At 41.0% G+C, this 57,671-nt stretch carries 34 protein-coding genes (2 of these 34 running past the window's edge); 11 read left to right on the top strand and 23 right to left on the bottom strand.

Annotated elements, in window-relative coordinates; translation table 11 throughout:
- A protein-coding gene (locus tag BQ7997_RS07600) for a family 78 glycoside hydrolase catalytic domain (protein WP_073345150.1) crosses the window boundary here: on the top strand, window positions 1–1,266 show its 3' end. 2,601 nt of this gene lie to the left of the window's left edge; the window shows 1,266 of its 3,867 coding nt (coding positions 2,602–3,867); its start codon lies beyond the left edge, outside the window; its stop codon occupies window positions 1,264–1,266.
- A gap of 202 nt (window positions 1,267–1,468) precedes the next feature.
- Window positions 1,469–2,356 carry an SDR family NAD(P)-dependent oxidoreductase gene (locus tag BQ7997_RS07595; protein ID WP_073345148.1) on the top strand — a complete coding sequence of 296 codons (888 nt, stop codon included), beginning with the start codon at window positions 1,469–1,471 and terminating at the stop codon, window positions 2,354–2,356.
- Here the strand turns inward: BQ7997_RS07595 and BQ7997_RS07590 are convergent.
- The 22 genes from BQ7997_RS07590 to BQ7997_RS07485 form a co-directional block, all read right to left on the bottom strand.
- Complete coding sequence (locus BQ7997_RS07590) at window positions 2,331–3,122, bottom strand: patatin-like phospholipase family protein (protein ID WP_073345145.1); 792 nt, start codon at window positions 3,120–3,122, stop codon at window positions 2,331–2,333. The two genes, BQ7997_RS07595 and BQ7997_RS07590, sit on opposite strands and share 26 nt — an antisense overlap.
- A gap of 185 nt (window positions 3,123–3,307) precedes the next feature.
- Window positions 3,308–5,272, bottom strand: a complete 1,965-nt coding sequence (locus tag BQ7997_RS07585; protein WP_073345143.1) for a 6-O-methylesterase — start codon at window positions 5,270–5,272, stop codon at window positions 3,308–3,310.
- Window positions 5,273–5,300: 28 nt separating this feature from the next.
- Window positions 5,301–6,635, bottom strand: a complete 1,335-nt coding sequence (locus tag BQ7997_RS07580; protein WP_073345141.1) for a glycoside hydrolase family 28 protein — start codon at window positions 6,633–6,635, stop codon at window positions 5,301–5,303.
- A gap of 219 nt (window positions 6,636–6,854) precedes the next feature.
- A complete protein-coding gene (locus BQ7997_RS07575) occupies window positions 6,855–9,704 on the bottom strand; it encodes a glycoside hydrolase family 78 protein (protein ID WP_073345138.1) in 2,850 nt (949 codons plus the stop codon).
- Between the two features lie 110 nt (window positions 9,705–9,814).
- Entirely contained in the window at window positions 9,815–13,135 is a 3,321-nt protein-coding gene (locus BQ7997_RS07570) for an MGH1-like glycoside hydrolase domain-containing protein (RefSeq protein WP_073345136.1), read from the bottom strand.
- 86 nt (window positions 13,136–13,221) lie between these two features.
- Window positions 13,222–14,151 carry a glycoside hydrolase family 43 protein gene (locus BQ7997_RS07565; RefSeq protein ID WP_044653589.1) on the bottom strand — a complete coding sequence of 310 codons (930 nt, stop codon included), beginning with the start codon at window positions 14,149–14,151 and terminating at the stop codon, window positions 13,222–13,224.
- Window positions 14,152–14,328: 177 nt separating this feature from the next.
- Window positions 14,329–14,997 (bottom strand): DUF3826 domain-containing protein, encoded by a 669-nt coding sequence (locus BQ7997_RS07560; protein ID WP_044653588.1) that lies wholly within the window; start codon window positions 14,995–14,997, stop codon window positions 14,329–14,331.
- A gap of 60 nt (window positions 14,998–15,057) precedes the next feature.
- Window positions 15,058–16,797, bottom strand: coding sequence for a thrombospondin type 3 repeat-containing protein (locus tag BQ7997_RS07555; protein ID WP_044653587.1), 1,740 nt, complete (start codon window positions 16,795–16,797; stop codon window positions 15,058–15,060).
- Window positions 16,798–17,068: 271 nt separating this feature from the next.
- On the bottom strand, window positions 17,069–19,267 hold the full coding sequence (locus tag BQ7997_RS07550) for a RagB/SusD family nutrient uptake outer membrane protein (protein WP_044656763.1): 2,199 nt from the start codon (window positions 19,265–19,267) through the stop codon (window positions 17,069–17,071).
- A 12-nt stretch (window positions 19,268–19,279) separates the two neighbouring features.
- A complete protein-coding gene (locus tag BQ7997_RS07545; RefSeq protein WP_073345133.1) occupies window positions 19,280–22,666 on the bottom strand; it encodes a SusC/RagA family TonB-linked outer membrane protein in 3,387 nt (1,128 codons plus the stop codon).
- A 29-nt stretch (window positions 22,667–22,695) separates the two neighbouring features.
- Complete coding sequence (locus tag BQ7997_RS07540) at window positions 22,696–24,135, bottom strand: DUF4992 family lipoprotein (protein ID WP_073345130.1); 1,440 nt, start codon at window positions 24,133–24,135, stop codon at window positions 22,696–22,698.
- A 437-nt stretch (window positions 24,136–24,572) separates the two neighbouring features.
- Window positions 24,573–25,463, bottom strand: a complete 891-nt coding sequence (locus tag BQ7997_RS07535) for a sugar phosphate isomerase/epimerase family protein (RefSeq protein ID WP_073345128.1) — start codon at window positions 25,461–25,463, stop codon at window positions 24,573–24,575.
- 301 nt (window positions 25,464–25,764) lie between these two features.
- On the bottom strand, window positions 25,765–28,029 hold the full coding sequence (locus BQ7997_RS07530; RefSeq protein ID WP_073345125.1) for a GH92 family glycosyl hydrolase: 2,265 nt from the start codon (window positions 28,027–28,029) through the stop codon (window positions 25,765–25,767).
- Between the two features lie 7 nt (window positions 28,030–28,036).
- Entirely contained in the window at window positions 28,037–29,005 is a 969-nt protein-coding gene (locus BQ7997_RS07525; RefSeq protein ID WP_044654197.1) for a 1,4-beta-mannosyl-N-acetylglucosamine phosphorylase, read from the bottom strand.
- 21 nt (window positions 29,006–29,026) lie between these two features.
- Complete coding sequence (locus BQ7997_RS07520; protein WP_022140032.1) at window positions 29,027–30,352, bottom strand: MFS transporter; 1,326 nt, start codon at window positions 30,350–30,352, stop codon at window positions 29,027–29,029.
- A gap of 98 nt (window positions 30,353–30,450) precedes the next feature.
- Window positions 30,451–32,655, bottom strand: a complete 2,205-nt coding sequence (locus BQ7997_RS07515; RefSeq protein WP_083589196.1) for a DUF4838 domain-containing protein — start codon at window positions 32,653–32,655, stop codon at window positions 30,451–30,453.
- A gap of 260 nt (window positions 32,656–32,915) precedes the next feature.
- On the bottom strand, window positions 32,916–33,863 hold the full coding sequence (locus BQ7997_RS07510; RefSeq protein WP_024988375.1) for a DUF4999 domain-containing protein: 948 nt from the start codon (window positions 33,861–33,863) through the stop codon (window positions 32,916–32,918).
- A 23-nt stretch (window positions 33,864–33,886) separates the two neighbouring features.
- A complete protein-coding gene (locus tag BQ7997_RS07505; protein WP_073345120.1) occupies window positions 33,887–35,086 on the bottom strand; it encodes a DUF1735 and LamG domain-containing protein in 1,200 nt (399 codons plus the stop codon).
- A gap of 8 nt (window positions 35,087–35,094) precedes the next feature.
- Window positions 35,095–36,234 (bottom strand): glycoside hydrolase family 18, encoded by a 1,140-nt coding sequence (locus BQ7997_RS07500; RefSeq protein ID WP_073345117.1) that lies wholly within the window; start codon window positions 36,232–36,234, stop codon window positions 35,095–35,097.
- Window positions 36,235–36,261: 27 nt separating this feature from the next.
- The gene (locus BQ7997_RS07495) at window positions 36,262–37,812 is read right to left on the bottom strand and encodes a SusD/RagB family nutrient-binding outer membrane lipoprotein (RefSeq protein WP_073345110.1); all 1,551 of its coding nucleotides are present in this window, start codon (window positions 37,810–37,812) and stop codon (window positions 36,262–36,264) included.
- A gap of 17 nt (window positions 37,813–37,829) precedes the next feature.
- Window positions 37,830–40,628 (bottom strand): SusC/RagA family TonB-linked outer membrane protein, encoded by a 2,799-nt coding sequence (locus BQ7997_RS07490; protein WP_097677765.1) that lies wholly within the window; start codon window positions 40,626–40,628, stop codon window positions 37,830–37,832.
- A gap of 162 nt (window positions 40,629–40,790) precedes the next feature.
- Window positions 40,791–42,026 (bottom strand): site-specific integrase, encoded by a 1,236-nt coding sequence (locus BQ7997_RS07485; protein WP_073345105.1) that lies wholly within the window; start codon window positions 42,024–42,026, stop codon window positions 40,791–40,793.
- A 377-nt stretch (window positions 42,027–42,403) separates the two neighbouring features.
- Between BQ7997_RS07485 and BQ7997_RS07480 the strand changes: the two genes are divergently transcribed.
- From BQ7997_RS07480 to BQ7997_RS07465, 4 genes are read left to right on the top strand one after another with little or no spacing between them, the layout of a single operon-like run.
- Window positions 42,404–45,706, top strand: a complete 3,303-nt coding sequence (locus tag BQ7997_RS07480; RefSeq protein ID WP_073345101.1) for a SusC/RagA family TonB-linked outer membrane protein — start codon at window positions 42,404–42,406, stop codon at window positions 45,704–45,706.
- An 11-nt stretch (window positions 45,707–45,717) separates the two neighbouring features.
- Window positions 45,718–47,355, top strand: a complete 1,638-nt coding sequence (locus BQ7997_RS07475; RefSeq protein WP_022139749.1) for a SusD/RagB family nutrient-binding outer membrane lipoprotein — start codon at window positions 45,718–45,720, stop codon at window positions 47,353–47,355.
- A gap of 49 nt (window positions 47,356–47,404) precedes the next feature.
- The gene (locus BQ7997_RS07470) at window positions 47,405–48,502 is read left to right on the top strand and encodes an endo-beta-N-acetylglucosaminidase family protein (RefSeq protein ID WP_022139750.1); all 1,098 of its coding nucleotides are present in this window, start codon (window positions 47,405–47,407) and stop codon (window positions 48,500–48,502) included.
- Between the two features lie 20 nt (window positions 48,503–48,522).
- A complete protein-coding gene (locus BQ7997_RS07465; RefSeq protein ID WP_073345099.1) occupies window positions 48,523–49,704 on the top strand; it encodes a BT_3987 domain-containing protein in 1,182 nt (393 codons plus the stop codon).
- A 179-nt stretch (window positions 49,705–49,883) separates the two neighbouring features.
- Here BQ7997_RS07465 and BQ7997_RS07460 read toward each other — a convergent pair whose 3' ends face one another.
- Window positions 49,884–50,879: a FecR family protein gene (locus BQ7997_RS07460; RefSeq protein WP_073345096.1), complete on the bottom strand. Its 996-nt coding sequence runs from the start codon at window positions 50,877–50,879 to the stop codon at window positions 49,884–49,886.
- A 160-nt stretch (window positions 50,880–51,039) separates the two neighbouring features.
- Between BQ7997_RS07460 and BQ7997_RS07455 the strand changes: the two genes are divergently transcribed.
- The 5 genes in view from BQ7997_RS07455 to BQ7997_RS07435 are tightly spaced (at most 30 nt apart) and all read left to right on the top strand, a layout consistent with a single transcriptional unit that may run on beyond the window.
- On the top strand, window positions 51,040–51,651 hold the full coding sequence (locus BQ7997_RS07455) for an RNA polymerase sigma-70 factor (RefSeq protein WP_022139753.1): 612 nt from the start codon (window positions 51,040–51,042) through the stop codon (window positions 51,649–51,651).
- A gap of 17 nt (window positions 51,652–51,668) precedes the next feature.
- The gene (locus tag BQ7997_RS07450) at window positions 51,669–54,842 is read left to right on the top strand and encodes a UvrD-helicase domain-containing protein (protein ID WP_073345093.1); all 3,174 of its coding nucleotides are present in this window, start codon (window positions 51,669–51,671) and stop codon (window positions 54,840–54,842) included.
- Window positions 54,843–54,855: 13 nt separating this feature from the next.
- A complete protein-coding gene (locus BQ7997_RS07445; RefSeq protein ID WP_073345091.1) occupies window positions 54,856–55,476 on the top strand; it encodes a radical SAM protein in 621 nt (206 codons plus the stop codon).
- Window positions 55,477–55,478: 2 nt separating this feature from the next.
- Window positions 55,479–56,330 carry an energy transducer TonB gene (locus tag BQ7997_RS07440; protein ID WP_073345088.1) on the top strand — a complete coding sequence of 284 codons (852 nt, stop codon included), beginning with the start codon at window positions 55,479–55,481 and terminating at the stop codon, window positions 56,328–56,330.
- 30 nt (window positions 56,331–56,360) lie between these two features.
- Window positions 56,361–57,671: the 5' portion of a PD-(D/E)XK nuclease family protein gene (locus BQ7997_RS07435; protein WP_073345085.1), read on the top strand. Its footprint extends 1,569 nt past the window's final position; 1,311 of the gene's 2,880 nt are visible here — the first part of the coding sequence; it begins with the start codon at window positions 56,361–56,363; its stop codon lies beyond the right edge, outside the window.

The following is a 57,671-nucleotide window of genomic DNA, read 5'->3' as shown; positions in this document are numbered from 1 at the left end:
ACGCATTTGGAATGGGACATCGAGTTTCCCGCCAATACAACAGGCGAAGTACATCTTCCGGATGGAAGAAAAGAGCGAATAGGATCAGGAAAATATCATTTCAGTGTGGATATACCGACTAAGAATACAGCTATTCTCAGTGATGAATTTCTATACGAAAAAGCTTCTTTCCCCGAATGCCATGGAGCTACTATCGTAGAAACGAAGAACGGCGATCTTGTTACTTCATTCTTCGGTGGAACGAAAGAACGTAATCCCGACTGTTGTATATGGGTATGTCGCAAGCCGAAAGGCGCTAAAGAATGGACTGCTCCCCAACTTGCCGCTGACGGGATATTCTCACTCAAAGACCCGCAAGCTATCCTAGCGGGAATTGATTCTACTTGTACGCCTGTAAAAGACGCAAAAGGAAAACTGATTGCCCGCCGGAAAGCCTGTTGGAATCCGGTACTTTTTCAGATTCCCGGTGGCGATTTGATTCTGTTTTATAAAATAGGTCTGAAAGTAAGTGACTGGACAGGATGGCTGGTTCGTTCACGTGACGGTGGAAAGACATGGAGCAAACGCGAACCTCTGCCGAAAGGTTTTCTTGGGCCTATCAAGAATAAACCGGAATATATTAACGGACGTATAATCTGCCCTTCCAGTACGGAAGGCAGTAATGGCTGGCGTGTTCACTTTGAGATTTCAGACGATAAAGGAAAGACTTGGAAGATGGTAGACCCGTTGGATGCAGAATTATCCGTACCTACTCAAAACCGTAAAAAAGGGGGGATAAACGTAGATGACCAGGAAGGTGGAGAAGCAATCAAAGGAGAAGGCGCAAAACCGATTTATGCCATACAACCCAGTATTCTGAAACATAAGGACGGAAGACTACAAGTGCTTTGCCGTACACGCAACGCACAGATAGCGACTGCCTGGAGTAGCGATAACGGAGATACATGGAGCAAGGTTACATTGCTGGATGTTCCGAATAATAATTCAGGAACGGATGCCGTGACTATGAAAGATGGCAGGCATGTGCTTATCTATAACAACTTTTCAACGCTACCCGGAACTCCCAAAGGGCCTCGCACTCCGCTCTGCATAGCAGTATCAGAGGATGGAATCAGTTGGAAGCCTGTTCTCACATTGGAAGATAGCCCGATCAGCCAATACTCATATCCTAGCATTATCCAAGGCAAGGACGAAAAACTACATGCTGTTTATACCTGGCGTCGCCAACGAATCAAATATGCAGAAATAAATCCAAAGAACTTTTAAGAATCAAACTGTCGTTTGACTAAAATCGACCGCCCGTTTTAACAGAAACGAGCGGTCGATTTGTTATAATCATACGGTCGTTCCCCACAAATTGAACAGTCATTTCTTGTGAATTGAGCAGTCGTTTCTATCCAATCGAGCGGTCGATTCTTTGCATATATCCTTTTTATATTTTACATTTGCCAATAAATAGATAATAACAATGGCAGATAATTATTTAGAAAGACAAAGGGAACAATACGAAGCTAGAAAAGCTGCTTGGAAACAGGCGCAAAAGTATGGCAAAAAGAAATCTGCAACAACTCACACGGTCAAATCGGAACAGGCAGTTGAAAACGAGCCAAAAGCAGAGAATCTGAAAAGAAAAGTGTTCGTTACCGGTGGTGCGAAAGGTATAGGTAAAGCAATAGTAGAAGCTTTCTGTCAGGCTGGAAATCAAGTCTCCTTTTGCGATATAAACGAAGTAGCAGGCCGACAGACTGCTAAAGAAACCGGAGCTATATTCTATCAGGTAGATGCCAGTGATAAAGATGCGCTTGAGAACTGTATGCAGCAGATTCTGAAAGATTGGGGAGACATTGACATTATCATCAACAATGTAGGAATCAGCAAGTTCTCTCCTATCACAGAGACAAGTGTAGAGGATTTCGATAAGATTCTGTCCGTGAATCTGCGTCCTGCATTTATCACCTCACGATTGCTTGCCATTCATCGTAAAGCACAATCCTCTCCCAACCCATATGGAAGAATTATCAATATCTGCTCTACACGCTATCTGATGAGCGAGCCGGGAAGTGAAGGTTATGCTGCTTCCAAGGGTGGAATCTATTCGTTAACCCATGCTTTGGCCTTATCACTTTCCGAATATAACATTACAGTTAATTCCATCGCACCGGGATGGATACAAAATCATGATTACGACCAGCTCCGCCCGGAAGATCATTCACAACATCCTTCCCGACGAGTGGGAAAACCGGAAGATATTGCCCGTATGTGTTTATTCCTCTGTCAGGAAGAGAATGACTTTATCAATGGAGAAAACATGACCATTGACGGTGGAATGACTAAAAAGATGATTTATGTTGAGTAAAGTCCTGTAATGCCTGTCGGGCGACTTCAACTCCTGTTTCCACAATAGCGGCCGCATGATGGAATTCCATCATATCATAAGCATTGCCGGACATTTGAATTAACAGGTCGGGCTGACAATGGTCTACCTGATAACGGGTGATTTGCTGCATCATCATCCTTGAAGATTCCGTCAACAGATTGTATGGACTCATCTTCTTTTTCTTGCCGCAATCGACCGGAGCATTCACATCAACTGCTATCAGAATATCCCCTTCCGTGCGCTGCACATGGCTTAACGGGAGAGGATTCAAAATACCACCATCAATTAAAACCATACCGTCTTTTCGTAAAGGACGGAAAAGCATGGGTATGGATATAGAAGCGCGAATCGCTTCATGCAGACTTCCCCGGTCGAACCGTACTTCCTGGTCACGGACAATATCCGTAGCCATTGCCACATAAGGAATCGGCAAATCCTCAATATTCATATCGGGGATAATCTGCTTTAATTCTTTGATAAAGCGGTCACCTTTCACCAGTCCGTCCCTGCTCAATGTGAGGTCTGCCAATTCCCACATCTTACGTTTATCCCAATGGTATAGCCACTCTTTGCACTCTTCCATTTTTCCCGAAGCGTACATCGCTCCCACCATTGCTCCCATAGAGCTTCCTGAAATAGAGGTTATCTCAAAATCATGGCGTAGTAATTCTTCAATTACTCCAATATGTGCTATTCCACGTGCTCCACCCATAGAAAGCACCAATGCTACTTTTTGCTTGCTCATATAATATACTATTCTGTTAGTCGTTTACAAGATAACACATTTTTCTCGAAAAAGATGTTTAATTCCGATTTATAATCGGATTGACTGATTGAAAACCGATAATAGAAGAAAGGCAGTAAACCACTGAAAAAGTGGTTTACTGCCTTTCCTTTATAGTCTTTTATTCGGATTCGGATAAAGTGATTCTACTTCTTTCCTTGAGCTTTCTTTTCTGCGTTTCGCTTGTTTACATAGTCCTTAAACATCTGACGCCAGTTGCGGCCATGTTCATTAAAGTACTGTTCGCACTTGGTTTTATAGATTTCAAAGATAGCAGAAATCTGCTTCATATTCTTATAGTCAATAGCCTGTTCACGCGCCAGTTTCAATTGTTCCAGAACAAACGCAGTTTCTTCTTCTGTCATATTGGGGACAATAGCCTGATATCCTTTCAATGTAAATGCTACCTTACCGACTGTATATTTATCAAGTATTTGCTCTACTTGTTCTTCCGTCAACACTCTGCTCAAGCCTTTCATCAGTCTTTCATGTACTTCTTTCGGCATGGCAGAATCGGCTATCATTTCGCGGTCGAGTTTGCTTAATGGTTTGCCTGTCAATGGATTGATACCGGCAGGAATTGTTGTATAGGGATGGTCGTTGTGCCAATCACGTACCTGACGCAAATGATTATAAATAGTTGTTACGGCAAATCCGGCTTTCTTATCATCATTCAAATTCAGTGAAGCTACCCAGTCCATCGCTTTTTTCTCAAGAGAAGCATCCGATTTCAGTTTGGCAAACACTTTCTTATCAAAGTAAGCCGCTACCTTATCAAATGAACGGATGGCACCTTCAGGAAGTAATTCACCGTTTTCTCCGAAGCTGTACATGGCAGATTCCGGTTCAATGGTAACCTTGCTTTCATCCAACATCTTCTTATTCAAATTGAATACGTCCGCGAAAAAGTCATAGACTGCATTCCGCTTATTAGGGCCGAAGTCATGCTTTTCTTTCGGGAGATGTACATTGGTTACTTTATCTTTTGCATTATAGAACCCGTATATTCTCTGCAAATAAGGAAATTCCAAAGTAGGAACGCTTGCTGTCCAGTCTCCACCGTCAGAAACAATCAATTGCGGACGGGGGGCAAAAATAGCTGCCAATTCTGCGTTACAAGTCCCGCCCGCAGAAAGTTGAATCGGCATTCCGCTTTCACAAGGGCATCCACCGTCGAAATGGGAAGCCAGACTTACCACCGGAGCAGAAGCAGTAAAACGGTCATCCAGCACGCTTAATAAAACAGTATGTGTGCCGCCACCTGAGCCACCGTTCGCTCCGATACGGTTAGTATCAATATCTTTGCGGGAAGCAAGCATGTAGTCAAGAATCAGCAAACCGTTCATTGCCTGGATAGTGTGCGCCGCACTGCTACGATGTGCCGCACTTCCCACTTGCAGAATAGACTCACCCCATCCGAACAAATCATAATCTACACAAATAGCTCCCATACGGGCAAGTGTTCCCATACGCTGCTGCTGATCTTCACGATAGCGACCGCCACCGAAATGTCCGTTCGGACAGATAATCAATGCATGTTTTCCTTTTGATTGGGGTGTATAGATAGAACCGCAGACATATAAACCGGGCAACGTTTCAAGCGCAAAATTCTGTACAGTATAGCTGTCAAACTTACGTATCTTTGAAAGAATTGGCTTTGATTTCACACATTGAGCCAGTAAAGCATCCATCCCCAAACGTTGGCGGACTTCCTTTTTTAGAGAATCGGCACGAAGCTGAAAAGCTTGTTTGTCCGCATATAGCGTATTAAGATAAGCTAGCATCTTTTCCCCATCCGCATCTGTACGGCGTGGATACTCATATGCTTTTAACTTATACATATTCCCTTTCTGCTTGACAAACTTATAGTCAAAAGGTGCCAGTACGTTTGTCAGCGACTCTTCTACCGAATAAGGGCGGATACGGAAATCAGCATAGGACAACACCTTGCCTACCGTATCAATATCATACTTTAACCGTACTCCAAAACGGTTCTGAATATCTGACAGGACTTCATTCAAGGGACGGGCAAATTCCGTCTCATATGTTTGTGTTTGCGCTTCTGCCGAAAGGGATGCGGCAAGAAGCATTGTGAAAAGGATTCGTTTCATTTTCTGATTAGTTTAATTTCTATCTATATTATAATTTGATTTCCTCTCCATTGACGATTACATCATCCATGGTGATACGTTCACAATCTTGAAAGATACACTTCTGCTTACCTCCCTGGATATGGATGTCGCGCAATACGATATCAGAGATAGGAGCTTCTTCCAATCCTACGATTTTGATGGGAGTCTTTACGTCTGTCACAGTCATTCCGCTAATATGTACATTGCGGAATATCGGGGTACGTTCGCTCTTTGGTTCTGCCGGCATCTTGCTGTATTTCAGATTCAGCACGACCGCTTCCTGCTTGATATTACTCATCACAATATTGCTGACACGAATATCTTCAACAACTCCGCCCCTTCCACGGGTTGACTTGATACGTATTCCACGATCTGTTCCGTCGAACACACAGTTGGAGATAGTAACTTTGCGTACACTTCCGCTCATCTCGCTACCTATCACAACACCACCGTGACCGGAAAGCATTGTACAGTTCGTTATGGTAATATTCTCACAAGGTACTCCCAAACGGCGGGCTTGCGCATCCCTTCCTGATTTAATGGTTATACAATCATCACCGACTGAAATATGGCAATCACTGATATGTACATTACGGCATGATTCGGGATTGATGCCGTCCGTGTTGGGCGAAGGAACATTATTTATCGTAATACCTTTTATAGTCACATTTTCACAAAACTCCGGATTCACCGTCCAGAAAGGAGAATTGATGATTTTCACTCCTTCAATCTTTACTTTCTTACAACGAACCGGCTGTATAAAAGGTGGACGAAAAAAACGCCGTTGCAATGTATTCACATAATCCTTGTTTGTTTCGGCATAAATCGCTGTCGTATCGTTTTCGGCATCCCACATCGGCTGATATTTATTGATATCACGCATGCCATTATCTTTCAGGTCAATCATGACACGGAAAAACTCCGTCCACCATTTCTTGCCTTGTCCGTCCAATGTCCCCTCTCCTTTGATTGTTATATTCTCAGCATCTACCGCATAAATCAACGGTTGGAAACTTTTCATCATCACTCCTTCGTGACGGACTTCTACAAAAGGAAGATAATCATCAAAGTTGTCGGAAAAGAGTAAAGTTGCTCCGGCTTCCAGTTCCAGTGTGATATTGCTTTTCAGGTGGATACTTCCCGTCAAGTAAGTTCCGGCAGGGAAGAACAGCGTACCACCGCCACCACGATTGAGACGGTCGATTGTGGTGTTGATTAACTTTGTATTAAGGGTCTTGCCATTTGCTTTTGCACCGGCTTTCAACATGTCCACACGTTCGGCACGAAGGACTGTTGCAGCACAGAAGCAAAGAAAAGAAATAAGAGTTATTCGTAAATTCATGGTCTATATTATTAAAAAAAGATTTCTTCGTTACTTTCTAAAAAATCATGCTGATAGATTTATTTTTTCTTCCCAATGTTTTTATAAATCATTGCAATGATTTTTTCAAAGATGCAGCATGATTTTTTAAGGCATGCTATATATATTTTTCAATCAGGTTGCATGTTTTACAGAAGCAACACATTGTTTTTTATGCTACAAATATATGCAAAGATTTCCTTATTCCGTACATACAAACTTGTACGTTCCACTTTGCACTTCCTTAGGTTCTTTCCCACCCGGAAGATAAACAACAGCAGTTGTGTTGACCGGAACGGATACATTCAAAGTGAAAGTACCGTCCTGACGAGCCCAATCCACAACAATTGTACCATATAAGGTTTCATAGGATGATTTGACAAACTTCAAATCTCCCACGGGTTGCGGAGCAATAATAAATTTCTGATAACCTTGCTTTGATTTATTTTGTTGATTCTCCAATGTAGACGCGGCATAAGGACGGATGCCGACCAAGGAATTGAAGAACCATTCGTCAATCTGTCCCATCATAAAGTGATTCCAGGAAGAGCCTTGACGCGGATCCCATTGCTCAGTCAAGGTTGTTGCGCCAAATTTCAGTTGGAATCCATAACCGGGCGCTTCTTCATGGTTGAACATTTTATATATCAATTCATGCTGATCGTTACGGGCTAACGTCTGAATCAGATAACGATTACCTACATCTCCGGTAGTCAAGCGATTGCCATGTGCTTCCACATCTTTAATCAGATTCATAAACACTTTCTTATCCTGCGTCATATGAAGGAACAAGGGAAGTGCGTTACTGCACTGGCTTCCTGTACCATACTGTGCCGTATCATTGTTCAGGAAACGCTTGTCAAAAGCAATCCTGATATCATCTGCCAAGGAGCTGTAATAACGAATATCATAATCATTACCTACCATCTTTGCAGCTTCTATCAAATACATGACAGTCATATAATAATGCGCGGTAGCTACCAGTGGCACAGGTGTATTTCGTGAGAATCCGGCACGGAAATCCCCATAATCATACCAGTCGCCCAGTCCGAAAGAGAGGATATTATTATCTGCACGTGTCTTCAGGTAATCGACATAACGGCGCATATTCGAATAATACTTCCTTATCAACGAATCATCTCCATACGTTTCATAATACATGAACGGGAAAATGACCAATGAACCGCCCCATTCGGGAGATTCGGCAAAGGCATCCATTCCCGGCCCTTCAAAAACCACGTATTCCGGAGCTGTGGTGGGCATTGCTCCATTGGAGTGTTGCGCATCCGCCATATTCTGCATAATCTGTGGGGCGTAGGCTGTCAAATCATAATTGTATAGCAGCCCCGGCCCGTTCAGATGTACCTGTTCCAACCATCCCAGTTTTTCCCGATGAGGGCAATCCGTAAATACTGATTGCATATTGCTACGAACGGCTTTCTCTATCAGACGATGAGCAGCATTAAATATCGGGTTGGATGATTCAAACGTAGAAACTTTCTTTGCCGAATTATAAACAAAACAAGATTGGATATTCTTCAATACGGGTAACTTCTGCGGGTTCTTTTGTCCTTTCAATACAGCGCCTTCCACTTGAATATATCTGAAACCATAATAGGAGAAACGAGGATGCCAGGTTTCATCACCTTCCCCTTTCAACGTATATTCATAATAATGCTGACGCCCTGTCTGACGCTGGTTACAAGCACCTTCATCCGTCAATGCTTCGGCAACCAGTAAAGTTACTTTCTGCCCACGTTTTCCACGTACCGTTATTTCCGGGAAACCGGCTAAGTTCTGTCCCATATCCAAAACAAAGGCGGACGGGTCTACTGTTCTTTTTGTCGATTTAGAAGCAGCCGTTATTTGTTCCGTATTCAGTTTGGTTACCTTTTGGATATCATATCGTTCCATAATCTTCACAGGTGGTGCCATCTGTGGACGGAGTACTCCTTTGGGTGCTTCCTGCATTACTACCGGACGCCAATGGCTATCATCAAATCCTGCCTGATTCCATCCTTTCTGTTCGCGGCGGGCATCATAATCTTCACCACCGTAAATACAGTTGAACGTTACCGGACTCAAATCATATTTCCATTCATTATCAGAACGGATGATTGTACGTGTTCCATCCTCATAATTGATTACCAGTTCAAATAAAAGTGTGGGGGGGCCGAAGCTTATCTGCAACTTGCGATAACGTCCCCCCTGCACATTGTAGAATCCATTCCCCAATAAGATTCCAACGGCATTCTCACCATACCGCATTTGTTCGGTTACATCATATGTGTTATAATAAACACTTTTATCATAATCACTCCAAAGCGGAGCGAATTCACTATTACCGACTTTCTTTCCATTCAAAGAGAATTCATAGAATCCCAAACCACAAACGTATGCAGTCGCTTCGACTATTTTCTTGCCGGGCTTATTGCCGGAGTCATTCCAGAACTTATTCCGAGACTTCCGAATCTTTGTATTCTCTGCATCATCCAGCAAAAACGTTCTTCGTAAATAAATGCTTTTCTTCGCCAAAGTGTCCACTGCTTCCCAAGCTGCCTTCACTTCCGGCTTTTTCAGTTCGCTGCCGTGGAATTTACGTCCTTCCGGAAGGTGTGCATTCTGACGGGTGATAGTTCCAATCCATTTTCCGTCGGAAAGTCTTGAGGGGGCAGAACGGAACTTCGCTTCATGACTCCATTCGGAAGGAGTACCCGTTTCATCCCACACACGGACACGCCAAATATAATTGAACGGATTGCCAGAACTTATATTCGCTCCGCCTGTTGGAACCAACTGGCTTTGTGAAGAATTGACTTTGCCGCTATTCCAAATTTGACGTCCTGTGAAAGCTTCCCGAATATCAATCTCATAGGCAGATTGTCGTGTCCCATTTTCCGGTGACTCCATCACCCATCCCAAACGGGGTGAACCTTCAACCACTACCAATCCTTCCTGCATTTCACAAGTAAGACGGGTGATCGTTATATTCTTTGCCTGCAAAATACAGGGTAGACAAAGAAAAAGAAGAAGATATTTTTTTAAAGCCATTATTCGTTTTCCTTTCTTTATTAGACAGAAGAACAAAAGAACAGATATTCAGTAATCAATAAATAGTTATAAAAACTTTTGTTCTTCTGTCAGAAATATATGATTTGTATCTACTTTAAAGCATTCTCGCAAACGACTTTTGTCAATGTATCCGCATGTCCCACTTCTTTGCCATCGACAAAAATACGTAATCCCTTTCCATAATGATAGCGGTCGCCATTCTTATCCCAAAGAATGGTCAGATTATGCCCATGATACAATACATTATCCAAACAGAACCAATCCCATTTATCTGCCGGAATCAACGGATTCACCTCTATCGTATTATCCAAACGCGGACGCAGCCCGATCAATCCTGTAATCATCAAGTCATTGAAAGTAGAATGATTATAATAGCGGCTACGTTCCTGATCTCCTTTCAGCCAATAACCTGTCACTTCATCCAAATATTCGCCGATATACGGACGTCCACGGTGATATTGTGATTCTACATACAGTTCCATTTGACGGAAATATACACTGTCGGACAATACAGTCTGCGGATAATTATCCATAAAGTTAGCCATTGCCGTCAACGTCTGTGCAGAAGCGAACGGCCAGATAGCTCCGTCCCATTCGCATTTGCCCACTCCACGCGTACGGAATTCAGGATGGCGACGTTCGGCGGTAGTCAGACCGTAAGGAGCAGAGAAGCCTTTTTCGTCCATAATCTCTTTCCAGGCAACTTCGTATTTCTTCGCCGTATCAGGTAAATTGAAGTACCATGGAATGTAACCGATAGCTTCACGGACATTAGCTGAAGAATCCGTACGCATCGTCTCGAAGAACTGGTGACGTGTATTCCACAATTCAGTATCCACTAAAGTTTTCAGCGTATCTGCCTTCATTCCATATCTCATAGCCGCCCCCTCATCACCGGAAAGGATTCCCATCAATGAAAGTGCTTTCGCGTTGCCATACATATAACTATTAATTGTCGGACGGGCATATTTCTTTTTACGACCGCCACTGATGGATTCTTCCATACCGTCTTGCACGTCCCCCTGCCAATAAAGCCCGTTTTTCAAACGGTTGGTACGTTCCCAACGTTGATATTCGGTTTCCAGATCTTTCTTCATATCCAGCATGAAGTCTTTATCACCGTCTACCATATATCGTGCCAATACTGCATCTGCATTCCATGAACTGAACTTATCCATTTTCTTCATCGGGCCGCCTTCATTACCGCGATACCAAGTATGGATTATCTGATCCAAATATTTCGGGTCACGCAGCCAGCGGCTTTCGTAAATATGATGCCCGATGGCGCAGGCAATCAGATTGTATTTATCCGAATAGGAACGTTGAACCAAAAATTCCGTCATGCCATATCCAACGGGAGTTTCCTTGATATGCTTGCGCAATGACCACCAACGGTAATAATACATTTCTTCGAAATTGCGTTGCGGACATTCAAACAAAGGAATATTCTCTTCCATCCACTCCGAAGCCTGAGCATTAGGTATAGCTTGGATGATATTCTCATCTTCCATTCCATTGAAATAATCTACGTAATGACTGAAATCCGCATACTTCAGAAAAGCGGATGACGCATCCTTGTCCGTAGAAGATGTTTTCACATTGGCTATGCGATATTCAACCAAAGGTTCCTGCCCGCCTGCGTTTGGCAGATCATAAGTCTGGTCGGCGGGAGTATCTACCGTCGGGAAAGTACGTGGCACACCTGTACGGAAAGCTATTCTTTCGACACTCGCTACCGGTGCATAGAACATACGCAACCCTACTCTTTTGCCGTCTACATATACCTGGATATTACGATCTGTCGTTGAAAGGACAGCTTCTACGTGATAGTTCTTTCCTGCTTCATATTTCATCATATTCGCGAAACGGGAGCCGCCTTTCATGCGGAAAATACCATCATTGGTCAGCTCCATACGGGAACAGGCAATTCCGTTCTCATCCAGAAATTCTATCTGAAGTGTGCCTTTATCATTTTGTCCGGCCTGCAAATCGAATGAGACTTTCAATTCTTTAGAAGCAGGAATTTTCCGTTCCACTTTCGCGTAATCAAACGGATCTTTGTCTTGAAGTCTCAGCCATTGTCCATCCAAAGAAACCGGAGCCCAAACGGGAGAATAAATATTCCAATCGGTAAGTTCCGCAATCGCTTTTGATTTCGAGAAGTCATCATCGGCATGTGACGAAGCATTGAGTTCCACCGGCACGGGAATACGAGAAATCCACATATCTTCTTTATTCACACTATAAGAAACCCACAAGTCACCATCCGCAGGTACTCCGTTTCCCTCTTGTATGCCACGAGGATATTGGGGGCCATATGATTTATAATTTCCACCATAACGCATCGGGGTGATTTCACCATGCACCAAATTCAGCGTTGTATATTCCAGTCCGTCCTTACTCAATGAGATAGCAAGCGGCCAACGGAATTCCGATGGATTATATACGGTAGCATATGTACCATCACTTAAACGTTGTCCCCATATTTTCGCATTGCTATTAACAAAACCTTTTGCACGAAGCACGGGTTCCGCCCAAGTGTGCCCACCATCTTCACTGATAGAAGTCAACGCGTGTTTCCAAAGACTGGCAATTCTTCCGTCGGGTAGTGTGTAGCAGTTGAATGCCTTATATCCTTTCTTCAATGGGATAATAGGATCTTCACGATCTGCTTCTTCCACCCATTGCATCATATACAGGGGATTGTCAAGAATCTCCTGACAGGCTTTCACAAATTCGCGGTCTTTACTTTTTTTGAAATACGGATAGTCGGTGTTCTTTTCGTTAAATCCGTGATTATAATAAATGAAATGAATAGGTCCGAACGAACCGTCTTTCTTTATCTCACGCACTACGCGACCGATGCCGTTTCCATCATTCGGGTCGTCTTTCTTATCCAGAGCAACTCCGTAATTTCCCATCGTTATCAAACGGCCGGATTTGGAGACATAGAAGCCTACACGTTGGTGCATGATAGCAATCAGGTCTTTTGCCTGCATCCCCGGACGGGATTCTTTGGCATATCCATCCGGTACTTTATACGGTGGAAATACAATCTCGGGATTTGTCCATTGATAACCATCTTTGGATGTCATCAGGAAAGTTTGGGATGGCGGGACGTGTTCGTCCGAAGGATCGGCCAGATATTGATAATAGAATTGTCCGTTCCAATACGCCAGCATCGGCTGATGATTGTAAGTCCACCCATTGCCGTTAGAGGCATCAGGATTTTCGCGGTTTGCACGCACCAATTGAATATTATGTACTCCTACCACCGGTGACAGTTGTCCGTCATGATAAGTAGGATTTGAGAGTTCCTTTCCTGTGTAATGGATTCTGTCTTGTGCTGTAACTGTAGCTGTCAGCCATCCGGCAGCCAGTGCAAAGAGAATCTTGGTAGAGTTGTTCATGATCTATTTCAGGTTTTAATTTGTTTCTTTGATTTCACCACAGATTACATGGATTGACACTGATTATTCTTTGTGTCTTTCCGGAATTATCGGTCATTTGACATTTTCAGAAGCGTTTTAACGACGGATTCCGGCGCCTTGAAAATTGTTCCGTGTTTATGTCCGGCAGGTACGCTTACATCATTCGTTATATCGGTAAAATTCTTAAAGTCCTTTGTGCGCATAGCACCGTATATTTTCTTCTTATATACATCAAAATAAATGAGATAGTCCTCTCCTATCTTTTCTACGGTCGGCCCTTCGACAAAGGATTCGGTGAACGGCTGTGATGCAGGCGAATAGGGTCCTGTCAGTGAATCTGCAAAAGCGATCTTCAGGTTACGTTCAGGGCGGGTGTTATCTTTGAGCACCATCACATAATCATTCTTAGCCCGTTTCACAAGAACGGCGTCAATGGTGCTAAAGCCCGGATCATATAGAACTTTCGCTTTTGAAACTGTCTTAAAATCTTTCGTTGTGATATAATACAACCGATGATTATTGTTTTCTTCCTCTATCCCTTTCTCGAAACGACCGGGGACGCAAGAAGCCCATACCACCATAAACTGCTCACTATCATCATCATAGAAAATCTCCGGAGCCCATACGTTAACGGTGGTCGGTTCATCTGCCATGACAGGAACCATCTGTTGTTCCGACCAGTGAACCAAATCCTTGGAATTTGCATAACCAAAGCCCAAATCACCTTTCCAACTCGTAGTCCAGACTAAATGGAAAGTCCCGTCAGGAGTACGCACCATGGAAGGGTCGCGCATCAGTTGATGCTGTCCCAGTTCCGGCTTCAGCCAAACTCCGGGGATACTGTCCCAATGCATTCCATCTTCGCTATATAAATATCTTAACCCCTCGTCAGCCGGTTCGTGGAATGAAGTGAACATATAATAGTCTCTGCTTCCCCCACAAGAAACCAGGAACAAAATACCTATTGCGGCTAATGTATTTCTTAACTTTTTCATTTCTATTATAATCAATAATTGTATCCTTTATATGGAAAAGACGATAAAAGCCCTGATTTGTACTCAAACAGATTCAAGATTCATCAGATTATAAATATATTTACGAGAAAAGGGCGACTCTCCGAGCCACCCTTTCCGTCATCAAACAAACTAACCATTTAATTATGGGTGCGAATCTTATAAAGATCCTCCACGTGCTTTCACACGTTTGTACCATTCTTCACGTTCTTTCTTCAGGTCGTATCCGCGTTTAGCCAGATAATTATTGATACGTCCTTTATATTTTCCGAAAGCTGCGTGTTTCTTATTTGAATTTTCCGCATCCAAGGCAAATTCACGGGCTTCTATCAGCCATGCATAAATTTGTGCCTTTTCTTCTTCTTTCAAAGTCGGAATCATATCAAGATGCGAATCATATGTCACTTTCACCACTCCGTAGGTCATGCCGTCTTTCACAGCTTCTATCTGTTTCTCGTCAAGGAAAAGAGATAAATTCGCCGGAAATGCGAAATGAGAACGATATAATGCTGCATCCTTTTCATTTTCGACAGCTTTCAACGCTTCAGTCTTAGTGTCGCCGGTCAGTCCCGATTCTTTTACTTTCTTGACTTTTGCGTCACGTACTTCATAAATATCGTTCAACTCGAAATAACGGTTGGCAATGATATTGCGGACATCTTCAGCTATCTTTGCATCTGTAATCCCAAGTTTATCGACAATCTTCTGTGAACGATTGATGATAGATTCCACATATTTGGGGTCACGGTTTTCTTTGTTCAAGTCAACTGCCCCGGCAGACATCCAGCCGCAAAGCAACAGTAGAGAAATTATTAATATCTTTTTCATTGATTTTGTTTTTAAAGTAGGATACCGAAAGAAAACTTGGCTCCGGCACCTTGCCGGCGATTACATTAATTTTCCTTTTTCAGCCAAAGTATCGTAGTTGTTTTTTAAATCACGCCAGTTTACTTTGTGTTTCGTGCTGATACCATTGATGTATTTTTCAATATTAGTGTATCCGTCACCCGTACAATCTTTATTGGCGTCGCTCGGATCGTTCGGATTCAATCCGTTAGCTATTTCCCATTCATCCGGCATTCCGTCGCCATCTGTATCCACATACGGAGTACCTTTGTATTCAGGATAACCACCCATTTGACGAATATCAGTAATAATACCTTGCTTATAAGAGTCTTTCGGTAAACGGCGATACTTGAACTGTCCGTCTTCGCCCATTGACTTGGGAGACAAACCAGTCAAATCACCATAAGCATCTTTCGGAAGTTTCTTTTCATAATAAGGGATACCTGTTCTTACTTCCTCAATTACTCGTTCGTCTACAATATCACGACAAGGAATATTCGCGCCTACATGTTTCAATACATAATCGTAAGCGTCTTTAGCCCCCATAATGTTGATATACGGCATTTCGAACGGCTGATAGCTACGCATATATTCAGTATATCCGTCAGTGTTCGGCTGGGTTTCAATCTGAATGCCGCCATTCCAGTTGTCTTTAGTTATTTCGGGATAGCCTTCCATGATATTTCCGTCAGCGTAAACACGTCCGTATTCTTTGTGATCCAACTTGCTACGTCCAGCTTCCGGTTTCAAGATACGATGTCCTACATTAGAATCTTTTGGAGTAGCAGGTCCCGGTTTGTAGTAATTGTTAATCATATTGAACATAGCCGTATAATCACCTCCATCAGAAGAACGATGAACCCAGTTGAATACTACATTATTAACGAAATTGAATATACCATTCCAACCAATAGAAGGGTTACGTCCTGAGTTACTAGCCCAAAGGTTACGGGCAAATGCACAATTTTCACCTCCTAATGTACTACCAAATGCATGATTGTATGTATCCAACGCTTTTGCCGAGATGGTATTCTGAATAGTTACGTTTACAGTAGGAAGTTTCAAATCTTTGCTTTCATATTGTCCTTCACTCGGATCATACATATGACGATAGAAAGAAATATTCTCATCCAGTCCCCAAGTACAGGAACAGTGGTCGATCATTATATTACCAACAGGGTTACCTCCGAAAGAGTCATCGCGATGCCATACTTTCGTTTCTCCACGGCGGAAACGCATGTGACGGACTACGACATCATGAGTATCTACCCAAAATGATTCGCCGGCAATACAAACACCATCCCCCGGAGCTGTCTGTCCTGCAATAGTTACGTAAGGGGCACGGACGATAATCGGTGATTCCAGACGGATGATACCGGCAACATTGAATACGATAATACGAGCGCCACCTGTTTCGCATGCCTCACGAAAAGAACCCGGTCCGCGGTCATTCAGATTTGTTACAGTAATCACTTTACCGCCACGACCACCGAAACTGTACATACCACCACCTTCAGCACCCGGGAAGGAAGGAATATCAGCCTGTGGCAAATCATACGGACGACCTGCCCAAGGTATATATGGACGTCCTTCCCTGGCTTCTTTTTGTACTATCGGCAACGCTTTCGCCCATGCTTCGTCAGAACGTTTCCGCTCTTCAGCCATCATTTTCGTATAGTTTTCTTTGGCTTCGCCGGATATTTGCGGGTATTGTGCCCATGCAATGGTCGGAGTCAACATTGTTGCAGCAAAAGCTGCTAAAAATAGATGCTTCTTCTTCATTTCTATTTGGTTTTGTGAAGTTGTTAATTCAAAAATACAATAATAAGACGAAAGAGAAAAAGATTTGTAATCAGTAAGGAGAAACAAAATTTCTTCTTTCCACCTATTTTATTACTAAGGTTGATAAAAGCAAATATAAGATATTTTATCAGGAATATTCGGAATAAAAAAAATAAAAATTGCCACTTCCCGTCTTCTTCTTTTCAAAAAGAACAGGAAATGGCAATTTTCTATATTTTCAGTCCTTTACAAGGAATGAGTTCGAGGGCATTTATTCAGCCAACGGGTCAAAAGTTCCGTTTGCCCCACCGTTCAAGTAGTCACCCCAGCCAATCGTTTGCGGTAGTGCATCATTATTACTTTGAATGCCTTGATTGAAACCAAGTAAATAGTACCTCGGAAGGAAAGTTATATACAGTTCGGAATGGCTGTCGTCATAAGAATCACCTTTCTTTGTTTTACGAATTAGATTATCTTTATAGAAAGCTTTCAATCGTTCTTGTTCACCAGCAAGATCTTTCCTCAAATCCATTGCTGCTGGACGGGTAACCCCAACTTTTACTAACGGATCGGAATCAACAGTTGTTCCACCCACTCCAACTCCATTACCTCCGTCAATATTCACGCGGAATTCAAGATTCTCACGACGTTGTCCGTTCATCGGTTTGAAACCAAGATAGGTACAAGTATTTCCACCCCAACCGGTCAACTTCCAAGTGGCAGGCGCTCCATCTGGCAGAACAGCTCCACCGTCAAACAGCATCCAACGGCGCATATCATCGAAACGCTTGCCTTCATAAGCCAACTCTATCTGACGTTCATACAAAATGGCAGCCATACACTTTGCCTGATCACTGCCTAAATCCACTTCCAGTCCAAAATTATTTTCGGCAGTATAGCCAACACGGGCGCGGATTTTTTGCAATTGGTCAACAGCAACGCCTAATTCGCCTGCATTACATGCCGCTTCCGCATAATTGAGCAATACTTCAGCATATCTGATTTCCATATACGGGGCAGCCGAACGGGTGAATCCTCCAGAAGTTGCGAAAACATAACGTGAAGTCGAATTGACATCTCTATCATCTGAACGTTTACGGACATAAAAACCTTTCACATTCTTTAAAAGAGCATCGGCACCATACGTAACATCACTGTTTGCTTCAATATCATCTACGTAAGCCGCATCAGTATACCATGTGTAATTCCAAAGTTCATAACTGGATCCATCATACGGGTTTTGATTTTCCGACAGGCGTGGGTCACCGTTGAATGCCCAACGGACCCCTGGGAAAGCGAACGTACGATAAAAACGTGGATCACGATTGATAAAAGGAAACTGAGGATCGTAAGTTACGGCTGATTTTGTCAGCGTAGTGTATGTGTTGCACGTAGCAGGTATCTTACCATCGGACATAGGGAACATATCCACCAACATGGCAGAAGGAGTTTTGCCTCCCCCACCCAAAGCATTGGATGGGCGGATTCCCTGCTCCCATGTGTTGTTTTTACGATAATCGGGAGTACCTTCTGTGAGCGTGTTGTGAAGTGTCACAAATACCGCTTCCTTACTCGGAACTTCTGTAAAAATCTTAGCCCAGTTGGAAGCATTCGCTCCCGGAGTTTCATTTGCTAATCCGTAGCCGGCAGCCGCCAACACGTCAATCGATCTTTTAATGTCAGTATAAGCCTGTTTCCAACGGTTCTCATCATTGGAACGATTGAACAACGGACTGGCATAAAGTAGACGCACACGCCCCAGCAAAGCAACTGCCGTACCGGAAGTAACACGACCGTAATTGTCACCTGTCATCCATTGACCTGCCCCTGTAAATGGAGCCAACATCGTCTCGGCTTTTTCCAAATCATCACAAATAAAATCGAAACAGTCCTTCGCAGAGGAACGGGGAGTGACTGAACTTTCGACCGGTTCTTGTACTTCTGTAATAATAGGCACACCGCCATACCACTTCACCAGATTATAATAGCACCATGCACGGAAGAAATAAACCTGTCCCAACAACTCATTCTTTTCATCCTGCGAAAGTGTACTGCCCTCAATACCTGCAATAGCATCATTGATATTACGAATACGTCCGTAAGCCGAAGTGATAGGATCTCCTTTCGTACCCTCAAAATAATCAGGCACAGGATTATTTCCGGTTTGATACGTCAACGGCTTGAGAGGATCAACAAAAGCACTAAATCCACTATATTCTTCGGTCGACTTTGACTGATCATCCGCCAAACCGGTACTGTTAAACATAGCACTAGGAACACCCTTAGGATCGGGCAGACATACCTTATAAACATCTGCTACACGTGCCAGCGCCCCACTCCAATAATTATAAGCATCGGTAGTAGTGCTGTCATAATTTTGCTTATCTTGCATAAACTGGTCACTACATGAAACCAACGACGTTGCAGCAAGGAAAGCAATACTAATACGGAATATTTTTTTTCTTTTCATCATACTATTCTTTTAGAATGTTAAATTAACACCAATCGTAAATTTGCGCAGCGTAGGATAATTACCATAAATAGTCATCGGATCAATGAAGTTGTCTGGATAGGGATTATAGAAACTTAACAAATTCTGTCCTGTTACGTTGAAGCGGCAACTTTCGATTCCCAACATCTTTGTATATTTTGATGGTATACGATATGCTAATGTCAAACGATTCAACTTGATACGTGTTCCGCTTATTCTCCAATAAGAAGATTTCTGGGCATTCACACTACTCCACCGCAAGTTCGGATATTTACCGTTGCGATTGGCTTTCACGACTACATTGCCTGCCGCATCCACTACGTCATTGTATACAAACATATTATCTGTGTTCCAGAACGAAGGCATATTTGCGTATTCCAAGTCATTATAATTATTAGCCGATGTACCCTGATTTCCCAAAGAGATCGCATCGTCAGGCAAGAAGCTATAACCACCCCAGCTTGCGTTAAACTGGGCAGTCAAAGAAATTCCCTTCCATTCAGCATTGAGATTCATCGTCATACTGTAAGGGTTATTCCGGTTCGATAATCGTACCTGGTCATTTTCTGCACTTACCACTCCATCCGGTGCTGCATACGTACCATCTGCCTGTCTTTCTCCTCGTACGTCTTTATAAATTAACATACCAGGTTTTACATCTTCTTTTGCATAACCCATGTAAGAAGTGATGTTATATTTAGTAAAATACTCGTCTATATCCTGATAGCTGCGGAACATACCGATACACTGCATACCCCATGTACCCAAATCGAGACGATCGCCTTTCCTATAACTCTTATATGTCGGATTTGTATCCCAGTCTCTCACGAGAATCTCATTATCACTAAGACCGGTATTCAACTGAATCTTATATTTGAAATCCTTACCGATTTTATCTCTCCATGTCGCAGACAATTCAATACCATAAGCATTCATTTCGCCATAGTTCACTTTGGCTGAATTAGCGCCTACTGTAGAAGGAACCGATGCATTATAACTAAGCAACATTTCACGATTCCATTCATAATAAGCATCCACATTGAAGGACAATCGGTTATTAAGTACATTTAGATCAATTCCGAAATTGCCTTTATAAGACTTGTCCCAATGAGCATCCCGGTTGATAGCTGCATTGTTTTTATTCATCGTGAGGTGACTGCCTGCATTAGAAGTCATACCTGTTCCGAATACAGGACCTTTATCTTTATCTGTTCCGTAAGTCTGTAACCATTTCCATGGTTCTGTATTATCACGCCCTGTCAAACCGAAAGATGCACGTACTTTCAAATAATCAATCCACTTCACATTCCGGGTAAACCATTCTTCCTGCGATACTACCCAACCAGCAGATACTGACGGGAAAAATCCCCAATAATTTTCAGGAGCAAATTTAGTAGATGAGTCCGAACGAAGCAGAAATTCTAATAAATATTTATTATCATACGAATAATTCAAACGTCCGATATAAGACAAATTACCAGATTCAAAACGAGTAAAGTCCGTACTTGGTGTACTATTCCAGTCTACCGAATTCGATTGTCCTGTAGTAAATTCATACGGATTAGTAACCATACCATACAAATATTCAGTCTCTGATTCTGACTTTTCAATAGAGAACAAAGCTCCTACTGAATGCAATCCGAAATCACGGTTATAAGTTGCCATAAAATTCATCTGATAATTATCCGAACGAGTCATAGCACGAGACAAATATCCGGTTATATCACTTGTACTGGAGTTAATTACCGGTTTGCCACTATTTGCATAGAAGAAATTGGAGTTTTCAAACGCACTATTATCCGCACCATCAATTGGAGTATATAAATGCTGTCCACTACCTGCACGGGTCTCCATGTAATAAAGTTCGTATGAAGTACCATAATCATTCGTCTTATTAGTATTGATACTCTTCGAATAAGTAAACTTCAATTTCAAGCCTTTCAGCCATTTATTCCACCCGAAGTCATATTCTAGCCCAGCATTAATATTCATATTAGACGTCATATTCCGTCTATAGTCTCCATTATTCTGAAGTACATTGAAATTATAATTTTGTATATTACTAACCTGTGAGTTTGTGGGACCATAAGCAGCCACCGCATGTTCACCCACATATTCAGGTATATAATATGGGTGCGTCAGAAGCGTATTGTAATCCTTTTCAGCAGATGAACCGCCCACCTGATTCAAGGGAGTATTCTTCTTTCCATAATCACCTGAAACTTGCACATTCGCCTTCACCCATTTGCTAATCTTCACATCAATACCGGCACGATAATTCCAACGGTTGTAATCCAGCTTACCTAAATTACCATCCTGGTCAAAATAAGAAATTCCAGCAAAATAACTAGCCCTTTCAGTAGCACCACTCAAATTCACACTATGCTGTTGTGTCAACGCAGATTCCCAATATTTATCCAAAAGATCATAATTCAACCCCTTCATAGCATTCAACTCATCTTGCTGAAAAATGGCTCTTAAAGGATCAATACCAGTCTCAGTCGGATCAGCCATACGTACTGCATTCCACAATTTACCATATTCGTATGCACTCAACATTTTCGGACGGGATACTTCATCAGTAATACCAAATGTCCCACTATATGAGATTTTCGGGGTTCCCAATTTCCCCTTTTTAGTAGTTACCAGAATAACACCATTCGCTGCACGGGCACCATACACTGCTGCCGAAGCATCCTTTAAAATAGAAATACTTTCTACTACTGACGGATCTAAATTATTAAATGCTTCCGCACCCAAATTAGTATAAGAATTTCCTACTTTCACTTCTGTAGGATAAATATATCCATCGATAACGTACAATGGTTGCAGATTTGAGTTTCCCATATTTTCCAGTGCACTATTCTGACGAATGGTAATTGTTGCGTTCTGCCCTGGACGAGTATCACCTCCGCTAACAGATACTCCATTCACCAAACCGCTCAATGTATTAGCCAAACTACCGCTTGAAATATCTTGAATCTCATCAACGGGTACAGTAGCAATAGCACCAGTTAAATGTGCTTTTTTCTGTGTACCATAGCCTACCACAACCACCTCGTCCAATTGCTGAGTATCCTCTTTCATTATGATTTTTGTCAGTTTGAAAGGTGCAGAAAAATGCTGCGTCACATATCCTATATAAGATATCTCTACTTCCTTACCATCAGGAACATTCAATGCAAAATTTCCATCAAAATCTGTAATTGTTCCTATAGTTGTTCCCACTACTTTTACGGCAGCCCCAATAATAGGTTGTTCAGTCTCGTCCAGAACAACCCCTTTGAAAGTTTTAGTATTCTGTGCTATCGCAGGCATGACCATTACAAAAGCAAGATACAGACCAAAACTAATTCTAAGTATATTCTTAAGTTTCATCTTTATCGTTTTCTAGATTTATAATCTTTTTAATTTAGCCAACGCGGATCACCACTTGCATGAGCACGTATCTCTGGCGCACTCGGAGTGAAATCTCCTTTAACAGGATTGGCAAATCCGGGATCTACATTATAAGCAGAAGTTGTCTTGTCACCTTCTCCACGACCAGTTGTTTCATTCACCGGAATTCCCCCATTATACCAGTAACAGTTATCTCCAAAAGTCATTGCCACTGTAGTACTCTGCACTCTGATACGCTGATTGAATTGCCCATTAAAAGAATCACAAAAAATATTATTCTTTGACACGACTGAGTTGAAGTCTTTTTTCCAACCATTTCCATTAAAACTCTGTCCGGAGTATGATATATTGTAGAAAGTGTTATTCAAGAATTTCATACTTCCGGTTGACCAACCCGGTACATTCTGCGCATTTGCACCTGAATGCCGTATAAAACGGTTACCTGATTGAAGGTGACTATAGAAAGTAGAATTACTGATTTCCATATCTTTTACGAAAGCCATGTCTTTATTGAAATTTATAAAATCAACTTTCTGGTAAGATTCGACAACACAGTCTCTAATGATAAGATTCTGTACCGCATAACTCTTTCCATTAATATCAATAAATTTATTTCTAACATTCTTGATATTACAAGATTGAATCATGATCGGATTTGTTATAATGGGAGAAATAATTCCCCATGCCTCAAATGTTTCCAATTCTCCCGGAACAATATCACCGAATCCCAAAAATATTCCTGTTGTAGCAAGATCGCAATCAAAATCTATAAACTTCAAAGCCAATCCACCCCCACTCGTTAATATTTTACTGTCTGCACCTGTAAACTTCACTTTTGCATGATTCAGTTTGTTTCCACGCAATTGCACATTGTTTATACCGAAATCCAAATTGCCTGAAATCGTATATTCGCCACCAGCTTCCAACTCGTATGCCACTTCTACATCTTTACCTGTGGTAATCGGATTATTTGTAAACCATGCAGTTAAATCTCCAGAAGGAACAATCGTTGCTGGAACAAGTGTCGTCCATGTAGGCTCGGCAGGTGTAGTAGAAGCCGTGTTATTCAACTTATCATTCCCCAACGTGATAATTTCTGCTTTATAGTTAGTATCCTCTATATAAGGACACACCACAGACGAACCATCTATAACACTATCCTTTACTACCACAACCGGATTAGTCGGATCATCTACAATATATAAGGAAAATCGGTATCCCCCCGCTCCCATAACCACAGGCCAAGTAACCTTTACATTATTAGTACCCGGAAGTTTGGCAAAAGCCACCTCTGATGCTTCCGGAGATTTCAATTGTGCTCCTTGCACACCTCCCGAAAAGGTTTCTTCATCAAACCCATCTCCCGCACAAGAGCCAACTGAAAGAATCATCGACAAGCAAACTAAACTTTCGACAACCGTCTTTTTAATCTTTACTTTACTCTTCATAGATTAAATTTTAATTAAACAAAAATAATACATACTATCTTCAGTCTTAAAAAATATTTCAAATAAATACTTGCATCTAAAAAAAAGATATTCACTTCAGATTCATAAAGACTATAATCTTCTTTTTCTATATACACAAACAGGACGAACAACTGAAGAAAATGTAATCACATAAAAAGTATAAAAATTAAATAAACGTGAACTTTTTTTTCTGAACGCATTTTATATGGTAATAACTTTCTTTGTTGCAAGTTATATCTTCCTATAATTCATCCAAAAATTCCAGATTAATACCATAATGGAAATAATGAATTTAATAGAAAAAGAATGGTTACAGGCTTGATCCGGGACGTTTTTAAAAACAAAAAAAATCCGAACTTAATATATAAGTCCGGATTCTTAATATGATAAAAATTCCAATCTAATAACAAAGTGTACTACTGTTGGAACACCTCTTTCAAATACTTTATGTTCGTTCCATAATTCTTCTTCACATTCCGCACGTCCTCTTTATCTCGTGAACGTTCCACAACCAGCCATCCGCTCCATCCCATCTTATCGAGTGTCTTTTTGACCTTATCCATATCTAATCTCTTATTAAAAGGCAGAGTTACCCCATCGGTATCTGTACAGTGGATCTGGCAGATTCTCTTTTTCCCCAGAATCTTGAGCTCTTTACACAAATCTCTTCCATTCTCTAATGCATTCTGGAATTTAAAATAGATTTTAATACCGGGGGAATTAATTTCTTTCAGTAATCTTACATCTCCTTTAGCGTCCAACTGAGTTTCAATACCAATAACAACTCCTTCAGAAGCAGCCATATCCCCTACTGTTTTCAAACGCTTCACCACTTCTGCACGCAGTTCCGGTTTCGCTTCCCAACCTACCTTTATTCCACCTAACGGAAGAAAAGCGACTTTGGCATTCATCACTTTCATTGCATTCAAGCAATCCTGTACCAGTTCCTTATAATTGGTACGTTCCAGGAAAGACTGACCATAGAATCCGGACATAGCCACAGAGGGAACTTCCAATTGGAACTTCCGGGCAGTTTCACGAAACAATTGCTGAAAATGAGGTTCGCGCAGTTTGTTATCAAACATTTCCCTTTTTCCAAGACCGCCCATGTCCAGTTCCACACCATCACCATTCAACTCATGTACCAACTGGAACGAACCTATCTTCTGACGCTTCAAAATCATCCAGTCACATACGGCAATCTTATAACGTTGTTCTTTTTGCTGCGATGTAGCAACAGCCAACAAAGGAAAACATTCCATCAATATCAGTATCCAAAAGATATGTCCGAATAAATTCTTTTTCATTTTAATTCTATTATATGCTATTTGTATAGTAGACGAATAAAGGAAGGTTTTGTAATCGCTTATGTAACAGAGAATAAATAAAAGAAGAAAGAGCAGATAAACAAGAAAACAGTATTATGACGGTATCCGACCCGGATAGTGACGCTATTCCATCCATATAGTGACGCTATATCGCGCGTATACCGTCACTCTTTTTATGGGGGATAACAGCAAAGATAAATGTAAAAAAAATGGGCTGCCGGACTCTGAAAAGTCCGACAGCCCTGTCAACCCAAAAACGATACCTATGAAACACTGTGTGTTACTTCAAATCAAAAAATATGCGTTGACCATGAACAAGTTCATCATGTGTGATATGATATTTATTGAACTTCTTTCCATTCAATAACACCTTATCAATATATAGAGTTCCCGGTTGAGTACGATTAGTCTCAATCACCAATTCTTTTTCTTTATACCATTTCGGGTCCAGACGGATAATTACCTTATCAAATACCGGAGTCGTCAATGTATATTCAGGCAGTCCCGGGCAATCCGGATAGAAACCAATCATGTTGAAGATAGCCCATGAGGACATTGTTCCTGTGTCATCATTCCCGGGAATACCGTCCGGTTTCGTTGTGAAATACTTGTCCAACAGGCGTTGTGTCTCTTTCTGCGTACGCCATTCTTCACCTTTAAAGTATGAGAATAAATGAGGATAGGCAATATCCGGTTCATTAGCCGGATCATAAAGGCCCTCATCGAAAACCATCTGTAACTTATCAATAAAAGGTTTCTTTCCGCCCATCAACTTGGCAAGCCCATATACATCATGGGGTACATAGAATGTATAGTTCCAGGCACTCCCTTCATGGAAACCGGGATTCGGTTCAAAATTCTCTCCTTGTCTCGGATTAAACGGACTATAGAAAGTACCGTCAGGAAGAATCGGACGGAATGTGCCGAACTCCTTGCTATAATAATGCTTGTAGCCTAAAGAACGCTTATAGAACATTTCCGCGTCTTTCTTTTTACCTAAAGCCTCAGCAAAGCGTGAAAGCGCAAAGTCTGCAATATAATATTCCAACGCATGGGATACGGAGTTGTCATATTGTTCACGAAGAGGTACGTATCCTTTTGACATATAATCATCATTATCCGGACGCATCAAGTTTTCCGCTCCCGGCAATGTGGCAGATTTGTACATGGCTTCATAAGCCAAATCAACGTCAAAGTCACGCAACCCTTTCATCCACGTGTCTACAATTACCGGAATACTGGGATCACCCTCCATTGTCAATGTCTCTCTTCCATATAATTCCCATTTAGGTAACCAACCGTGTTCCCTATACATATCAAGCATGGTACGAACCATTTCCATTTGACGTTCCGGATAAACAAGGGTCAACAATTGGTGAACATTACGATAGGTATCCCAAAGAGAGAATACAGTGTAACGGTCGCCCTTTATTGTCATAATCTTATCACTTTCCATTGCCGGATATTCTCCATTGACATCTTGCAGGATGTTCGGATGAATCAGCAAATGATAAAGTGCCGTATAAAATACTGTCTTCTGTGCATCTGTTCCACCTTCTACAGTTATACGTGACAAGTCGTCGTTCCATTTTGCACGCGCGTCAGCATGAATCTGCTCAAAATTCTTTCCCGCTTGTTCACGGTCTAAATTCAGCCGGGCATTCTCTATACTGACAAATGAAACGCCCATCTGCACTTCCACTTGTTCACCCTCTTCCGTATCGAAAGAAAAATAAGTGCCAACATCATCGCCTGCTATTTCTTTTCCATAACGGGTATACAGTTTGTACTTTCCCTGATCCGGATCCCATTCGGCTTCCACTCCCGTCATCGGACGTTGTTTCTTCCAATATCCGGTCGCGGCAGGAGTCTTTTTTACCCGCATCACGAAATAAATAGGAAATACAGCTTGAGGATTATAGCAGAATGTACCAAGCAATTTTACGCCTTCCACTTCGCTATCGCTTACACGGCGAAGCATAGCACCGCTTTCATTCGTCAATCCTTCTCCTAAATTCAGCAATATATGGCTTTTACCTTTCGGGAAAGTAAAACGGGCGATACTTGTACGTGGAGTGGCAGACACTTCCGTCTTAACATTATACTTGGTCAGATAGTTAGAGTAATAACCCGGTGAAGCCTGTTCATCCTTGTATTTACTGCCGTATTCTTTATAATCCACATTCAATTCTCCGGTAGTAGGCATCAATAATAAAGAGCCTAACTCAGGACAACCGACTCCACTCAAATTTACATGAGCATATCCGGTAAAGAAACAGTTTGTATATTCATAAGGCGTAGACCACCATCGAGCGTCTTTGTCGTATGTATTCTCTGAAGACCCCATCACGTTGAAAGGAACCACAGACATCATACCATTCGGACAGATTGCACCTGGATTGGTAGTTCCGAAATTTGTAGTCCCGATAAAGGGATCTACATAATCTATCAAAAGATTCTTATTAGTGGGAGGGCTTCCCCCTTCTCCCGCATAAACGGGAAGAAGGGCGAAAGCAAGTGTGTAAGTTAATAAAATACGTTTCATACCTTTATTAAATGATACTTGTCCGTTTAGTAAAGTCGATAATCTCTTTAATGTATCCGAAAGCCATGCCTACAACGGTATCTGCAGCACCATAATAAACAGCTACACGTTCGCCGTCTTGCAAAGCAGCACAGGGGAATACTACATTGGGCACATCGCCTTGAAGTTCGTAAGGAGCAGCCGGGCCAATCAGATATTCGCGGGTACGGTAAAGAACCTTTTCCGGATGGTCTTTATCAAGTATAGCTGCTCCCATTGCATAGCGGAAACCATTACAAGTAGTGATAACACCGTGATAGAAAAGCAACCAACCTTCATCTGTCAGGAAAGGTACTGAACCTGCACCGATTTTTGTACACTGCCAGGCGCTTTCCGGAAATGGAGTCACTTTCATTACACAACGATGTTCACCCCAATATTTCATGTCCGGGCTGTAGCTGATATATATATCACCAAATGGTGTATGTCCATTATCACTAGGACGGCTCAACATAGCATATTTACCATCTATCTTCTGTGGGAAAAGTACGCCGTTACGATTGAAAGGCAAGAAAGCGTTCTCGCATTGGAAGAATTCCTTAAAATCAAAAGTATATGCGATACCAATAGTAGGGCCATGATAGCCATTGCACCAAGTAACCCAATAACGGTCTTCAATCCATGTCACACGAGGGTCATATTTATATTCCGATTCAATCATCTCTGTGTTACCAGCCTTGAACTGAATAGGCTCGTGATTAATATCCCAATGAATACCATCCTTACTGAATCCGGCAAAGATATTCATCTGTACAGCTTTATTGTCACAACGGAATACGCCGGCAAAACCATCACCGAAAGGTACAACAGCACTATTGAAAATACTATTGGATGAAGGAATATGATAACGTCCGATAACCGGATTTTGTGAGTAACGCCACATTACGTCCGTACATCCGACAGGACGATCTTCCCAAGGAATTTGAATCTTATTCATAATCAATGTTTTTTATATTATTTATTTTTTTGAATCATCATACGTGAAAGGTATGAAGTAAGTAATCAGAAAAGCAGGAATAGTCGCAATCAGGACATAAATAAAGAAATTTCGGTATCCCAGTAAATCACTAAGATAACCACTGGCCATTCCCGGAAGCATTACTCCCAAGTTCATGATTCCCGATGCAAATGCATAATGCGACATCTGATGTTTTCCCGGAGCAATTTGCTGCATCATAAACAACGTCAGTCCGACAAAACCAAAACCATAACCGAAATATTCCATGGTTATACAAGTTCCTATCAGATACACGTTAGTAGGCTGTACAACTGCCAGGAAAGTATATGCGACAAACGGAAGATTAAATATACAACAAAGAGTGAACAGTGTCTTCTTTAATCCGAATCTGGAAACATAAATACCTGCCAATAAAGAGCCGAGGACGAAAGCAGCAGAGCCAAAAACTCCATTTAACGTACCAATCTCCGTCAAGGATAACCCTAAACCGCCGACATCTCTTGAAGCGCGCAAGAACAACGGCGCAATCTTCATGATAAATCCTTCTGCCAGGCGATATAGAATAATAAAGCAGATATAATAGAAAATATGTTTCTTCGTAAAGAAGTCTGCAATCACCGCCATCAATTCCCTTCCGACCTCTGATGAGGTTTTCTTTGTTGTTGACGGAACTTGTGAAGAGGGTAAAACTTTTATATGGTAGATGCCAATCAGCACCATTATAGCTCCAATCACTGCAAAAATAATCATCCAGGCAGACGTATATGCTCCTTTGTTCGCATCAATAGAAGCTCCTTCTATTGCCCCGAAATGTTCGGCCAACGCACCTGCCATGGCAACCAATCCACCGTTAGCAACCAATTTGGCTACATTATAAAAAGCGCCCTGTACTCCTATGTATTTTGCCTGGTCTTCTTTATTCAATTCAGCCATGTAAACACCGTCACAGGCAATATCGTGCGTTGCCCCACTAAAAGCAATTATAGCCATTGTAGATATACTTATGGCAAAAAAGTAGTCAAAGAATAAAGAAAAGGCTACTACTCCAAACAATACTCCACTCAACAACTCTGTGACTAATACGAAGAATTTCTTCGTCCGATACATTTCAAGAAACGGACTCCATAAGAATTTAAATGTCCAAGGCGCCATAATAAGGGAAGTCCACAATGTGATTTGTGTGTCGGATATTCCCAGATCCTTAAACATGAATACGGAAACCAGATTAATGGCAATAAAGGGAAGCCCCATTGCAAAATAAGCGGTAGGAACCCAGCAAGCTGGGCTGATAGTGTTTCGTTGAGAAGCAGTTTTATTCTGTTGCATAAATCATAGTATATAGATGAAAAAATTCATTTTTCTAACCCATCTATATATAATACAACTAAAAGGGGAAAACTACTAACGTCTCCCCCCTACTTTTTTTATTTTATTATGACTTCATCTATAAAAAACCATGAAGGATGCCCTACACCATAATGCCAGGTCGGGCATTCTTTCGTACCTGTAACTTCTACTTTTACATAGCGTGTCTTTATAGGCGTCGCAGATTCTGTCTTAACTCCGCGGAATCCGACCTTGCCGGAACGTTCTTCAGGTAAATCGTTCGTTCCCCAAAATGTATATTGTTCTCCATCCGCCGAATAAGAATAGGTAACTTTCAAAGGAAAGAGAATCCAAGCCCCTATCTGATGTAAGAAATCTGTTTCTACACTATGAATCTCCTTTTCCTCTCCTAAATCCAGGATGAACGCACCATCAGTTCCTTCCCAACCTACCCAACTGTCTACAAAAGTAGCTCCTCCAAACAGTCCGTCTACTAATGCCGTCTTTCCTATTTCTGCATATTTTCCGGTAGGCGGAATAATATAAGAAACTTTAGCACCTAACACCAAACTCCGTTCAGTCTGCGGCATATAGCGTTTACGGTATAGCTCGCAGTACTCTACCGGCGAATTAGAACGTTCATTTAATGTAGGAACATTAAACTCTTTCACTCTCTCTTCAAAAAGTGCCAACTTCCTGTCTATATCAGCCAAGTCCTTTACAATTTCTGTACGTGCTATTTCCAACTCAGAATATTGAAGCGGTAAACGGGCACGTTGCACTCTTTTCAAGAATGTATTATCCGTTTCAACTGCCTTTTCCGCCAAATCAAACAAATCATTATAACGGCGCATCAAAGTCGGTTTCAACATTCCATATTTATGTGAGACAGGCGAATCATAAATCCATAATCTTTGTCCACTGCCAATCAGTGCGCCTTCCATCACTTTTATATATTGATAAAGATAGGGTGCAGCTTCACCATAATAACCATGCAAAAAATGTTGCATTAATGAGTCAACATCAGCTTCCGGATTCCACATCAACTTCGATACCAGATAAGCACGTAATTCTGCAAAGTCTCCGCCCCTGCTTCCTGCAATCTGAGAGAAGTGCATGGTTGCGTGATTCTTCTTGAAAAGGCGGATATTATCCTGTAAGATATGGAAATTAGGGAATGGAGCCAGATAATTATCGAAATTTATGCCGTAATCCCAAACAAAGATATTATCAGTTATAGCCGACCAGCCTTCCATCGCTTTCACAAATTGCCTGCCTGAAGCATTTTCAGTCAGCGTCACTTCACGGTCACAATCAATGTCACAAAGCATTATATTCACATTGGGCAAAGGTTTCACGTGCTTCGGTGGATTCATTGTATATAAATAGGCCAATGTGGAGAACTCCTTATCAGGAAAACGGGCAGCCAATTTATTCAAAAAGGTGATTATACTCCCTGACAATGCCCCTTCCCTATCATCAATAGCCTTACATTCATCACAAGTACAATTCGTGTAGTTACCATCATTCTGACTAACAGACATGATGTGTTTATCGGGATTCGCCTTGAAAATAGAATCAACACGTTGTGCCACAATCTCAAAAACTTCAGGATTGCTCAGACACCACTGACTGGCTTTTCCCGGATGACGTTTTCCTTTAAAATAAGAATAATATTCGGGATGCTCTTTCCCATAAACAGAAGAAGGCAATAATTTATCAAAAGTATGTACCCAGTAACCGGCAGCAAACACCTCATCAGGTTCTTCCAAGCGATTCCACCATTTGTAGACGGAATCTGTACGGATGGCATAACACTGTGTCTGACGATAACGGAAAGCCGGATTATCTGTTTTATTAATTAAAGGCAGAATTATCGTTTTTTGAGGAGTAAAAGAATATTCATTTTCTCCCCAGTAATCAACACCTAAGTATTGTTCTAATAGAGATACAATTCCATAAACAACACCGTTGTCCTTACCTGAAACTCTCAAGATACCATCTTTGGTGGAAATAGAGAATCCATCCTCTATCACTTCTTGAGCAGTCTCTCCACCAATAAGGATATCTCCTTTTTGTGGAGTCTGATTTATGACAATAGGCAAAGTTTTACTTGTAATCTTTTGAAAGAAAGATTGAAAGAGATTAGCCGCTACCTTATTTACTTGGATGTCTTCTTTTAATATAATCTTTACTTTTGTTTTTCCGTCTTTTATTAAAAGCGTTTGGGCATATGCAAAGGACGTGCATATCCATGCACTCAAAAAGAACATTAGCGTTCTCAAAACCGGTTTTAGATTCATGTTTCTCATGATTATTGTTAATGGTGTTATATAAAGAATACAACTAGATGAACTACAAGACTAAACCAAAGCCTGTTCTTTTAATGCTTATTAAGAATTTAGAGGTTAACCTTCCTATATAATTAAAACAATCCTCAAACTCTGCATATTTCTTTACTATCAAGTACACAAAAAGTTCTCTTTATAACTTTGATAAAGAGAACTTTTATTCATTTAAGAAAGACTCGTAAAATCAATCTTACATTACCTAATTCTTATAATTACTCATTTTTCAATTCATAGACATTAAATTCTGTAATATCTGTTCGTCCGCTTGTAGCAATCGTAAGAATCTGATATTTCAAATAACGAGTAGTTATAGGAGAAATAAATGTAATATTCTGTGCAGAACCAGATGTAGCTAAAGTACTTAATGATTTCCAAGTAATGCCATCTGTAGACTGGAATATTTCTACTTCTCTGGGAGCATACGCATTCCCCCAATGGTTTGTTTTTATACCGGCTAATACTTTAGCTTCTCCCAAATCAACAGTAAACCAAAAACCTACATTATCACGGGCAATATCTGAATTTCCACCGTCAATCAACTTATCTCCTGAACCTTCAACCCCTTCTTCTACATTAATTATCCAACCTGAACGGTCACTAATAAGTTGGCCATTAGTAGGAATACCACCTTTTAAATTACTATAAGCAGCTTTATTTATAACAACTGGCAAGGTACTCAAGCTGTTGCTAATTACTGTGTTTTTATCATTGGTGGTTACATTGCCAATTGATACATTGAAAGAAAAACTTGTTTTCTCCATGACACTGGCAAATATCGCCGGTTCAACTGTTGCAGTGATTTCTTCAGAAATCATCTGACCTTCTTTAAGGGTTACTTGTGAGGAACTTAAAGTAATCTGGTTTGCATCAAGCCCTTCGGTTTCACTATTTACACTTAATGTGACAACCATATCAGTGGAGACTGCTTTCTGTGTTTTTACAGTAAAAACCATTTTAATTTCATCTCCCCCAACCCCATTCGCATCATGGGTTAGATTGAACTTCTTTACATCTCCTGACAAATAGTCATTTCTCTGTAAAGACACATACGTAGCATTCCACTCATTAAAAACTTCTTCGTCATCACTACAGGAAGAGATGAAAGGGACAAACAAGCCGAGTAGAGTTGCTATTGATAATGATTGAAATATATTTTTCATATACACATACAATTAAATTATTACTATTTCCATTCGGTAGCCTTATCCGTAGACAAAATACCGTCAATCCATGTAGGAGTAACAGAAGTAGTTAAAGTATGCCCTTTACCGGTTGCATCTTCAAACACATTACCCTGTCCTTCATTGAAACGCCAATAGGCTTCCAATCCCACAGACTTAGGACTAACCTGAGTCATATTATTCTGAATCTGAGAAGCAGTACGAACTACAGACCAGATACGTGCCTCACTCATCAATATTTTACAGTTTCCCCATCTACTATAAGAATCATCACCTAAACTGAACCAATTTACATCGGAGAAAGTTGTTGCTCCTGTTGGGATACTCAGTACCCCCGAATCAACTCCGTTTATGTAAAGTCGATAGCTGGAACCATCACAAACCAATGCCAGATGTTGCCATTCGTTTGGCTTGAAAGAATTACTTGGATTCAAATAAAGTCGGTTACGTCCTACAATCTGTACTAATGAGTGTGCCTTATAATTTTCATTATCACTTTGAGGGTCCTCAAAACGTAAAAGTATAAAGCTTGCATCATCTCCTCCGTTCTTAAATACTGCACGGTCACGGTCAGCTGTGTTAGCTACCTGGAAACGAACCTCTATCGTATATTGGGAATATGTTTCAGGGGATTCTGTGAATTTATTAGCTTTTAAACTAGGAGCACCAACGAACATCGGAGCTGAAAATTCGATAATACTTTCTGCCAAAATAACAAAAGTTCCAGTATTTTCCATCGGTGAAATACTTCCATCTTGTAACACCAGTTTAACAGGTAGTGCGTATGATTCTCCCGATTTCATCATTTCTTGGCTGAAAGCCTTCAAAGCAATATAGAGAGCATCGGTCGCATATTGTCCGGCTTTCACTGTAATAGTCTCCGGTAATGTATAATAGCCTTCCGGCAACATTATATATCCTGTACCATTAATGTGATTATAAGCATCCAATACTGATTGGTCTGTGACCAATTTATAATGATTGTCTGTAGAAGAAAGATTGCTAAGGTGTACATTTAAAGTCGTAAAACTTTCTCCAGTAGCCTGTACTGTCACTTTCTGGCTTGTGCCCGAAAGCGCTTCTTCAATATAAGCGTGTGTATCCAAGGTATCATATTTCGCATCTCCGCAACTTACGATACTTCCTAATCCTGCTATTACTGCGAAGAAGCATAAGATTTTTATATAATTCATACGTTTCATAGTTTACATTAATTTTTAAGTAATGAATGTGATGAGGGATTCATGATTTGAATAGCATGACGTATATTTTTATATTCAGGTGAAGTTCCATACTCTGCTTCCATATGATAGGTTCCTGCACCACCTTTGCGGAAACCATTACTTGGTTGCCAGCGTGCCATTCCTTCAAGAGATTTCATTTTATTACCATAACGATCAGTGTAATCATATCCGCCGTTCATAGCAGCGTCGGTAGCCTCGAAATTCTCGGTCATGATGGTCATCTTTGTAATTTGTTCTTCAGACATGACACTACTATATGTTTGAACAAGTCCTGCACCTGCCACGCCACCTGTAATAAGACGTTTGTCAAGTTTTGAATCACTACCAGGACTGCTGTCATTGTAAGCCTGAATGATAAAATAGTCAAAATATAGCCCGACTTCAGGTCTACCCGTTATGCTCTGTGGTTCACCGTCAATAACTAATAATTTGCCGGTTCCTGATTTCGGACCGAAATATTTGCCTAGCTCATCAACGAATGCAAACATTCTATCATCTTCGTCTACGATATTACCAGGATTACCGAAATTGGGTTCATAGTCGATATCAAACCCATCGTAACCATATTTGTTTACTGTATCGGCAATGGCACTTGCATATTTGCGAATGGATGCTTCAATTGCTTCCTTATTTGATTCATCGGAAGGCCATCCCCAAAAATCGTTTACAGCTTCTTTTTCGGATGAAAATCCCATATTTTCCCAATTATCACGAATATTCTGCGGAGTAATTTGATCGCCCACACTTCTGATAATAAAACACATAGTAAAACGAGTTCCTTTAATTTGTTGGCAAAATTGTAGATCTTTTTTTTGAGCTTCTGTTATGTTCGACCAATTTCCCCAAATAGAAACAATATCTACACTATCAGGAATACCGGCTAAAGAACTCTTCATAAAAGCACCTTCACCACTCCAACCACCGAACCAACCGAAAGCAACTTGATGATCAGTTTTCTTATAAGCCCTTAAAGCTGCATAATATTCATCTGACACGATTGATTCCGGAAAAGTTTTTGCTTCCGACTCCGTCCAATCACTGCAACCTATCAAAGATGTTGTTGCCAATGATATGAGTACAATGTATAATAAATAAATTTTCTTCATAAAAGTCCTTTTTATGCATTATATAAATTAGTTCTTTTTCGCCCATTTCAGATCAGTGGCTTCATTATCAGCACCGCCAAGTTCTGCAACCCCTTGATCATAATTGGCTTTATTATTCTGCGCCTCTGTATAAGGGAAACTCAAACGACGCATACCACGCTGGCTGCTCACGCCACAGTCAGATAAATTGTCGATGCAAGGATAAAGTTCCGGATAGCCTGTACGACGATATTCAGCCCATGCCTCGAGTCCCAGTGGATAATTGGCAATCCACTTTTGAGTAATGATACGCTGGAAATTCTTCCCATTTACATTGTCAGCTTCGCTATCATTCCACTTCACACTAACGGTATTAGTAATCGTAGCAGTAGCGTTTTGTACAGCGTCACTTTCATGTGATACCACTGGAGCTTCATCTATCTTCAGATATTCGGTAGCTGAAACCTGATACTGCTCCATAGACAAATTGATGCCGTCTTCATAGTAAACTTTTGCCGTTTTAGTGCCTACATTCCAGCCACGCAATTTTCCTTCAGCACGTAAAAAAGCTGTTTCAGCAGCACAGAAAACCATTAATTTAGAAGTTGCCGTATAGGCAGGAATAGAGAAACCTGCTGCGTCTGCCTTTTTAAAATCAACATCGCCTGTACGCATACCTACATATTGATCTGTTTTTCCGGTAAGAGTAGATTTATTAAAAAATTTCGACATACGCGGGTCATCATATGCGTTCATATAATCTACAATATTTGCATTCACCCGCAAATCTCCCCAACTGACAGCGGCCAGCTGATATGGATTACTTTGTGTTCCACAAGAAAGCATGGCATTGTCCGAATTACTTTCAATCAAGCCGGCTTTATGTATTACTGCAGCTTCAGCCGCTTCCTTAGCAATACCAGGCCATGTTCCGCTAATTCGCATTGCAACACGTAAGCGCATTGAATTTGCCAATTTCGCCCAACCGGAATAATTTCCCTCAAAAACAGGATCATTAGCTCCTAATGGTGCATTACCATTAGTCTCTACATAATAATTATACAGAACGTCAGCAGCATTGGCTAAATCACTTAATATATTTGTGTAGACCTGTTCCTGAGTATCATAAGAAACATAAAAATTGCCTTTCTTCACTTGGCTATAAGGCATCGGTCCATAACAGTCTGCAACACGGAGCATTGTTATGGCACGTATCATGCAAGCAAAAGCATAATAATGTCCCGTAGAATTTGTCGCTTCTTGTATCTGGAAAAAGTTTCCATATATTTTTTCAAACGGAGTATTCCAGGGAGTAGCATTCCATGCATCACTTTGATTGAATGTACTAAAATTAGTTCCACTCCATGTGTTAGAACAACACAAGTAACCGCCTAACTGCCCCACCATCTGGTCTTGCATTTGAGAGTCATTCTGCTGAATATTCACAATTGTTTCAATCATAGATTTCATCAGAGTAGCCGGGTCAGCATCATGGATCTGATATTGATTCGTATTATACTCTTCAAATTTATCAGTACAACTTCCTGCCAGCAACAAGAGAGCGGCACCGACCGTGATATTTCTTAAATATTTTCTCATAACATTAGCTTTTTCTTTTAGAATTGAACTTTCACATTAAAACCGAAATTACGCAAGCTAGGTTGCATAAAGTAGTCTACATTCATATAATAGTTACTGGAAGTAGAAGCAGACAATTCCGGATCAAACGGAGCTTTACAGTAAATCATCCATAGATTACGTCCTACGACACCCAAAGTAACATTTGCTACATTTTTAAACCACTTTCTTGGAAGTGTATAATTCAAGCTTAATTCTTGTAAACGTACATTGGTTGCACTATATAAGTAGTAACGACCATAACCACCTTCACCTGTACTGATAGTCTGATAATACTTCTGGGCATCAACCTTACCATTATTGATGGGCGTACCACCATTATCACGGACAGAAGCAGATACTTCAGACACTCCATAATAATCCAAAATACCTTGAGTAGCCGAGTAAGCTAATCCACCTACACGTGCGGACAACACAACCCCCAAGTCAATACCTTTGTAAGTGAAATGATTGATCCATCCTAAATTGAAGTCAGCATCCAGATTGCCGACTTTCACTGGAGTATTTGATGAAGTAATCCCCAGATTACCATTCTGGTCAACTTTTATATTACCATTATTATCCTTGGTCAGTTGGTTATATACATAGATATCGGTCATAGAACCGCCTTCTGTCAGAATAACACGGGGAGCTACATTTTCTTTACCTAACCAACCTACATTCATCTCGTCCATCTGAATAGCCTCTCCGGTCACCGGATTAACACTACCACTAGCTAACCGTTTCACCTTGTTGCGATTTAAAGTAAAAGTTGCATTAGAAGACCAACCGAAACCTGCCCATTTATCACTAAATCCTAAAGCCAGTTCAATACCTTGATTCTGCACATCACCTGCTTGAACTATTGCTTGTTTATAACCGGAAGATGACGGAATATCCACCTTAAATGTCTGATTCAATGTATTGGAACGGTAATAAGTAGCATCCAGGCTAAAGCGATTCTCCCAGAATTTCAAATTTAAACCAATTTCCCATGATTTTGTTTTTTCCGGTTTCATGTTTTCCATCGGATAAACGGTTGGATTTGCCCAATTATGTGTCTGGCTATTGTATTCATATCCGGGATTAGTAAGGAAGCGATCGAAAGAAGATGCTACCACTGTATAGGAACCACGTACTTTAGCATAAGTTATCAACTCCGGAAGTTCAACCATTTCTGACAGTAAAGCCGACAAACCAACTGACGGATAGAAGAATGATTTTTGTTTGGAGAAAGCTAATTTAGAATCCCAGTCATTTCGTCCTGTCAATGTTAAATACAACTGATTTTTCCAACTTAATTCTGCGCTGGCAAAAATGCTCTGAATTTCATCTTTATATCCGGTAGGATCCGGTTTGTAATTAGAAGAGAAATTTATATTATTAACCTGAAAGAAGTTCGGAATGACCAAGTCACCGGCAAAATACAATTGATCCATTGAAGTATGGTAAATGGAAGCCCCCACATTGGCAGTCAAATGGAAATCACCGAAAGTCTTGTCTATATTAGCCAAAACATCTGCATACAAAGAACGTTCTTGCCGCATGGCATCCTCGAAACCACCACTTACTCCACAAAATGTGGTTAATGTAGAAGCTGACTTCTCATTCTTGTTCCGATAATCAGAGTTGTCCAGATTCACACGTCCTACGATGTTAATCCAATCTGTCACCTTCCATTTCAAAGAAGCGTTCAGCATATAACGTTTTTTATCGGAAGTACGGATTATACGGTTCTGTACCCAATACGGATTCTGTAATGACAAACTTGCATCTCCATAAGGCCAATACTGTTCCATATAACCGTAATTTGTGTTGTAACGTTCATACAAACGGATTTCATCAAAATTATCTCCGCGGGGAAATAAATACAATGCAGGAAGTGGATTATAATACTGCCCTTGGGAAACCATGTTTTTATTATTTTGAATAATATATTGCGCACCAATATCCAAAGTCAATCTGTCATTCAGGAAATTCGTAGTATTACGTGCTGTAAAATTATAACGATTATAAGAGTTGTTAGGAAGAATACCACCAGAATTAGTAGTAGAAGCTGAAAGATAAGTCTGATTCTTTGAATTCCCGGTAGACAAAGCTACTGAGTTGATAACATTCGTACCAGTTTCAAAAAAATTAGATGGATCATATCTGCGGTCTGTCAGTTCTCCCCAACTAAACAATCCAGAGCTTGTACCATAGCGATTCTGCATATCAGGCATAATATATGCTTTGGAAAAAGTAGTGCTATTAGACACCGTAATCGTAGTTTTCTCAGTCTGCCCTTTTTTAGTAGTAATCAAAACCACCCCATTGGCAGCAGAAGAACCATAAAGAGCAGCTGCAGAAGGTCCGGTCATCATACTGATACTAGCAATATCGTCTGGATTTAAGTCTGCTACGGCATCCGACCCACCCATGTCACCAAATAATCCTTCACCACCGCTTTTACCTGTATTGAAGATAGGTACACCATCAATCACATATAATGCATTATTGTCTTTAGTTAATGATTTCATACCACGCATTACGACACGTGCTGCACCACCAGCGCCAGTAGCACCACTACTGATTTGAACCCCTGCCACCTTTCCAGCTAACGAATTCATAAAGTTAGCATCCTTTACAGCTGTTATTTCGTCGCCTTTTACCTCTTGTACATTATAACTTAATGCCTTTGTTGCACGCTTGATACCCAAGGCAGTAACAACCACTTCATCCAATGTTTGAGTATCTTCTCCCATTACTATTTTCAGAGGCTGTGCATTGGCCAGCGTGATTGCTTGGGAGAAATGTATCTTATTTGAATATTTTTTCTGAATAAATATGGTTTATTCCTTTTGTAACTGATAATAGATACTATGAAGGACACCTATCACTCTTGATTTTTCACAAATCATTTTGTTGTTCTATATGAAAGGACAAGGGCTGTACATGCAATTTGCATGCATTATCTTAGTCTATAGATTGAACTCGATTAATAATTGAGCGTTTCTGATTCTTTCTTCCTTTTCGAAGTAGGCTAAATAGTTCTCCGTAACAGCTAAATTTGAATGTCCCAAGCTTTCAGAAATATATGATGTTTTAGCACCGGCGCGTTTGAGTACTGTAGCAAATGAATGCCGTGCAGTATAGGTTGTCAGTTGTGCAATGCCCATACTTAAAGCTATCTTTTTGAGTCTTCTATTGCATTTAGTAACGATACGTCGTACCAATCTGATTCTTTCAAATGCATTTTCAGTTCCTTTAGCATATTTAAAAATATATGTCTGCGGAGTCAATTGTGGATTTCCCCATTTATGAATGATTCTCCACATTTCAGGAGTTATGGTCGCATGTATCTCTTTGTTATGTTTCGTCGTTCTGGATGTTTTGGAACGCACAAAGCATATTTCTCCATCTACAATATTCGAATATTGAAGGAATAATAAATCCATAAAATTAATTCCATTGCATAAATAAGAAAATACCCATAGGTCGCGGAATTCCTCTACTGTTTTTGTCCCGTCTTGATATGACATTATTTTTTTTATTTCTGGGAGGGTAAGTGCTAGTTTACGTCCGCAGCCTTCAGGAATCTCGTATCTATTTTTTCCGAAAGGAAAAGACGATTCTTTTAAAAATCCGTCACGTATCGCACGATTTAATATACATTTTAAAGCTCTAAAATAAATACTGATACTTGAATAGCTTTTGCCTTCTGAAAGCCAATAACGCTCGCAGTGTTTGAGCCAATCAACCGTTATCCTTTCCAACGGGATATATGTACCACCAAAATTCTCTAAACTTTTCAAAGCACTTTGATAATTTAAATAAGTACTAGCCTGCTCATTATCTTTCAATTCTTTCATCTTTAAGTAGAAGGCACTATGCAAATTCATATCTTTTATTTGCCTTCCTAGCTTTATATTCAAAGCTTCAATGCTAAATTCCCCTTTCTGTATCAATTCGTTAACTTGTTGTTTAATAGTAGAAAAGCTGCTTTCAATATCTGACCGTATTTCAGTTAATAACCTACTTTTAGCTTTTAGTAATCTTTCCCACTCTTCTTTTGACAGTTCCTTTCCAGTCGAGTAGTATTTTTGTTTTCTTCTAAATACTACTTGAACTTTAACAGGGAACAATCCACTCTTTTTGGCTCTTCTGGTATCTAATATGGTTAATACTGAAACTCCATCTCTTGAAAATTTGAACATAAAATAAATGTTTATATCTATACATTAATTTAAGCATATAAGAATTGTATGCAAAACGCATGCAAAGATAATAAATCAGCCTAATTATAATGAATACATAATACTCTATTTATCAAATATTTATGTATAATATTTTCAATTAAGAATTTGATTTTTTTATTTTTCTCAAAAAAAATCTTATCTTCGTTTAGTAAGGTTGCAATATAAAATGTACTACTATTGAATAAGCGCTTATGAAAAAATGTTTTAAGTGTAACCTTTAAATTTAGTGATTATGAGAAACAGAGATACATGAAACCTTTGTATAGGAAGCGATAATATTACTTATCGTTTTATTAAATTTTACCTAAAAACTATTTCTAATTAATAAGAATAAGATGAAAGAAATTATAAAACACAAGTTTCCGTACTTGTTATTCTTCCTTTTGTTGTTTTCGTCTTTTGCTTCAGTTTATGGGCAAGAACGAACGGTCACTCTTAATCTATCAAAAGTACCCCTAAACACTGCATTGAAAGAAATTGAGAAGCAAACTTCAATGTCAGTAGTATATAACACAAATGATGTCGATATCAATCGCATCATATCTATCAAAGTATCAAAAGAGTCTTTGAATAATGTAATGAATCAATTATTCAAAGGTATCAATACCAGTTTTTCAATAGTTGATAACCATATTGTACTTTCTGCTAAAAATATCAAAGTAGACCAACAGAAAAAAACACCAATTGCCGCAAGTGGTACTATAACAGATGCAAAAGGTGAACCGTTGATCGGAGTTAGTGTCTTAGTAAAAGGAACTTCAAATGGTACTATTACTGATATGGATGGAAATTTCAAAATACAGACTGCAAAAGGTGATGTACTTGAAGTATCCTATATTGGTTATGCCTCCCAAGCAATCACGCTGGCCAATGCACAGCCTCTGAAAATAGTAATGGGAGAAGATACTCAAACACTGGATGAAGTGGTTGTTACTGCCTTGGGTATCAAGCGTTCTGAGAAAGCACTGAGCTATAACGTTCAGCAAGTGAAAGGTGACGACTTGACGGCAGTCAAAGATGCCAACTTTATGAACTCACTGAATGGTAAAGTTGCCGGTGTAAATATACAGCGTAGTGCATCCGGTGTAGGTGGTGGTACTCGTGTTGTGATGCGTGGTAACAAATCTATTGCAGGTCAAAACAATGTATTATATGTAGTAGATGGTGTTCCTATCGGAAATAAGGCAGATCGTTCCGGAGATGGTACAGGTTTCGGCGGAGCAACTTCCGGTGAAGGTATCGCTAACTTCAATCCGGACGATATCGAAAGCCTATCCGTATTGACAGGTCCGTCGGCTGCCGCATTGTATGGAGCCAATGCCGCTAATGGCGTTATCCTGATTAACACCAAGAAAGGCACCGAAGGTGCAATGCGTCTGAATGTATCTTCTTCTGTCGAGTTCGCAAATCCCTTTGTAATGCCGGAATTTCAAAATACGTATGGGAATCTGACAGGTGATTACTTCTCTTGGGGCGATAAAATGGAAAAACCATCTTCATGGGAACCCAGAGACTTTTTTAATACCGGAGCTACATTCAACAATTCGTTTAATCTCTCGATGGGGACGGAAAAGAACCAGACCTATATCTCCGCATCAGCCGTCAACTCTACCGGCATGGTAGAAAATAACAAATATCATCGGTATAACGTAACATTCCGCAATACGGCTAAATTTCTAAAGGATAAACTGACTTTGGATGTATCCGCCAGTTATGTGCGCGAGTTCTACAACAACATGATATCCTTCGGTACATACTTTAATCCCATAGTAGGGGCATACCTCTATCCGAGAGGGATGAATTTTGAAAGTGAAAAATATTTTGAACGCTACAACAATGAGTTGGGGTATAATAAACAAAGCTGGCAACCGGGAGGCATGGGTATGGACGTGCAAAATCCTTATTGGATTGCTTATCGCAACTTGCGTCCTGAAGCAAAAGACCGCTATATGCTCTATGCCAATCTGAAATATGACATTACGGAGTACTTGAATGTCGCAGGTCGTGCCCGCATTGATAATACATATTCCGAATCGGAAGACAAGCGTTACGCTTCCACCATTAGTACCTTTGCGGGAGACAACGGCCGATATAGATACTCCAACGAGTTCTATAAACAGAAATATGCCGATATTATGGTAAACTTCGACAAGCAATTTGCCCAAATTTACCACGCTACGGTCAATGCCGGCGCATCTTTCGAGGAATATGATACAAAAGGTCATGGTTATGGCGGCGATTTATTGCTTGTTCCCAATAAATTTACTTATGGAAATGTAAATTCAGCCGTTGCCAGTGTTTATGAGACAGGAGGCGATTCGCGTACACAAAACTTCGCAGCTTTTGCTTCGGCAGAGCTTTCATGGAATTCGGCTTTGTATCTCACACTGACCGGCCGTGCCGACAAACCGTCGCAACTGGTGAACAGTAAAGAAGAATGGATTTTCTATCCGTCGGTGGGTCTTTCGGCTATCGTTACCGAGCTTTTACCGAACAGTCTTCGTGAAAGCATACAACCGGTATTAGGCTATTTCAAAATCAGAGGTTCTTATACCGAAGTAGGCTCTCCTATTCCATTTACGGGTCTGACACCGGGAACCATTACCCATAAACTGGAAAATGGTACAGTAGCTCCTTTCGAATATTATCCTTTAAGTGATTTGAAGGCAGAACGTACCCGATCCTACGAATTGGGTATCGACTCCAGATGGTTTAACAACACCGTTACTTTAGGGGTTACGATATATCAGTCTAACACGTACAACCAGTTGTTGAAAGCGGATATGCCGGGAACCAGCGGATATAAATATATGTATGTGCAAGCCGGTAATGTGCAGAATAGAGGTATCGAATTGACGCTAGGTTACGACCAGACATTCGGTGACTTTAACTACAATACGACTTTCACCGCCACTTCCAACAAGAATAAGATAAAGAAACTGGCTTCCGACGTGAAGAATCCTGTCAGTGGCGAACTGATGGATTTGAGTGATATCAAACTCGGTCGTTTTCGTCTTCGTGAAGGTGGTGAAGTGGGTGCTTTGTATGCCGACCGCCGGGTGGAGAAAAACGATGAAGGTTATATCCCTTACACTCCCGGACAGACCATAGCGACAGAAAACACCACACCGTTCAAGATTGGCACAGTCAATCCGAAATGGAATCTAGGTTGGAGACATGGATTCAACTACAAAGGCATCAATGCCAGTGTCATGTTTACCGCAAGAATCGGCGGCAACGTGATTTCTAAAACTCAAGCTACGCTTGACCGTTTCGGCGTATCAAAAGCATCTGCAGATGCGCGGGAGGCAGGCTACGTGATGCTGGGTAATATAAAGATGAAGCCGCAAGATTATTATGGAACAATCTACGATTTAGACTCCTATTATGTTTATTCAGCTACCAATATCCGTTTGCAGGAAGCCAGCATAGGCTATACGCTGCCTAACAAATGGTTTGGTAATGTGGTGAAAAACGTGAACATCTCTGTATATGGAACCAATTTATGGATGATTTACAACAAAGCTCCATATGATCCTGAACTAACTGCTTCAACCGGTACGTTCGGTCAAGGTTACGACTATTTTATGTTGCCTAGCAGTCGCACTTACGGATTTAGTTTGAAATTTGGATTCTAATTATTGATATTATGAAAATGAAGAAATACTTATTATTAATCTTTTCGCTAAGTTTCTTAACTGCTTGTGAAGATTATGTTGACATAAATAAAAGTACTACGGGTGTGACGGATGGAGATCTGGAAGCAGGCGGATTGATATACGGCACACAGTTGATGGATATGCAACAGCGGGTTATTCCTATCGGCTCGCCGAGTAAGACAACCGAACCGGGCAATGACCTGGCAGTTACGGACGTGATGTCATCCGGTCAGTATATAGGTTATTTCGGGATGAATAACAACTGGAGGTTGGGCACGGAAGCAACTTGGGATTTTGCAGACAATCGAATGAACTATGCATACGAACAGCTTTACATGAAAGTATATCAGCCTTGGGTGCAGATATACCAAAAAATCGGGACGAGCGATGAGCCTGAGAAACAAGAAATTATGGCCATATTTAATGTAGTGAAAGTTGCAGGTTGGTTAAGAGCTACCGATTGTTTCGGTCCTATCGTATATACCAATGCAGGAAACGGTGACATCGCTCCGGCACTCGACAAACAGGAAGATGTGTATAAGGCTATGCTGAAAGATTTGGCTACTTGTGCAGATATTCTCAACAAAGCGACTTCGAAGATTATGCCCAAATATGATTTAATCTATGATGGGGACCCCGTGAAATGGACGAAACTCACCAATTCGTTAATGCTGAGAATGGCTGTCCGCGTTCATTTTGTGAATGAAGCTCTAGCAAAGGAATACATTGCGAAAGCATTGGACCCTAAGAATGGAGGCGTGATTGAAAGCAAAGCTGACGAAGCTAAAATCGGTAATACAAGCAAGTACCCGTTACTCAATTCTTTAATCGCCACAATTGATTATAAAGAAAACCGTATGGGCGCCACAGCCTGGTCTTACCTCACCGGTTATAGCGATCCGCGTTTGGAAAAGTACTATACGCAAGGTACATATAACGAAATAAAAGGATATTATTGCATTGCTCCTGGCAATACTCAAGGACAGGGAACGGGTAGGAATAGCGCCGAATTTGCATCTTCTCCCAAAGTGGAAAATGCAGATCCTTTGTATTGGTTCAGAGCTTCCGAAACTTATTTCTTAAAAGCTGAAGCGGCATTATATGACTTGATAGCAGAAGACGTAAAGAACTTGTATGAAGCGGGCGTGAAAATGTCTATGGAAGAATGGGGCATTACAGATGCAGCAGCTACTGCCTACTTAAGCAAAGGCAGTGTAAAACCGGCAGCGTTGACTACAAGTGATTATCATTATTCCAATTATTCTAATCCCTACGGTTTTGACATCACTGCCGGAAACGTTTCTCCCAAATGGGATGCCGCTGCTTCGGAAGAAGGAAAATTGCAACAGATCATTACTCAGAAATATCTGGCTCTCTATCCTAATGGAGTAGAAGCGTGGACGGAATATCGCAGAACAGGTTATCCTTATCTGGCAGATCTCTTTGACAGCAACTTACCCAATAAGATAGGTGCAGATGCAAAAGCCCGGACACCGGAACGTTTCAGCTTTTCAACAAAGGAACATCAGGGCAACCCTAATATGTCGTCTCTTTCTACCTTGCTAAATGGTCCGGATAAAGGGGGTACTAAACTTTGGTGGGTACGTTCTGGCAGGCCTGTCCAGTAATAACCATTCAGTTACTTGTTTTAATAATCAATGAACAACAATTAATATTATGAGATTACGTAATTATTTATACATTGGTATTGCAGCTTTGAGCTTTGTAGCCTGTTCTGATTGGACAGAGACAGAGCGTGTGACGTTCCCCGAACAAGAAGATATAACACGCCACATCCCTTTTATTGAAGCACAGGGAGAGGAGGATTTAATGCCTTCGCAACGTGAATATTATCGCCAACTCAGAGAGTACCGTAAAACTCCTCATGTGAAGGGTTTCGGCTGGTATGGAAACTGGACCGGTAAAGGTACGAATCCTCAGAATTATCTGAAGATGTTGCCCGATAGTGTAGACTTTGTTTCGCTGTGGGGAGCCAGAGGTTACTTATCTGACGAACAGAAAGCAGACTTGAAATTCTTCCAAGAGGTAAAAGGTGGGAAAGCCCTGCTTTGTTGGATTGTTCAGGATATTGGTTCCGCCATTACTCCACAAGGTAAGGATATGCACCAATACTGGGTAGAAGAACTAGGTGAGGGTGATCCTGTAAAAGGAAGTATCGCTTATGCAAATGCTATTTGTGACACTATTGAGAAATATAATATAGATGGTTTTGATATTGACTACGAACCGGGATATGGACATTCGGGAACCATAGCTAATGGTCAGGAAATAAGCCCGAAAGGTAATACAAAAATGCAAGCCTTTATAGAAACTTTGAGTGCCCGTTTACGTCCTGCAGGCAGAATGCTGGTAATGGATGGGCAACCGGATCTTTTGTCTACAGAAACATCTAAATTAATAGATCATTATATCTATCAGGCTTATTGGGAAAGTAATACAAATAGTGTTATCAGGAAAATCAATCATCCGCATTTAGAGGATTGGGAGCGTAAAACCATTATCACAGCTGAGTTTGAACAAGGTTGGAGAACCGGTGGCATTACCTATTATTCCAGTTCTGTGCGTCCTGAATTCAGGTATATTAATGGGGCACAACTCTTTGATTATGCAACGATGGACTTGCCTAGTGGCAAACGAATCGGTGGCATAGGTACTTATCACATGGAGTATGATTTTGCCAACGAACCTTCTTACAAGTGGTTGAGAACTGCTCTTTATTATGGTAACCAGGTTTATCCCGGCAAATTTGAATAAACTTTTAATCAGAAAGAAAAATGAAAAAAATAGTTATGACTCTGTTCGGTGCATTGCTTCTAGCAGGTTGCCAGAACGAATTATATACGGAATCTCAAAAAGATAACGGAAGCGGTCAAGGTGCATACATTGCCGCTGAGGGTCCTATTCAGATTTTCGTAGAAGAGGGTAGAGAATATTTCATCAAAGATGTGAAAGTCGGATTGACGGTAAAGGAGGACAAAGCATTCGATGTTCCTTTAATCGTTGGTGACCAGACACAACTTGACGAATACAACAAGAAGAATAACACATCCTATCTGATGTTACCGCCCGAAATGTATGAGATACCGACTGTTATGAACTTCAAACCCAATCTGGCTATGCAGTCCATACCGGTTTCATTGAAAAATCTGAAATTTTCATTGAAAGGAGATTATGCATTGCCTATCCGTTTGTCTAATGGCTCTGCCTATCCGATTCCGGGTGAAGAAGAAGCGTTGCTTATTCTAGAGAAACGTACGCGTACCAAAGTACTTCTTATGAATGGCTCAGGAAGTGAGAGTGACAAAATGTTCCCACAGGACTTTAAGGTGAAACAATGGACTATGGAAGCTATGGTTAAGCGTTCTGCATACAATGCCAACAATAGGTCTATCGGGGGAACAAAACTGGTTGCCAATGCCGGACCTCATGATGAAATTTACACTCGGTTTGGAGATGTAACCATTGATCCCAATCAATTGCAAATAAAAACGGGGTCTGCTCAAATAGATGTTCCGAAGAATAAATTTGCCGCTAAACCCAATGAATGGTATATGCTTACGTTTGTGTATGACGGTAAAACAACTTATGTGTATGTAAATGGCGATCTGGTAGCATCCAGTGAGATTAGGGACGGAGAGTATGGCCTGATTGGTTTCTGGATAGGGGGCGCCAACGAATATATCCGCGAAGTTCGTTTCTGGGATATCGCGCGCACTCAACAGCAAATCAAAGCATTTACTTGGAAAATGGTAAATCCGGACGAAAAAGGATTGTTGCTTTACTATCCGTGTAACGGGCTAAAACGTAATCACGAGACCGGTGAAATCACAGAAGATGATACTATGATATGGAACTGGGCTACTTATTACGACGGCGATAAGGATAATCTGAATCTTCCGATGAAAGGCAGATTTGATGATAACGGTGGCAAAATGTTTGTATTCCCTGCCGAGTAATAAAGACTAAGATAGAGAATTAAAATCTCTTAAACCAAGCACATCGTTCAATCAACTGTAGAAAGAGCGATGTGCTTATCTAGGCTCACATTATTTTCATGGGTAACAATAAAGGCATGCCAGCTAACCCGACATGCCTTCTATCTCAACCACTTTTTTCTTCTATAAATATCTCTATTTTATTTCTTCTTTATCAACCGAATCACTCGTCCGTTTTTCTTATAATCAAAATGATTGGTATGCATCAAAACATTAAGAATTTCATCCGGTGTGCTATCAGTTGAGAATTCACCGGTAAATCGTTCCGTCTTCAAAGCATCATCCTCATAGACAAATTTAATATCATACAACTTTTCCATGACATTGGTAATCTCCAATAGCGAATGTTGCTTGAACATCAGTTTGCCGTTAATCCACAAAAGAACATCCGTAGGTTGGTTATACTCAATCAGTTCAGCCTGATAAGTATCCGTATTCACGTTCAATGTTTGTCCCGGTTTCAGCAAATAGCCATTATCCTCTGTCCGTGGAGAATCCACCCGAACCAAACCTTGAAGTAATGTAGTCACTACCCTATTCTCTTCATTGCGTGCACGTACATTGAATTTGGTACCTAGCACACATGTCTTGATTTGCTTGCTGTTAACTATAAACGGAGCACGCTTGTTATGAGCTACCTCAAAATAGGCTTCACCCGACAAGTCAACCTGACGGTCCGAGCTCCAGAAAGAATTATGATAAACCAGTTTTGAAGATGCATTCAACCATACCTTACTACCATCCGGCAGTACAGTCTGCGCCCTTTGTCCCGCCACAGTCAGCACTTCATAATCCGAAAGTTTATTGGATAGCAATCCCCAGGTAACTCCGCCTGCAAAAACGAGTCCGGCAAGGAAAGCAGCGGCCACAGTACTATAACGTCCCCAACGGATTGACATATTCTTCCGTCTGGCCTTCTTCTCTTTCTCCCGGATAGCCGACTTGAATTTATCTAATGACGCCTCTGTATCTACAGCATTCATCATCGCTACCCGGTCACCTACGAAAAGAGTGTAGTAAAGCTGTTCCAGAATTTTCCGGTTCTCCGGAGTCTCCTTGTACCAGGCTTCCACCCGTCCAGCTTCCTCATCATTACATTCACCTCGTAGATAACTCAACAAGATTATTTCATCCATGTCTATTCAATCTTTTTACAATAAAAAATATAATACCTTTGTAGTAATACAGTTGGCAGCACAAATATACTAAACTCAGAAAGAAAAAAATATTTTTCTCCCCTTTTTATTTCTTTTCTCTACTTCTTTCATTATTTTTGTCTTACAAATTAAAAAGAGAATGTCACAATCTCCAATATTTCTAGATATTAACAATAATAAATCTGTCATCAACGCTCTGAAAGCAGGCGAAGAAAAAGTTTTTGACGCAGTATACCGTCATTACTTTCGTCGATTGTGTGCATTCTGCTCACAGTACGTTGGTGAACAGGAAGAAATTGAAGAGATTGTACAGGAAACGATGATGTGGTTATGGGAGAACCGTTCAAGTCTCATGCCGGAGCTGACACTGAAAACCCTTCTCTTTACGATAGTTAAAAACAAAGCACTAAACCGTCTTTCCCATTTCGAAATCAAACGGAAAGTGCATCAGGAAATCGTGGAGAAATATGAAGGTGAATTCAATAATCCTGATTTTTATTTGGAAAATGAACTTCTACGATTATATGAAGAAGCACTGAAGCAGCTCCCTAAAGAATACCGCGAAGCGTATGAAATGAATCGTAATCAACGGTTAACTCACAAGGAGATAGCCGAAAGGCTCAAAGTTTCTCCACAAACAATCAATTATAGAATCGGACAGGCTTTGAAGCTACTGCGAGTGGCGTTAAAAGACTATCTACCCTTATTCTTACTTTATTTCGGAACTGATTTTATGAAAAGGTTCTATTAATCCTGATATTACACAGTATGAACAGTGAACTTCTTGTTTATAAGGCCTCTGCAGGTTCGGGCAAAACATTTACCCTGGCCGTAGAATATATTAAGCTACTCATTCTTAATCCGTATGCCTATCGGCAAATTCTGGCTGTGACCTTCACGAACAAGGCCACGGCAGAAATGAAAGAACGTATTCTCAGCCAGCTTTATGGTATCCAGACAGGTGACAAAGATTCTGAAGCCTATCTCAATCGTATCAAGGAAGAGACGGACAAGACGGAACAAGAGATACGTGAAGCAGCCGGTATTGCCCTCGGCTATATGCTACATGACTATAGCCGTTTTCGGGTAGAAACAATCGACTCATTCTTCCAGTCCGTCATGCGTAATCTGGCACGTGAACTGGAACTTAGTCCGAACCTGAATATAGAACTGAACAATACCGAAGTGCTTAGTGACGCAGTAGACAGTATGATAGAAAAGTTGGGGCCAACTTCTCCTGTCCTTGCCTGGCTGTTAGACTATATCAACGAGCGGATTGCCGACGATAAACGTTGGAACGTATCGGACGAAGTAAAGAGTTTCGGACGCAATATCTTCGATGAAGGCTACATTGAAAAAGGAGAAAAACTTCGGGAACGGTTGCGCAATCCGGATACTATCAAAGAATACCGTAAACACCTGAAAGCCTTGGAGACTGAAGTTCTGGAACAAATGAAAGGCTTTTACGACCAATTTGAAGGAGAACTGGACGGACACGCATTGACTGCCGATGACCTGAAAGGCGGTTCACGCGGAATCGGCAGTTACTTCCGTAAACTCAACAATGGAGTTTTAAGCAACGACATACGTAATGCCACAGTGGAAAAATGCTTGGAAGACGCCAAGAACTGGGCAGCAAAGACTTCCCCCCGCTATGCGGACATCATTAATTTAGCATCTTCCACTCTTATGCAAATCCTGGAAGATGCTGAAAAGCTACGCTCTAAAAATAATCTGTTGCTGAACAGTTGCCGACTATCCCTGCAACATCTCAATAAGGTACAGCTTCTCGCCAATATTGACGAAGAAGTACGCCAACTGAACCACGATAACAACCGGTTCTTACTATCAGACACCAATGCCCTACTCCACCAATTAGTGAAAGACGGCGATTCCTCTTTCGTATTCGAAAAGATAGGAACGAATATCCGCAATGTCATGATAGACGAGTTCCAAGATACCAGCCGGATGCAATGGGGCAACTTCAAACTGCTTTTACTGGAAGGATTATCCCAAGGGGCAAACAGCCTGATTGTCGGAGACGTAAAGCAATCCATCTACCGTTGGAGAAACGGTGATTGGGGAATTCTCAACGGTCTGAATGACCATATCGAACATTTCCCGATTCGTGTCAAGACATTGGCTACCAACCGAAGAAGTGAAACCAATATCATCCGATTCAACAATCATATCTTTACGGCTGCTGCCGACTATCTGAACGGAGTCTACAAGGCTCAACTCGGCAAAGACTGCGAAGACTTGCAAAAAGCCTATGCGGACGTAGTACAGGAATCTCCCCGAAGCGTGGAAAAAGGATATGTAAAAGTCTCTTTTCTCGAACCCGATGAAGAGCACGACTATACCGAACAGACACTAATCAGCCTGGGAGCAGAAGTAGAACATCTGCTTGCCAATGGTGTGCGGTTGAATGATATAGCCATCCTTGTACGAAAGAACAAAAGCATCCCCCGTATCGCCGATTATTTCGACAAAGAGTTGCATTACAAAATAGTATCGGATGAAGCATTCCGCCTGAATGCTTCCTTGGCTATTTGTATGATGATGGATGCTTTGCGCTATCTCTCGGACGAAAAGAATAAGATAGCCCGTGCCCAACTGGCAGTGGCCTATCAGAACGAAGTCTTACAAAAAGGACTGGACTGGAACACGCTCCTGCTCCTTCCTGTCGAGAACTATCTCCCATCCGCATTCCTTGAAAGGATAAAAGAACTGAGACTAATGCCTCTCTATGAATTGTTAGAGGAACTATTCAGTATCTTCGAGATGAAAAACATCAAAGATCAGGACGCTTATCTGTTTGCCTTTTTCGATGCGGTAACGGATTACCTGCAAAAAAACTCTTCCGAGCTTGACGCATTTATTCGTTATTGGGACGAAACACTATGCAGCAAAACGATTCCAAGCGGAGAGGTGGAAGGAATCCGAATCTTCTCCATACATAAATCCAAAGGATTGGAATTCCATACAGTGCTCCTTCCTTTCTGCGACTGGAAATTAGAGAATGAGACGAATAACCAATTAGTATGGTGCGCTCCTCAGACAGCGCCGTTCAATGCCTTGGATATTCTTCCTATCAATTATTCCACGCAGATGGCGGAATCCATATACGGAAACGATTATCTGCATGAACGCCTGCAACTATGGGTAGACAATTTGAATTTACTGTACGTAGCTTTTACCCGTGCAGGAAAGAATCTTATCATTTGGAGTAAAAAGGCTCAAAAAGGTACAATGTCCGAACTATTGGCAAACGCACTTCCTGTCGTAGCCCTTAAAGAAGGAATAGATTGGGAAGAAGACTGTTATGAGCAAGGTAAACTCTGCCCTTCGGAAGAAGAGAAAGCAAAGACTTCTACCAATAAACTCACTCAGAAGCCGGAAAAGTTACCTGTTCAAATGGAATCCATGCGTCATGATATTGAATTCCGCCAGTCCAACCGCTCGGCGGATTTCATACAAGGAATTGAGGAAGAGGAATCTGACGACCGTTTTATCAATCGTGGACGTTTGCTGCACACCCTATTCTCCGTTATCGAAACAGCCGAGGATATTGAGCCCGCCATTGACCGGCTTATCTTTGAAGGAGTAATCAGAAACGAAGAAAAAGAAGAAATGGCACGTGAAGTCGCGCAAAAGGCTTTCTCATCTCCAGAAATACAAGACTGGTATTCGGGAGAATGGACACTGTTCAACGAATGTGCCATCATTTATAAGGAAAAAGGAATATTACAAACCCGCCGCCCCGACCGTGTGATGATGAAAAACGGTCAGGTCGTTGTCGTTGACTTTAAATTTGGTAAAGAGAATCCCAAATACAATAAACAAGTAAGAGGATATATGCAACTGCTCACAAAAATGGGATATAAGAATATCACCGGATATTTGTGGTATGTAGACGAAGAAAGAATAGAAAAAGTATAGATACAGCTAAAGGATGAAAACAGTACCCCTCATTGGCATTGCCCGTCATCGACTTACTATTGACGGTGAAGGAGTCACCACATTAGTGGCTTTTCACGGTTGTCCGTTGCGTTGTAAATATTGTCTTAATCCAACTTGCTTACAACCCGATGGAATTTGGAAAAACTACGACTGCACCCAACTCTATGAAGAGGTACGCAAAGACGAACTATACTTTCTGGCCAGTCGCGGCGGAGTCACTTTTGGCGGTGGTGAGCCATTGCTGCAAAGCAAGTTTATCCGGCAATTCCGTCAGTTATGCGGGCCGGAATGGAGAATTACTGTCGAAACGTCTCTTAATGTTCCGTTACAAAACATAGAAGAACTCACCACAGTCGTTGATAACTATATCATTGATATTAAAGATACCAACAATGATATTTATCAACAATATACAGGTAAAGACAATAAAAATGTATTCTCTAATCTTCAATATTTAATCGAGCATGGTAAAGCAGACCAGATCATCGTCCGTACCCCGCTCATTCCCTGCTACAATACAGAGAATGATATTGAGCACAGCATACAACTCTTGAAAGAAATGGGAATCACCCAATTCGACCGGTTCACTTATAAAACTCCAAAATCCTATTAGCCATGAAACGAGGAAAACAAACCTGCAAGATTCTAAAAGATATCCGCAGACAAATAGCTGAAGCAAATGATATTGAGTTCATCACCTCTGAATGTCAATATCAGGGTGATTGCCTGGGTACTTGTCCAAAATGTGAAGCAGAAGTCCGCTATTTGGAACAACAACTCGAACGAAAACGAATAGCTGGAAAAGCAGTCACCGTGCTAGGTATATCCGCAGGATTAGTAGCTATGTCTCCAATGACTTCTTGTACAAATTCTGCCAATAAAGGAACAAATCAGGAAATAATAAGCGATACTATCTCCAGCGAATGTACCTTTGGAGATATAGTTCCTATTACAGAGGAAGATACGGTTGTGGCATCCATTAAAGATATCCCCTCTCCCCCTCCCGTACCGGAAGTTCTTGGAATTATCGAACCTGTGGTAGAAGGAGAGGTAGTAGAGGGAGAAGTAAGTGAAGACACCATCAAGTCTGTTTCTCTTCCCGGATGGATTCCGCCCAAAATCGACAAGAAGCCTTCTGAAAATGATACGTTGCATATATCTGCCGTTATGCCCGAGTTTCCGGGCGGAGCACAGAAACTCATGTCATTTATAGCCAGAAACATTCAATATCCCAAAGAGATTGCACAAGGAGAGGCAGGTGCCCAAGGGCGTGTCATCGTTCAATTTATCGTAGACAAAGATGGCAATATCATCAATCCTAGAATTGTGCGTGGTGTAGACCCTTATTTAGATAAAGAAGCCTTACGGGTTGTCAATTTAATGCCTAAATGGAAACCGGGAGAATTAGGGGACGGCACAAAAGTCGCTGTCTATTATACTATTCCAGTCATGTTCCGACTGCAATAAATACTTTAACCAGAAAACATTTTAATCAATATGCAAACATTTCTCCAACTAGTCGCTCACGATTTATATTCCAAGATAGGAAACGACCTGTCACGTACGGTACTCGTTTTCCCGAACAAACGTGCTAATCTGTTTTTCAATGAATACCTGGCAGGAGAATCCGACCAACCGATTTGGGCTCCTGCTGCAATGAGTATCAGCGACCTGTTTCAGAAACTATCCGTACAAAAAGCCGGTGATCCTATCCGATTAGTTTGCGAGCTTTACAAAGTATTCAAGGAAGAAACACAAAGTCAGGAGACACTGGATGATTTCTACTTTTGGGGAGAGTTGTTAATCAGCGACTTCGATGATGTAGACAAAAATATGGTGGACGCAGACAAACTCTTCAGCAATCTGCAAGACTTGAAGAACCTGATGGATGACTATGACTTTCTGGACAAAGAGCAGGAAGAAGCTATCCAGCAATTCTTCCAGAATTTCTCTATCGAACGCCGGACGGAACTTAAAGAGAAATTTATTTCCCTTTGGGACAAGTTGGGGGCTATTTATCATCGCTATCAGGAGAACCTGACCGAACTAGGCATTGCCTACGAAGGTATGCTCTACCGGAATGTCATCGAGCAGCTCGATACCGACCGGCTCAAGTATGACAAATATATATTCGTCGGTTTTAATGTGCTGAATAAAGTAGAACACCAATTCTTCAAACTGCTGCAAGACGCAGATAAAGCCATGTTCTATTGGGATTATGATGTGTTCTATACCCAACAAATCAAGAAGCATGAAGCCGGAGAATTCCTCAAACGTAATCTTAGAGACTTCCCGAACGAACTTCCGGAAAGTTGTTTCGATTCTTTCAAATCACCCAAGAAAATACGCTATATCTCCGCTTCCACCGAGAATGCGCAAGCACGCTTTCTCCCCGAATGGGTGAAAGGTATTGCCAATGAGCAATCACAAATCGCAGAAGAAAACGAAAAGGAAAATGCCGTAGTACTCTGTAATGAAGCACTGTTACTGCCCGTACTCCATTCCATTCCGCAAGAAGTGAAGAACGTCAACATCACTATGGGATTCCCATTGGCACAAACTCCCGTCTACAGCTTTATCAACGCAGCGATGGAGTTGCAAACCAATGGTTATCGTACTGACACAGGCCGATTCACCTACGAAGCAGTATCAGCCATATTGAAGCATCCCTATACCCAACAACTATCCACGCATGCCATCTCACTGGAAAATGACTTGACAAGGACAAACCGTTTCTATCCGCTCCCATCGGAACTAAAACAGGATGATTTCTTAGCCAACCTCTTTACTCCCCGCAGTGGTATTAAA

The organism is Bacteroides congonensis (genome assembly GCF_900130125.1).
Classification (GTDB): Bacteria; Bacteroidota; Bacteroidia; order Bacteroidales; family Bacteroidaceae; genus Bacteroides; species Bacteroides congonensis.
The sequence above is the reverse complement of the archived record's forward strand: the minus strand, read 5'-3'. Positions and strand labels throughout refer to the sequence as shown.

Excerpts from the sequence above, each read along its gene's own strand:
- BQ7997_RS07480 (WP_073345101.1), top strand. The coding sequence starts at position 42,404 with ATGAAAGAAATTATAAAACACAAGTTTCCGTACTTGTTATTCTTCCTT.
- BQ7997_RS07475 (WP_022139749.1), top strand. The coding sequence starts at position 45,718 with ATGAAAATGAAGAAATACTTATTATTAATCTTTTCGCTAAGTTTCTTA.
- BQ7997_RS07465 (WP_073345099.1), top strand. The coding sequence starts at position 48,523 with ATGAAAAAAATAGTTATGACTCTGTTCGGTGCATTGCTTCTAGCAGGT.
- BQ7997_RS07450 (WP_073345093.1), top strand. The coding sequence starts at position 51,669 with ATGAACAGTGAACTTCTTGTTTATAAGGCCTCTGCAGGTTCGGGCAAA.
- BQ7997_RS07470 (WP_022139750.1), top strand. The coding sequence starts at position 47,405 with ATGAGATTACGTAATTATTTATACATTGGTATTGCAGCTTTGAGCTTT.
- BQ7997_RS07530 (WP_073345125.1), bottom strand. The coding sequence starts at position 28,029 with ATGAAACGTATTTTATTAACTTACACACTTGCTTTCGCCCTTCTTCCC.
- BQ7997_RS07485 (WP_073345105.1), bottom strand. The coding sequence starts at position 42,026 with ATGTTCAAATTTTCAAGAGATGGAGTTTCAGTATTAACCATATTAGAT.
- BQ7997_RS07535 (WP_073345128.1), bottom strand. The coding sequence starts at position 25,463 with ATGAAAAAGAATTTATTCGGACATATCTTTTGGATACTGATATTGATG.
- BQ7997_RS07515 (WP_083589196.1), bottom strand. The coding sequence starts at position 32,655 with ATGAATCTAAAACCGGTTTTGAGAACGCTAATGTTCTTTTTGAGTGCA.
- BQ7997_RS07455 (WP_022139753.1), top strand. The coding sequence starts at position 51,040 with ATGTCACAATCTCCAATATTTCTAGATATTAACAATAATAAATCTGTC.
- BQ7997_RS07580 (WP_073345141.1), bottom strand. The coding sequence starts at position 6,635 with ATGAATTTACGAATAACTCTTATTTCTTTTCTTTGCTTCTGTGCTGCA.
- BQ7997_RS07570 (WP_073345136.1), bottom strand. The coding sequence starts at position 13,135 with ATGAACAACTCTACCAAGATTCTCTTTGCACTGGCTGCCGGATGGCTG.
- BQ7997_RS07520 (WP_022140032.1), bottom strand. The coding sequence starts at position 30,352 with ATGCAACAGAATAAAACTGCTTCTCAACGAAACACTATCAGCCCAGCT.
- BQ7997_RS07525 (WP_044654197.1), bottom strand. The coding sequence starts at position 29,005 with ATGAATAAGATTCAAATTCCTTGGGAAGATCGTCCTGTCGGATGTACG.
- BQ7997_RS07540 (WP_073345130.1), bottom strand. The coding sequence starts at position 24,135 with ATGAAGAGTAAAGTAAAGATTAAAAAGACGGTTGTCGAAAGTTTAGTT.
- BQ7997_RS07510 (WP_024988375.1), bottom strand. The coding sequence starts at position 33,863 with ATGAAAAATATATTTCAATCATTATCAATAGCAACTCTACTCGGCTTG.
- BQ7997_RS07440 (WP_073345088.1), top strand. The coding sequence starts at position 55,479 with ATGAAACGAGGAAAACAAACCTGCAAGATTCTAAAAGATATCCGCAGA.
- BQ7997_RS07500 (WP_073345117.1), bottom strand. The coding sequence starts at position 36,234 with ATGAAGAAAATTTATTTATTATACATTGTACTCATATCATTGGCAACA.
- BQ7997_RS07445 (WP_073345091.1), top strand. The coding sequence starts at position 54,856 with ATGAAAACAGTACCCCTCATTGGCATTGCCCGTCATCGACTTACTATT.
- BQ7997_RS07555 (WP_044653587.1), bottom strand. The coding sequence starts at position 16,797 with ATGAAGAAGAAGCATCTATTTTTAGCAGCTTTTGCTGCAACAATGTTG.
- BQ7997_RS07590 (WP_073345145.1), bottom strand. The coding sequence starts at position 3,122 with ATGAGCAAGCAAAAAGTAGCATTGGTGCTTTCTATGGGTGGAGCACGT.
- BQ7997_RS07545 (WP_073345133.1), bottom strand. The coding sequence starts at position 22,666 with ATGAAACTTAAGAATATACTTAGAATTAGTTTTGGTCTGTATCTTGCT.
- BQ7997_RS07585 (WP_073345143.1), bottom strand. The coding sequence starts at position 5,272 with ATGAAACGAATCCTTTTCACAATGCTTCTTGCCGCATCCCTTTCGGCA.
- BQ7997_RS07560 (WP_044653588.1), bottom strand. The coding sequence starts at position 14,997 with ATGAAAAAGATATTAATAATTTCTCTACTGTTGCTTTGCGGCTGGATG.
- BQ7997_RS07550 (WP_044656763.1), bottom strand. The coding sequence starts at position 19,267 with ATGAAAAGAAAAAAAATATTCCGTATTAGTATTGCTTTCCTTGCTGCA.
- BQ7997_RS07460 (WP_073345096.1), bottom strand. The coding sequence starts at position 50,879 with ATGGATGAAATAATCTTGTTGAGTTATCTACGAGGTGAATGTAATGAT.
- BQ7997_RS07575 (WP_073345138.1), bottom strand. The coding sequence starts at position 9,704 with ATGGCTTTAAAAAAATATCTTCTTCTTTTTCTTTGTCTACCCTGTATT.
- BQ7997_RS07565 (WP_044653589.1), bottom strand. The coding sequence starts at position 14,151 with ATGAAAAAGTTAAGAAATACATTAGCCGCAATAGGTATTTTGTTCCTG.
- BQ7997_RS07495 (WP_073345110.1), bottom strand. The coding sequence starts at position 37,812 with ATGAGAAAATATTTAAGAAATATCACGGTCGGTGCCGCTCTCTTGTTG.
- BQ7997_RS07595 (WP_073345148.1), top strand. The coding sequence starts at position 1,469 with ATGGCAGATAATTATTTAGAAAGACAAAGGGAACAATACGAAGCTAGA.
- BQ7997_RS07505 (WP_073345120.1), bottom strand. The coding sequence starts at position 35,086 with ATGAAACGTATGAATTATATAAAAATCTTATGCTTCTTCGCAGTAATA.